The organism is Chryseobacterium sp. BIGb0232 (assembly GCF_024810195.1).
Lineage (GTDB): Bacteria > Bacteroidota > Bacteroidia > Flavobacteriales > Weeksellaceae > Chryseobacterium > Chryseobacterium pennae.
Window position 1 is genome coordinate 1,268,770 of record NZ_JANUEH010000001.1, and the last position, 57,671, is coordinate 1,326,440.

Sequence of the window (57,671 nt, forward strand, 5' to 3'; positions counted from 1 at the left end):
GCTATATTGTTGACATTAGAAAGCTACAGTCTGAACAAATGGTTAAATCGTTAGTAATAAGCTACATTCATATGTTTATCAACAGAATGTTTGCCTCAAAACCTAATCTCTATGAGTCTATTTTGTATTATTTTTTACACAAAAGTTATGATTCATTATTAAATATGAAAAAACTGACATAGAATGACTAGAATTGCTTTAATAAACTGTTATTTCGGGAAAAGCTGGCCCTCCTATTTCGACCATTTCTTGTTCAGTTGCCAATACAATTCGGATGTAGACTTTTTAATATTTACCAATCTGGAAGCCCCTTTTCATATAGCCAATGTTCATTTTATAAAAATCAAAGATCTAAGTGAATTCAGTAAAATTGCCAGTGAAAAACTGAACCTTTCCATCAATATTTTAGATGGCTATAAATTATGTGATTTTAAACCTACTTATGGTCTTATTTTTCAGGAGTATTTGAAAAATTATGACTTTTGGGGATATTGTGATATTGATATTGTTTTTGGTAATATCCGATATTTTATTACCGAGAAAATGCTGAAAAAATATGATGTGATATCGCCTCTTAAAAATTATCCTGCGGGATTCTTTACTTTATTCAGAAACAATGAGCAATGCATTAATCTTTTTAAACAGAGTAAAGATTACGCTCATATTTTAGAAAATAGACGACACTTTTGTTTTGATGAATGTAACTTTGAATTTATCCTTATTCATACCAATGACATTACAGATATTGCTACTGAAATTGAAAGCTTTACTCTTGTTTTAAGAAGGCTTGAACTTCAAAAGGAAATTAAGTATTACCATAAAGATATAGTACAGGAATTCACCTATTCAGAAGTAGTTCATCATTGGATAGAAGGAAATATTATTAATAGTATAACTGAAAAGCAATACCTATTGATTCATCTTATCAATGTTAAAGACAATCCGTATTTCTTTATTGATCCGATTAAATTTAAAGGCAATTTTTCAATTTCTCCACAGGGCATTCATTATTCATTCAATAAGTTCACTTATTCTTTAAAGAAAATAAAAGAAAAAATAAAGGAAAACAAGAGACAGATCTACTACAGTCTTTTATTGTTCAAATCGAAGCTTGTTTCTTACCCACAGAAGCAACACATTAATTTTCTTGAAGAACAATCATATAAAATTGGAAAATCCCATATTACATTTTATCCGCAAGATCAGAACAAACTTATCATTATCAATGTACTAGAAAAAACTCTTCATTACAATCAATTTTCTCTTTATAAGCTTAAAGATAATCAGTGGATAGGAAAAAGTAAAAAGGTAATTAGTACGATTGATTTTCATTTTAAAAATGAAGAAAGTATTCCTTATAAAATAAGTATAAATAATACCAGAAACCGTATCAGTGAAAATGCATACTATATCTATTAAAAACTATCCGCATTTATGATTGAAAAAAATAACCACTTAACCTCTTTTAATTTTTTGCTGAAAAAGTTTATACAACAAAATATAAAAATCAGGAAAATAAAAGACTACCATATTCCAGTAGAAGATTACAACTTTTTCAGTTTTTATAATATATTAAAAGATGATTTTGACATCGAGGCTATGGTAGTAAAACTGGAGCATGAAGAGCTGGAGGAACTGCCCTTTCCTGCTATCGCATTCTTAAAAATCAATGGTGGCAGTTTTGCTCTGGTTAATGATTATAAAGACGGAAAAGTGTATTGGGAAAATAAAGAATTTGGAAAACAGATCAATACATTCAGCCTCTTCAAAAGAATAAGTGATACTGTATTTCTTATTTCTTAATAGGTATACTTATCAAATCGTATAAAACAAAAGGTGAACAAATAATGTTCACCTTTTTATATTGTTGGATATGTTACAAGTTATTATAATTCTTTTCTTAACCTTGCAACAGGAATATTGAGCTGTTCACGATATTTTGCAATCGTTCTTCTGGCAATATTATAGCCCTGTTCTTTCAAGATGACTACCAAAGCATCATCTGTCAATGGTTTTCTCTTATTCTCTTTACTGATCACTTCCTGAAGGTGGGTTTTAATCTCCTTAGTGGAAACCTCTTCCCCATCATCATTCGTTAAGCTGTCTGAGAACAGATCCTTAAGATAAACAATACCATTGGGAGTATCTGCATATTTACTTTTTACTACCCTTGAAATTGTAGAGATGTCAAATCCGGTAATATCTGCCACATCTTTTAAAATCATTGGTTTCAAAGATTTTTCATCACCTGTGATAAAATAATCTTTCTGGAACTTCACAATAGCTGTAATCGTCTGTAATAAAGTATTCTGACGCTGATTAATTGCATCAATATACCATTTGGCAGCATCTAATTTTTGTTTGATAAACAATGCAGCCTGTTTATGCTCAGACGAATTTTTATCATGAGAATACGTTGTAAGAATGTCTTTATATTCTTCAGAAACTCTTAATGTAGGTGCATTTTTACTGTTAAGCATAGGAATGACCAGCCCATCTTTCACCTGAATGACAAAATCCGGGATAATTTCCTGATTAATGGTAATGGTTTGGGTATCAAAATTTCCTCCAACCTTCGGGGAGAGTTTTGAGATTTCGTCCAAAGCATCTTTCAGATCTTCTTCTTCAATATCATATTTCTGGATAATTTTGTTATAATGCTTATTGGTTAAGGCATCAAACTGATATCTCAGAATATTGGCAGCTAAAGAAACAGCTTTATCTGAACTTACTTTCTTCTCGATCTGTAATAATAGACATTCCTGAAGGCCTCTTGCTCCTACTCCTGAAGGATCTAATTTCTGAACATAATTTTCCAGGATATCATCTACCTTTTCTTTTGTGGTATAGATTCCCTGTGAGAAAGCAAGATCATCCACAATAGATTTGATCTCTCTTCTCAGATATCCGTCTGTATCCAGGTTACCGATCAGATATTCTGCGATTTTCAGGTCTTCTTCACTGATATTGACAAGGTGAATCTGTTCAGTCAGATAATCATATAATGACTGTCCTTCAGTCAGAAGGCTTTCATTGTCAAATTCTTCATCATCCGGAGAGTAGTTACTGGATGCAGTTTTATAGCTTGGTTCGTCGTCGTAAAGATATTCGTTAACGTCGAAATCTGTTTCAATGCTTTCTGTACCCTCATCCTGATAAGCATCTTCCAGGGAAGAATACTCATCTTCCTTAGAATCCTCCTTTACAATTTCCAAAGCAGGGTTTTCTTCTAACTCTCTCTCCAACTCCTCTTCAAATTCAAGAGTATGAAGCTGAATAAGCTTCATCAACTGGATCTGCTGAGGGGCCAGCTTCTGTCCTAATTTGAGTTGTAAGTGTTGTTTAAGCATATTAATATTGGCGTTTTAACATAACATATTCTACGAATTTAATAAATTTATTTGACAAAAAATACATTTAGCATGATTTTTGCTTTATACTTTTTACATATATAAACTATTGAAAAATAAAAAAGCCTTAAACAATTGTTAAGGCTTTTTTTTTATAATTCTAGAATTCAGCGCTTTTCGGGGTTCTAGGGAAAGGAATTACATCTCTGATGTTTGTCATTCCTGTTACAAAAAGAACTAGTCTTTCTAATCCTAAACCGAAACCTGCATGCGGTACAGAACCGAATTTTCTAGTGTCTAAATACCACCAAAGTTCGTGTTCATCTACATGCATATCTGCCATTTTCTGTTTTAAAACGTCTAATCTTGCTTCTCTTTCAGATCCACCGATGATTTCACCGATACCTGGGAAGAGAACATCCATTGCAGCAACCGTTTTGTTGTCTTCATTCAGCTTCATATAGAAAGCTTTGATTTCTTTCGGATAATCAAACAATACAACCGGGCATTCAAAATGTTTTTCAACCAAAAATCTTTCATGCTCAGACTGAAGATCTGTCCCCCAGCTTTCAACAGGATAAGCAAATTTTCCTTTTTTGTTCTCCTTTGAGTTCATTAAAATCTCGATAGCCTCTGTATAGCTCACACGCTTAAAACGTTTAGCAATTACATTTTCAAGTTTCTCGATAAGTCCTTCTTTTGCTCTTTCTTTTTCCGGTTTTGTCTTTTGTTCTTCAGCAAAACGGTTGTCTAAGAACTCCAGATCATCTTTACAGTGATCCAATACATACTGGATTACATATTTTAAGAAATCTTCTGCAAGATCAATGTTATCTTCAAGGTTGTTGAAAGCAACTTCCGGTTCAATCATCCAGAATTCTGCAAGGTGTCTTGTTGTGTTTGAATTCTCTGCACGGAAAGTAGGTCCGAAAGTATAGATTCTTCCTAATCCCATAGCTGCAGTTTCTCCTTCAAGCTGTCCGGAAACCGTAAGGTTGGTTTTCTTACCAAAGAAATCCTGTGCAAAATCAATTTCCCCCTCTTCAGTTCTTGGCATATTGTTCAGGTCAAAATTCGTTACTCCGAACATCTCTCCTGCACCTTCTGCATCAGCTCCAGTAATTACCGGTGTATTGATATAGAAGAACTGGTTTTGGTTGAAGAATGAGTGAACTGCAAAACTTACTGCATGACGTACTCTGAAAACAGCTCCAAATAAGTTGGTTCTGAATCTCAAATGTGCCTGCTCACGAAGTTTCTCCAGACTATGTTTTTTAGGCTGAAGGATCGTGCTCTGAAGTTCTTCTGTGAAGTTATCTCCTAAAACAATAATCTTTTTAGCAACAATTTCTACAGACTGTCCTGCTCCCTGACTTTCTACTACTTCACCAACTACTTTAAGAGAAGAAGCTGTGCTAATATTTTTGATGATCTCTTCATCAAAATTTTCGAAATCAACAACTATCTGCAAATTATTAATCGTAGAACCATCATTAAGAGCTATAAAGCGATTTGCACGGAATGATCTTACCCATCCGTAAACTGTAATGTCATGATGTAATACTTTCTTGTAATCCTTTAGGATTTCTTTGATCGTTTGCTTTTTCATTTGTTGATAATAAATTTTCGTATAAAAATTAATGGACGCAAAGTTACAAAAAAACGGCGCAACTTGATGATTGCGCTGTCTTTAAAAATTATTTATCAATTATTTAATGCTTCAGTTGAAGAAAATGGTCTTTTTTCTTTGCTTTCCCTTCCTGATTTTCAGGGCATGGTAGAAGCTTGGAACATCATATTGCCATTGGGGAAGAAACAGAATGATCAGGATAACATCTATATGCGAAATCAACCCTAAGATCACAGCTAAATCAAAGGTCCAGCCTGCTTTCTGAAAACCTATCAGATAGGTAAAAGCCAATAAAAGACTCAAGCCCCACATTTTAGCTAAAAAAGCATGGGTGCAGGTTTCTTTTCCAAACTTCCAGATACTTATGATATAACATAATGCTTCCATGATGAAGATCAGCAGAATGCTTTTCCATTCATTAATAATCAGATCCGGATTCAGAAAATAAGAAGCAAATCCTAATGAAAGCCAGAAAACAAGATCGGTCTGGCTATCCATCCTTCGCAGTTTTTCTGAGGAAATACCAGCTTTACGGGCAATAATCCCATCAAAAATATCGGTAAACAATCCAAAATACATTAGAATCAGAATATATTGACGTGCTGATTCTCCTACAAAATATCCCAGATACAGAATCACCAATGCTGTAATAAAACGGGACAAGATCAATAAATAAGGTATATTTTTCATGATTATTATTTTCAATTAATTCTCCTGTATTTTTCTGCATAATTGATTGTATACCCTGCCCAGAAAAAGAATAAAAAAGCGCCACTGTTATCATAATAATCCTGAATCAAGAGATTATGATCTTTTGTTACCCCTATTCTTGACTGAAAATTCTGACAGCCTCCAAACAGATAAGGAATTTCATCACATTGAGAAGTGAAATTATTTAATAAAAGCAATCCTTTCTTAAGCCGCGCTTTATAGGTAAAAGTATATATAAGACTATCCTCTTTTAAAAGCATAAATCGTATTTCAAACGTTTTATCTTTAGCTAGCGGCATTGATTTTATAATAAGCTTATTAACATTTTTCCCCCCTCCCTCTTTCACATTCAGCATTTCTCCAACGTTTCCTGTTGCATCAGATTTTACATTGCTATTTCTGATATGCTCATATCCTTTATATTCATACTGACCATCAATCATCTGAACATTTTCTTTCTTTAGCTCCGAAAGATCATCCTGAATCATTTTTCTGTTGAAACTCACACATGAGCTCAAGCTCAATACTACAACTGTAAAAACAGATATTAAAACAAGATTTCTCATGGTTATTTGTTTGTTTTTTGTTTCTTAAAATTCCAGTTGATAAAAGGTAATTTCCGCTTTCCATTTTCGTTCCATGCTCCGATCTGGATGCCACGGAAGTCTTTACAACTGTTATAGAGTCCGATCTGAAGACCTCTGCATTTTTGTCCAACATTCGCAAACGGCGCTACAGAAACCCCTTTTATTTCATGATGCAGATTATACAGCGGTGAAATAGCCAGTCCATTCGTTACGGCATATGTATTTATATTACTCGAAACATTAATTTCCAATCCATTCGTAACCGTTGGTTCCATATTAACCAATGATAACTGAACCCCATTAATCTTATTCATTTTATTTTCAGGAACTATTTCATAGCCATCGTTCAGGCTTCCTTTACTCAAAGCGTCAGGCAAATTAAAAAACAATAAAAAGGGAAAAAAAACTCCTATGACATTCCCCCCAACTCCCAATCCATTTACTTTTCTAGGAGTAAAATCCCCATCTTCTTCAAAATATTTAAATAGAACACCATTAATATTTCTAGTATTCTTTGAAGGTGAAAATCCAAAAACTCTGGGTTTTAAAGAATCCACTTTTATGGTATCTGATGCATAGAAAAGACTACTGAATAAAAGGATCGGTATTAAAAAAAATTGTGCTTTCATAGCTCATGATTTTAAAATTATGTTTCAAAATTATCAGCAGAAAACGCGAATCTCAATGTGAAAAAAAATTAAAAAAAACAGGGAATTTGTGAAAATCGCAAAACAAACATCCTTTTAAAAGCTCAACAGTGTAAAAGCATACAGGGAAACCCCCATTAAAAAACAGGGAAATCCCTAATCAATTTATAGGGTTTTTCTCTTTTGTCTTCCCTTGGGTATTGTGATATTTGATATAGCTATTAATAGATGTCCCAAATATCATTTTTTAATTCAAACAATTGTCAATTAAATTTTGCGAGCACAATCAGATAGAATTAGTAAAAAGGCATTTTGCCAATTTTAATTTCATATTAAAAAATAAATATTATGTCAGAATTATTACGAATTTTTACAACAAGAGCTGTTGAGATGCTAAGTCCTAATGACACTCAATCCTTTGGCATCCAGTCTCATCCCGAAAACTATCAGTCAGACAGATTTAAAAACTGGCAGATGTTATGCAGGGAAAATAATGTAAGCACACTCAATATGGAAATGAAACAGTTTTTACAAAGCAAAGATTCCATAAAAAAAGCAGATGATCTCGGTAAAGAATGGAAGAAGGCAATTGAAGGCCTTAGTTCGGTACGAAATACACCTGATAAAAGCAAGATCTACAGCATTATTAAGGAGGCTGGGTTAGACACGGTTTTTGCAAAAGATAAAAAAGATAAAAGTCTCTATTTTACACAAAGAACAGCAATTTCCGATACAATTTTGTGCTTGTCGCAGCTTAAAAATTTAAGCCATCCTTCCAATATGGATTATCTTTCAGTTTTTACCCTGATGACCTTTGTAGAAAGATGCTATGATTTTAACATGAAACTGCCGGATTATAATATTTTGAAGTATTTTGACAAACGGGTTTTACTTCCTTCCTGTTTTTTAAAACTTGATCCCTGCAATACCGAAATACGCTCTGCCGAGTTTCCTTTTTTGAATGTGAAGGACTCTCTCACCGAAACCAAGATTCCGGGCTGCATCAATGAAAAATGCACATGTAAAGTAAATGATGACTGCGTACCACAAAGTAAATGTTGTGCCAAACCCAGAATTGACATTATTGATTTGATGATTGTTAAAGACTACACAAAATCTTATCAGGCAGGAGATTTATCTTATATAAAAAATGTGTTGGAAGGAGAAGAGCTAACCACTAAACACAGACGCCTGGAAAGAACGGAAGAACTTGTGGAAACCGAAGAAGAAATAAGACAGTTTGAAGAAAAATATCTGCAAACCGAAGATAAAGCCTCTTTACAGAAAGAGACCGAAAATATCATAAAACAAGATTCGGCTTTTGAGGCAGGTGTTACTGCCAATGCAGACTGGGGAACCTATAAACTACAGGCAGATTCCAAGTACAGTAATAACCAAGCCAAATCATTAACGAATAAAGAGATTGTAAACTCTTCCAAAGAGGTTATTGACCGTGCTACCAAACAGGTTGAAGAAAAAGTAAGAAAACTGATTTCCACTAAAAGACTTTTCGAGACAGAGGAAATCAATGAGCACTCTTTCAATAATTTCAGCGGAGGCAATATTTCGGGACAGTATCTCTATGTAAATAAATTATCAAGAGCACAGGTTTATAACTATGGAAGAAAGGCCGTGATTGATCTGATTTTACCTGAACCTGCTTCTTTATACAAAAGGCTTTTTGAAACTAAATTCCAGGGAACAATACCTGTAAAGCCTGTCGCTCCTGATATTAAGCAGGAAATGATTACCCCGGAAAATTACAAATCCCTGATTTCCAAATACGGACTTAAAGATGTACCTGCTCCTCCGGATTTTTTCATAGAAACTACAGTCCCTCTGGAAGGCGAACCGGGTGATCCGAAAGGCAAAAATAATAAATCCGGGTCATGGACCTCAGCATTTCCCTGCAACATTCCTTCCGGTTATGCAGGAATCAGCATGCGTGTGGTTAATATTCGCCTGAATTATAATGAAGGCGGTGGGGTTTCTATTAACGCGAGCTTAGGACCTAACGGCGACAGCATGTGGCATCAGGACGGAGGACTGAATAATCTCGGAAATACGGCACCATTACCGTCCATAGAAGGTACGCAAATGGTAAATGTGCATGCCTGGGACGTCACAAATTTTAAATGGGATCTGATCGTAAGATGCAAATTAAAAGACGATGTCAAGGAACAATGGCAAACGGCAGTTTTCTCCAAAATTACCGAAGTTTATAATAAAGCAATGGAAAAGTACAATAAAGAATTTGCTGACTATCAAAAAGCCAAAGAAGAATTTGAACTGAAAGAAGAAGAACTGAAAAAAGAGCGCTACAACAAAAACCCATTTATTAACAGAGAAACGGAAAAGGCTGAATTGAAAAGAATGGTCATCAGTTATATTTCATGCCAGTTTTTTGACAGGTTTGATGCCATGAAAAACAGAGTTGAGCCATGTGGATATCCCGAAATGAATATTAAGGAAGCAGAACAGCAAGGGAGATTTATCCAGTTTTTTGAACAAGCTTTTAATTGGAACCTGATTACTTATATTTTCTACCCTTACTTTTGGGGAAAGAAATGCAGCTGGTCCGAAAAACTGAAAGAAGAATCCAATGATTTGATCTTTAAAAAGTTTTTAGAAGCTGGAAGCTGTAGGGTTATGGTTCCTATAAGAGACGGATATTTCGATTATGTTTCTCATTTTATAGCTTACGGGGAAATCTGGGGTGGTACAGGTATTCTTCCATTGCCTAATGATCCACATTATGTTTCCATTGCCCAGGAAATAAAAGAACAGAAAGAAAACTTTTATTCAGACAGAGAGGGAGTGCTGAGTGTAACTAATGCCTCAAATATTGTAGTGCTGAGCAATACTGATCATTATTGGGATTATTACGGTCCGGGAGTAAGTGCATTAAGAATCAATGTCGATATTGACAGAGAGATAGTAATAGACTGCAAAGTGTACAGAATCGTAAGCATTACAGAAGATACATCTGTATCTGTACATACTTCCTGGTTGATCACACTCGAACGAAACTACGAAGGATCTACAGCATCTGGCCTTAAGTGGTCTACGGGAGCTGTTTTCATAGGTGCTCCCTGGGAATTTATTACGCCAACCACTTTAACTTTCTTACGGGATAAGTCTAAGTGCTTGCCAAGTTATCCATTAAAAAATTGTTCAGAATAAACAGATTATGGGCTACAATACATTCGCAAATCCAAAAGGAGGGTATTCAGGAGCTGCTACCAATGCAGCTCCCACGTACCAGACCACTCCCAAACCACTTTCTATGGTTCCTCCACCAAAAGGGAAGCCAGGAGAATTTACGGAAAAAAACGTGTATGAAGGAGTGGGCAAATTTCACGGGAATCATTTCAGGGGATACTTCAGCTATATTTCCAATCCTTCCCGGGATCAGATTATAAAGATGAATAAGCATTTGTTGGAAAATTTTTGCCCGATATTTTCGGTATCAAATGTTGCAAAAGCAACCACAGGAAAATATAAATTTAACTCAAAAGAAACCATTGCATTTCAAATGGGGGGAACTATTAAGGTATTCCCTAATCTTCCCCAATTGGATTTTTTAACAGCAGTAATCCATACAGACTGGGTGGCCATAGAAAAAGCATCAGATTCCCTGAGTCTTTTCGCTACTACTTTAAAACGGGAATGGATTGAAAAACAGGAATCTGATTTGTTTTCAAATTTAACCAAAATAGTATCTTCTCTGGGTATAATAGATAAGGCAAAGGCCTTTGAGATCGTGAACAATATCATTGATGTTAACCAACGCCATTTTTTAGCAGGAAGAAGGTCATGGGCCATCGGGTTTGACCACTCGGTAAACTTGTGGTATATTGAAACTGCGGCATTTGAAAGAAGCTCGGCGTGCGAGTTTAATTTGCTGGATAAATACGGAAATCTCAGACAAATGATCATAGATCTGTGGGTTAACCAAATCAACAACTATTTCAATGTTTTAAAAAATACAACAGGCATAATGGCGAAAATAGCGGGTATTCCAGCAAAAGTAAATGGTAAACCGGTTAACGAATATGCCGATTACCATTACAGCAAAAATGTTTTGTATAAAATTACTGAAGAAAAAACAGCTACGGCATTATTAAATACTCCATGGTACTCAAAGTGCCTGGGCAGGCATCCGGGATTAACCAAAGGTTTATGAAAGTTTAGTTTATTTGAAATTATCTACACATTCCCCTCAATAGTAGGTATAAGAAAATAAAAAAATATTACATTTGTGAAAATCACAAGGCCATGCATCAGGAAGCTTTACTAAAAGAAATCCGGAGAAAAATTGGTGATAAATCTTTGAATGATGAGATTGCCAATATTCTTAATATAAGCTATGATGCAGCCCATAGAAGGACTTCACTAAAGGCAAAATTCAGCTTTGAGGAAGCGATTGAGCTTGCCAGATATTATCAAATATCATTGGATCAGTTTCTGGGTACAGAAAATCAATTGGTCATTCAAAGAACACAACCTGTAAAAACAACTGATGATCTTTTGAATTACTTTGAAAACTCTCTTAAAATTCTAAACGTTTTTCAGGATATTACCAACTCCAAAGTCTATTATTCAGCTAAGGATATTCCGTTTTTCTATACCATTTCGGATTCTGTTTTGTCCCGTTTTAAGTTTTATGTATGGATGAATTTACTGAATCAGGATAAGTTTTTAAGTCCTTTTCACGAGTTTAATATGGAATATCATTCTGTAAAAAATGAAATGCTGAAAGACCTTTATGGCAAACAAAATGTAACTGAAATATGGAATGACACTACGATTATGAGCGCTTTGAGGCAAATTTCGTTTTATTATGAAATGGGATTGTTGAAAAAAAATGATGCTGACCTGATCCTTGATGATTTAAGAAGATTACTTGAAGGATTGGAAAATAAAACTTTGGAAAAAACTAATTTCCAGATATATGTCAATGATTTAGTAATTTTGAATAATAGTATTTTATTTAAAAATGAGCAGCAATGTTCCTTTTTTGTTCCTTTCAGTATGTTTGGATATATGATGACCAATGATAAAATAACCTGTGAAGATTCACTGAGCTATTTTGAGCATCAGATTAAAAACTCAAAATCTTTGAATGAATCTGGAAACAGAGAAAGGAAAATGTTCTTTAATAAAATGTATGAACAAATTGACCGGTTAAAACACAATCTATCATGAACAGTCTTTGTAACGGCGAATATTTTGGGGAAACCAATCAAATGATCAATTTAGAAGGATTAATTATCACTGATACGGAATATACCCATCCTTACGTAGACTGGCATTATCATGAAAATGCTTACTTTACTTTTCTCCTTCAGGGCAGTATGACAGAGGGAAACAAAAAAGAAACATACGGATGCTCAGCTGGAACATTATTGTATCATCACTGGGAAGATCCACACTATAATATTAAACCGGATATTTTTACCAGAGGCTTCCACATCGAAATCACTCAAAATTGGTTGGAACGGTTTGACATTCAGAAAAACAAAGTTGAAGGAAGTTTCAATATAAAAAATCCTGCCTTCAAATTATTGGTACATCAGATCTTTAAAGAAACAAAAACCAATACTACATATTTTGAACTGGCTGTCAATCAGTTACTGCTGCATCTTTTCAGTCAATTAACCCATGAGAGGGAAATCAAAGACAGAAAACCATTGTGGGTAGGTCAGATTAATGAGATCTTACATGAAAACGTTGCGGAAACCCTAAATCTGACTGAGCTTTCTAAAACGTTGAACATCCATCCTGTTCATTTAAGCAGAGATTTTCATAAATATTTCCATTGTAATCTGGGAGAATACCTCCGGAAACTAAAGATTGAAAAATCGATAAAACTTCTCAATTCGTCATCTTCTTTGACGGATATTGCTCTAAACTGCGGTTTTGCAGATCAAAGTCATTTCATCCGGTGTTTCAAAGAAAATATAGGGATCACACCATTGAAATACAGGAATCTCCTGAAAACCCGCTGAAATCTTTTCAAATAAAATTACCATTCACGATTTGGATACATCATTCTCCGATTCGGCTACATTTTCATTTGGGTAAGTTTTCATCTTTGTACCATCATTTAAACAAAAAATTATTTAAAAATGGAAACAAAAAAAGTATGGTTCGTGACAGGGGCTTCAAAAGGCTTAGGATTCGAATTGGTAAAAAAATTATTATCCGAAGGGTTTCAGGTTACTGCTACTAGCCGTACCGTTGAATCTCTCATTTCAACCATTGGAGAAGCTTCAGAAAGTTTCCTTCCACTCGGTGTCAACATCACAGATAACAATGATATAAAATCCGCAATTGCTAAAACTGTGGAATATTTCGGTAGAATTGATGTAGTTGTCAACAATGCCGGCTACGGACAAATAGGAACGCTGGAGGAACTTACCGATGAAGAAACAAGAGAAAATTATGCTGTGAATGTTTTCGGAACCTTAAATGTGGTAAGAAATGCCATGCCCTATCTCCGTGAGCAAAGATCAGGAAACATCTTCAATATTTCTTCTGTTGGTGGATATTCTGCTAATTTTCCAGGATGGGGAATTTACTGCTCAACAAAATTTGCTGTTGCGGGATTTACAGAGGCTCTGGCTGAAGAAGTAAAAGATTTTGGAATTCATGCTACAGTTGTTTATCCTGGTTATTTCCGTACAGATTTTTTAACGAAAGACTCTGTGAAAACTCCGGCTAATCCTATTCAGGCTTATGAAGCTGCAAGGCTTTCCGAGCAGGCTCATCTTAATGAAATTAATGGAAACCAGCCCAATGATCCCGGAAAAGCAGCTGATGTGCTCATCCAGATCAGTAAAGAGAAAAATCCCCCTGTTCATTTATTATTGGGTGTAGGAACGATGGAATTTCTCAATAACAAAATTGATATCTTAAAGAAAGATGCTGAAAAATGGGAAAAACTGACTGTTTCAACAGCAATTTAGTAACATCAGGATATCTATCAACTCCGTTCGTTCTGAGCGGGGTTGATATCTTTCTGAAACAATACGTTATACTTTTACAAAAACAATTAAATTAGCTATGATGAAACAACCTGTCCGTTTTAATTCAATTACAGATTTTCATGCTTTCTGTAGTCTCCCCAGTCCTGAGCATCCTCTGATCAGTCTGATAGATTACAGTAAAGTACATTATATTGTGGAAGATGAAGAATTGAAATGGATTCAGAATTTTTATTCAATTGGGTTGAAGAAAAATGTTAATCCTAAATTCAATTATGGGCAGCAACAATATGATTTTGATTCGGGAGTGTTGTGTTTTGTTTCGCCACAGCAGTGTTTAAGCCTGGAAATAAGAAAGGATATTCAGGTAGAACCTACCGGATTTTTATTGCTCATTCACCCTGATTTTCTTTGGAATACATCATTAACAAAAAAAATAAAATCTTACGATTTCTTCAGCTACAAGGTGAAAGAAGCCCTTTTTCTTTCAGATAAAGAAGAGAAGATCATTATTGAAATTCTTAAAAATATTGAACGTGAATATCAGTCAAACATTGATAAATTCACCCAGGAACTTCTTATTGCACAGATTGAATTATTACTGATTTATTCTGACCGTTTTTATGAGCGTCAGTTTTTTACCCGAAAAAAATCAAGCCATGAATTGCTCCATAAATTTGAAGAAATTCTCTCTGGATATTTTGAAAGCGGAAACCTTATAGAAAATGGAATTCCCTCTGTAAAATGTATAGCTGAGCAGATGAATATTTCACCCAATTACCTGGGAACCTTACTTCGTCTTCATACGCAGCAAAATACACAGCAGCACATTCAGAATAAATTAATTGATTCTGCAAAAGAACGTTTAAGCACCACAAGTTTATCCGTGAGTGAAATTGCTTATGAACTCGGTTTTGAGCATCCACAGTCTTTCAGTAAGCTGTTTAAACAAAAAACAAATCAGTCACCGGGAGAATTTAGAAAGCTGTTCAATTAGAATACATGATGATAAAATAGCAATGTTAATTTCATTCTATTTTACTGTAAAGAAGTTTATTATTTTTGTTCAAATACTTCTTGCTATGAGACCAGCTCTATTATTGATCTTTATTTTCACCTTCTATCTTTACCAGGGACAAAATAAAAATATAATCAATCCTGAAAAAATTGAGAATTCAATTCAGAAAAAATATTCCGGAAAAATTGTATTCCTGAACAAAGCTGTTGCGCTTGAAAACCTCAAAGATTCTGATATTATTTCTTCTTCAACATTTCAGGAAAATGGTGACCTTGGGATTCATGCTTTTTTTGACAATTCACTGATCAACTATCTTCATCAGCTTGAACCCAATTGGACCGTAGAAGAACTTCTTAAAAAAGGAAATTTTCAATTTTCATTCTATGTTGATGGAAAACTGATCTATAAAGAAGATCTCAATACAGGAGCAGGAACTTCAGAAAATAAAAAAGTGAAGACCACATTAAGAATTCCTCTACTCAGCAGCAAGAATGAAGATTCGTGGGGCAGATATTTATGGATGCGCTTTTATAGGGGACACGATGGAATTGATGCACTGACAGACGGAAATCACGCTTTAAAAATTGAAATTCGTCCTTATCTGAATACAGGAAATATAATTACAGGACCTGTTATTGCAGAAGGGCAAATCAATCTTAATGTTCCTCAAAAAAATATTTCAGAGCAACAGACAGCTGTTCAACTTATTCAACCTAACCACGAATGGAAAATCTCCAAGGAAAAATTGAATACTGAAACGATCAGAAATCTGAATAAAAAAATTGCAGAAGAAAGATTCAAAAATATCACCAGCATCATTGTTATTAAAAACGGAAAGCTTCTTCTGGAAGAATATTTTAACGGATCCGGAAGAGACTCTTTGCAGGATACACGTTCAGTTGGAAAAACATTTGCTTCTGCATTGATGGGAATCGCCATCCAAGAAGGTTTTATTAAAAACGAATATCAAAATCTGAAAGAGTTTTATGATTTAAAATCATTTGAAAATTACTCACCCCGAAAAGACAGTGTTACCATCAAAAGCCTGCTAACGATGAGCTCCGGTTTTGAGGGGAATGATCAGGACTCTGAATCTCCAGGAAACGAAGAAAATATGTACCCTACCGATAATTGGGTAAAATTTACCCTGAACTTACCTATGACTGAAAATAAAATCGGGAAAAACTGGAATTATTTTACCGCTGGAGTTGTAGTAACAGGTGATATTTTAGATAAGTCGCTTCCCAAAGGACTGAAAGAGTATGCTGATCAAAAATTATTTCAGCCTCTTGGAATCAAAAACTACAAATGGCAGTTTACTCCTCAGCAAAAGCCTTCTTTAGCAGGCGGCTTACGGATGAAAGCCTTAGATTTTGCAACATTCGGGCAGTTATATAAAAATAAGGGGATCTGGAACGGGAAAACAATCTTAAATACGAATTGGATAAAGAAATCTTTTACGAACTACTTTACAAACGACAAAGATTTTGAAGGCTATGGATATTTGTTTTGGAGGAAAATTTATAAAATGGGAAACAAAAATCTGGAAGCTTATCAATGCAGTGGAAATGGCGGAAACAAGATTATTATATTTGTAGACATCCCAGTCGTAATGGTCATTACAGCCACAGCATACAATAAGCCTTACGCTCATTCACAAGTTGATAAGATCGTAGAAGAATACCTTTTACCAGCAATGGGTAATGAATAATTTCAGATAATAATGGTAGGAAAATGAGAGGGAATAATTGTTTGCAACAACAAAATATTATTCATCTTTCTTAGAAGGAACCAGAAAAACATCAATAAGACCTTCAGGAAGTTCCATTTTGATTGTTCTTTCGTCTCTGTCAACTTCAAGAATCCAGTCTTTGATCATAGGAATTACCACTTCTTTTCCATCCAGATTGGTAACGAAATACACCTGAGCCGTCTGATCATTTACAGATCTGATCACCCCACAGTTGTTATCATTTTCATCAAAAATTTCAAATCCGATGATTTCGTGGTAATAGAATTGCTTTCCTGAAAGTTTAGGTAATGAAGCCAGAGGAAGGTAAACACTTTTGCCTAAAACCTGGTCTACCATTGCTTCAGAAGAGTTTTTGAATGCAAGATTCAGAGCATCTAATTTGCTCCATGATGATTTTTCAATAAAAAATGGAACCAATAATCCGTTGATTTCAACGAATATTGATTCCAATTTATTGTAAAGCTCAGGCTGATCGGTATCCAATTTAAGAATAACGTTGCCCGCAAGTCCATGTCTGCGTGTTATTTTCCCCAACAAATAGCAATCTTCTTTACGCATAACCGGAAATGTTCTTAAGCTTCAGTGTTTTCTTCAGTTTCAGCAGCAGCTTCTCCTTCTGTAGCAACTTCTTCAGCAGGTGCATTTGCAGCTTCTAAAGCAGCTTTAGCATCAGCATCAGCTTGTGCAGCAGCAGCGATTCTAGCTTCATTTACTTTTACTTCAGCTTCTAAAGCAGCTTTTTTAGCATCAGATTTAGCAGTTGCTAAACCGTCAACTTTACCTTGCACTTTAGATTCTTTAGTTTCTAACCAAGTATTAAATCTTTTTTCAGCTTCAGCTTGATCAAAAGCTCCTTTAGCAACACCACCTTGTAAGTGTTTTTTGTAAAGAGCACCTTTGTAAGATAAAATAGCTCTAGCAGTATCAGTAGGCTGAGCACCGTTGTTTAACCACTGTACAGCAGAATCAACGTTCAACTCGATAGTTGCTGGGTTAGTAATTGGGTTATAAGTTCCTAGTTTTTCGATGAATCTACCATCTCTTCTAGCTCTAGAATCTGCAACCACGATGTGGAAAAAAGGTTTTCCTTTTTTACCGTGTCTTTGTAATCTGATTTTTACTGACATAATGTTTGAATTTTACGGGAACTCGTCCCAGTTAAATATTTAAGAGTGCAAAGATAGACAAAAATTCTAATCTAACAATCTAAAAATGTAAGATTTTCTACCTTTTCTTATTTGTTTCCGTCAAAGGTCTCTTCCCTGTTGTTCAAACGAAGTGTATAGATATTGGTTTCCTCATCCAGAACAATCTCATCATACTGAATAGGAAGTACAGTCTTACCTTCAACATTTATGATTCCAAACTTTTGATTGAGTCCTACAATAAAATATTTTGCTGTTTTATAACGCAACAGATATCCTTGACCACTTCTCTGTTTATAAAAGCGCCCGATAGTGTCTATGGAATCATACATAAACGGTGTTATTTCTCTTCCATCCTTTATCAATCCCCATTTACGGTCTATGGATGCCATTATCACATTATTATAAATATTGGGATAAGAATATTTATCTGTTAAAGATGCTCCATTCTTAAAATAAAAAGTCTTCTTTCCTGAGCTGTCACTTAAAACAAGCGTAAAACCATTGTTCACAACAAGATTGTTTTTTGTCTTTAAGGCAAGTTTGTATTGGTTATTAGTATCAAGAACGTAAATGGATTTTTCTCCCTTGTCAACCGATACGAAGGTATCATCTGATATAAAGTTCACTTCATCCACTGCAGTTGGCAAAATAACTTTATCCAAATAAAAAACGTTAGTCTTTCCAGATATTGTAAGGCTGTAACGGTCTTTACCTTGTTCCCAAACCGGTCATATTCAGCTTTCAACAATACCCCTTCCCTATTCCTGATTCCTAGCTTGCTTCCTTCTGAAAATTGGTAGGTATTGAAATTAGGCACAGATATAGGAATCTGGGCAGAAACAGGTTTACATATCATTGCTCCAAACAAGACAAGAAATAATTTTTTAACCATAAAAAATTCAGTTAATCTAATCTTCCCATATAGAAAAGTCCCAGACATTTCTGGTTTTCTTCTATTGTCAAAGATTCTTTCAAATGGTCAACAATTTTAGGAGAACTCCAGTAACAGCCAATGTTATTAGCCGTACAACTCAGATACATATTTTGTACCGCCATAGAGGTAGCAGCAATTTCTTCCCATTCGGGAACCATTCCGCTAAAGTTCACTACAATGGAAACAACTACATTGGCTTTATTGATTTTAAACCCTATATCATTATATTTTTTCTCAAGGAATAGCTGCTCAGGTTGAGTGGTTTTATAGATAGCCTGCATCTCTGAAGCCAGTTTTGTCTTTTCCTCTCCTTTGAATATTTTGAAACGCCAAGGCTTAGTACGCTTATGATTGGGAGCCAAAGTTGCTGAATGTAAAATTTCATCAATAACCTCCTGGGAAATTTCTGCATCAGTATAATCTTTCGGAAAAATACTTCTTCTTTGCTCTATGATTTCTTTTAAAACTTCTGCTTTGTTCATAGAAGCAAAAATACAACATGTAAGTTAATTTCCGGGAGAATAGAATGAGTTTTTGATTCGGGACTCGGGGTATGAGGTTTTGAGAGAGAGTTTTATTATTGGCTGGGAAATTGTAAAAGTCAATGCTGAATAGTCAATTCACAGCGCCTGTCAATTTTTATGCACAGCCATGATTTACTATTCACTTGCGAAGCAAAATTCACTATGGACCATAAAAGCCTACAACACTTCCACTATCTTCTGGTGAATTTTGTTTAATGTAAACTCATCTCCGGCTTTCATTCCCATTATTTTTTTGGCCATGGGACTTTCAGGAGAAATGGCATAAAACCTGTCGCCTTCAAAGAAAAACTCGCCTAATGAAACTGAAATGTAAAAACGGGCTTTATTCGTGATTACTAAAGAGCCCAACTGAACACGTTCCGTTGCACTGTTTAAAACCTTTCCCATGTTTAGTCTGAGATCATTTAAAGCACCAAGCTGTCGCTGCATCTGGTAGATCTCCTCCTGCATTTCTTCCCGCATACTGTCATACTTCGGTGTTTTTTTGATGTCACGGCTGGCCTCCAGAGTAAATTCGATGAATTTTTTAAGCTTTTCAATTTTTTCTGTTATCGTGTTTTTGACAAAATCTCTGATATCGCTTTTTTCAAATACAATCTTCTCCATAGAAATCGTTTCTTTATATAAAGATAATATTTTTTTAAATAATCATACATTTTTAGTCTTTACAAAAAGCAAATCCATCAGCAGCAAAATTTCAAATTAACTATAAAAAAAGCCTTGTAAATATTTACAAGGCTTCTTATTTATTTTTCTGATAATTTCTTCAGGTCATCCAGGCCCTGTCCGAACATTTTATCCATATTGCCATCCATCATAGGTTTCATGATTTTCATCATCGCATTCAGTTCATTATCTATCATCCAGGTTACTTTTGTCCCATTCCCTTCAGGAGCCAATACAATATTACTTTTAGCATTTCCTTCAAAAGGTTTTATGAAATGAAGCTGAGTCGCCAATTTTTCATTGGGTACTGTTTCTATAATAGATTGTTCTCCTTCACTGTCATCTCCTTTCCAGTGGTAAGAATCTCCCATTTTATTACCCTCTCCGGAATAAGTGATCTTTACATTTTTTATTTCTTTCGAGAAAGGATCCCACATATTATATCCTTTTAAAGATCCTGCATACTGCCATACTTTTTCTTTGGGAGAATTAATGACAATAGATTTTTCATAGTGATAATCTTTACTGAAAGCCAACATGGCAACGACAGCATATACAATAAACAACAGAATGATAATTCCGATCAATTTTAAGAGTGTTTTCATAGTCTATATATTTAAGGTTATTTATTTCAAAATGAATCTCTCATCTGTTTTCAAAATTAAATATTCTGACACCATCCCCTCTTTGCATAGGACAAGATTATTTAAAGATAAGGCATTTTTGTCATACCTTGGCTTTCAGGCATTATTTTTGAGCCTTTCAACCGGGATTCTCCGATGAATCCTTACATTTACGTTTAACTAAAAATCGAAAAATGAATATTTTAACAGAAAAATTTAACACACCATATCACTCAGCACCGTTTGGTGACATTAAAAATGAAGATTATCTTCCTGCTTTTAAGGAATTAATTCAAAAATCTGAAGAAGAGATCAATGCCATTGTTGATAATCCTGAAGTACCTACTTTTGAAAATGTCATTGAGGCACTGGCTTATTCCGGTGAGCAACTGGATGTGGTTTCTAATATCTTTTTCAATTTAAATTCTGCTGAAACCAGTGATGAGATCCAACAGATCGCTCAGGAAGTTTCTCCGATTTTAACGGAATATTCTTCCAAAATATCTCAAAATGAAGCCCTTTTCATCAAAATCAGAAAGGTTTATGATGAAAAGGAAAAATATCCCCTTAATGAAGAGCAGGAAATGCTTCTGAATGAAACTTATAAAGGTTTTGTAAGAAGCGGTGCTCTTTTGAATGAGGAAGACAAAGAAAAATTAAAGAAGATCAGCATGGATCTATCTATAAAATCCCTGCAATTCGGACAAAATGTACTCGCTTCTACGAATGCTTATTTCAAACATATTACAGATAAAGAACAATTAGCAGGAATTCCTGAAGCGATTGTTGAGCAATTTGCAGAGGAAGCTAAAGAAAGAAATCTTGAAGGATGGGTGGTTACCCTACAATATCCAAGCTATATCCCGTTCATGACCTACGCAGAAAACCGCGAACTTAGAAAAGAACTGGCATTGGCTAATGGTAAAAAATCTTTTGATGGCGGAGAATATGACAACCAAAACCTTATCAAAGAACTTCTTCAGCTAAAACAACAGAAAGCTGAGCTTTTAGGCTATAAAGATTATGCAGATTTTGTATTGGAAGAAAGAATGGCAAAATCTCCGGTAAAAGTTATTGACTTTTTAAGTGAACTTTTAACGAAGGCTAAACCCTATGCTAATAAAGAAATTGAAGAATTAAAATCTCTGGCAAAGAATGATGGAATTGAAGATATGCAAAGCTACGATCACGCTTTTTATGCTGAAAAGCTTCGTAAAGCAAAATATGATCTTAATGATGAAGAACTGAAGCCTTATTTCCCGTTAAACCAAGTTCAGGATGCTGTTTTCGGGCTAGCTGGAAAACTGTTCGGGTTAACTTTCGAAGAAAGAAATGATATTCCGAAATACCATGAAGATGTAAAAGTATATGAAGTAAAGGAAAACGGAACGTATAAATCTTTATTATATGTAGATTATTTCCCAAGAAAAGGGAAAAGAGCCGGAGCATGGATGACCAGCTATAAAAATCAGTACAAGCAGAACGGAGAAAACTCTCGTCCACATATCTCTGTTGTTTGTAATTTCAGCAAACCAACGAAAGATACTCCTAGCTTATTAACCTTCCAGGAAGTAACGACTTTATTCCACGAATTTGGTCACGCCCTTCACGGAGTAATGGCAGATACTCAATATCCAACTCTATCAGGAACTTCAGTAAAATGGGACTTTGTGGAACTTCCGTCTCAGTTTTTAGAAAACTTCTGTTATGAGCCTGAGTTCCTGAAAACCTTTGCAAAGCATTATAAAACCGGAGAAGTTCTTCCTGACGAAAAAATTGAAAAAATTGAACAGTCTAAAAACTTTATGGAAGGCTACCAAACCTTAAGACAATTAGGTTTTGGTTTACTGGATATGAACTATCATACAAAAGTTGCAGAGCTTGAGAATGAAAGTGTAAAAGAGTTTGAAGATCAATATACAAAAGCTACAGCACTTTATCCTACCAATCCCGAAACCGCGATGAGTCCAAGTTTTTCCCATATTTTCCAGGGTGGATATTCCGCAGGATATTACTCTTACAAATGGGCTGAAGTATTGGATGCTGATGCGTTCCAGTATTTTAAAGAAAATGGAATCTTCAATCCGGAGATTGCAGCAAAATACAAAGTACTTCTTTCTTCCGGAGGAACAAAAGATCCTATGGAACTGTATAAAGCATTCAGAGGAAGCGAGCCAAAAGTGGAGAGTTTGTTGAAAAGAGCTTTTGGATAGAAAAAACATTCAGATATATCTCAAAAACAAATGAATAGCATACCACAAAGACTCGAAAACGTTAAAAAACTCCAGGCAAAAAGATGGGAAAATGAAGATCATTGGGATACTTTAAACGATCTTTTAGTCAAAGAATTAGATGAAATTCTGCTTATTGAACCTGAGAACACTTCTGCGCTCATCAACATTGGTGCAATTTATTCTGATATGGGAGAAAATGAGAAGGCTTTGGATTATTTAAAAATGGCTTTAAACTTAGGCTCTGAGGATAAAAATCTTTTTGTAAACCTTGCTATTGTTATGGTTTATATGGAAAAACATCAGTCAGAATATTTAGAATATCTGGAAGAAGCTGAAGATAAAGTGGAGAACCCTCTTACTTTTAAAGCCTATTTTGACCCACAATCTCATTAAGAGCTTTTGGATAATATCTTTTTTAAATAATGACAGATAAAATACATAAACTGGAAGCAGCTTTTAATGAATCATTAAAAGCTGCTCTCCAAAATATTGATGCTGAAAACATTGATGAAATCCTTGACAACAGGGATATTCCGGAATTTTCAGATGCATGGATGAAGGCTTATCATGCTGATGAAGAAAAAGTAACTGATGAAGAAACCGAAGATGCCATTACCCATATCCGAAAGGAAATGTTTATCTCTGTTTTCAAAACTACCGGTTCATCTGAACTGCCAGCCTATATTTCGGATGACTTTGGATTAATTTCTTCTTGCTATATTCACGAGATTGAAAACAGCTGGGTAACCCATTTGCTGTTTACTTATCTTAATCATCAGATCCCTCAGGGTGAGCTGATGAAAACGGAAAAAACATTGAAAGAACTTATTCAATAAATCAGAAAAAAAGAAGAAAAAAAGAACAGTAATTACTGTTCTTTTTTATTAGACTTTTATATTTTCATGAAAATGTATAAATTGGTTAGCATATGTAAACACAAATTAATTGACATAAAATTATGAGAAGATTATTGATAATAAAAAGATTTTTAATCCTCAGTATATTTGGCACTTATGCTTGTTCGAATCCACAACAAATCGGAAAAGAAAATATACAAAATAGAGATTTGAAAGAACTTATTGGCGAGAGTATAACCGTTACCGGACAAACAATCAACATGAAACTTGGCGCCCTATTAACAACAAAAAATGGAGAAAGTATCTGGATGGATGGTATGGATAGCTGGCCAGACGGATATTATGTTAGTGAACAGAAATCTAAGACCGTAAAAGTAACGGGAACTTTAATAGAAAAAAATGATTTACCTGTTTTTATTTCAAATGAAAATGACTCAATAATTCAGCAGGGAATCTATGAACAGAAAGGAACCAACCTTGAAAAAGCAAGCCATAGATATTTATTTAAAAATTATAAATACATTATAATTAAATAAAATATCTTATAACTTTGTCTTCATGGCAACAATCAAGCAACTTTATCAGTCATTAGATCAGCGCCGCCGTCCCGAAGATGTAGCGGAAATGATCGTTGAGCTAATGAGAAATCATCTGAAGATTCATGAACTTGCTACTTTGAGTAAAGCAGCCAACCGCTCTCTGAAAAACAGCATCTATGGATATACTTCAATGCTTGAAACTTTTGGTACAGCCATTGGTGCAGAAAAACAGATCAAAAAGGCCATTGAGATCTTTAAAATTAATGAAAAAGAAAACACAGGTTATCACAGTGTAAGCGGGATTGAAACTTTTCTAAATGAGGTTTCCCCATTGATCCACAAAGATTTTGGACAAAATAATTTCAAAAGTGACCGGCTTAATAAAGATCTGAGAAAACTGGCAGGGTTAGACATTTCTAAACGGAATTACAATAAGAAGTGGAGGCTTTTAAAGCGAATTGAAATAAGACTTCAGAAATTCATTCATGAATCAAAGAAAATTGAACTTCAGAAAATAGCCAAGCACGGACTTTCCCACACCATCAGTTTTGATCATTTCAGTAAAGATCTGAATACGGCCTGCTTTATCGCTTACTTCAATGCCAGAAGTAACCTAAGAAGTACTTTTACCAATCAAAGTCAGGAAAGACCATTTGATGAAATATGTGAAATGCTGTTCAACAGATGTTTGGAAACGTCAGACAATACCCATTGGGAAGCGATTTCCTATATTTATTCTGATGCTAAAGTTTTAGAACATCTAAATGATGAACAAAAAGGTAAACTCTTAGGCAAATGGACAAAGATCCTTGAAGAAATTTCAGATTTTCTTGAAGAACTCTGGAATGAAAACGATATCTACAGGAAAACAATGGCAGTAAAGAAAGGCAATGATTCCACTACCTGGAACAATACTGCAGGAGCCTGGAATAAAGCCAGAGATAACTGGATGAACCTCATCTATGCACTGGGATTAGAATCTATTCTTGAAGATATCTGTTTTGGGAAGGTGATGCGTCTGATGGCTGCAGATGTTATTGCATGGCATTTATCCAGCGGAGGAAAAATAGATCCCAATACAGAAGTTTGGAATGTAGTACCTTTGCCTTGGGAAGTTTTTCAGGAAAGAGCTTTCTGTAACAAGGAAATGATCATCAAGGCCTGTCAGGAAGCAGGTATTGATCCCGAAAAATCAGGTTGGATGGCTCCTAGAATTCATGGGGTAAGCGAATTTAAGCCCACCCCGGAACTGGTACATGGAGTAACCGTTTCCAATCCTTTCCTGGCTAAAGTCTTAAGACAGAACAAGTATTTTTCAGGAAAACTCTGAAAACAAAAATAAAAAGGATAGGTTAGTTCAGTGGCAGAACACCTGGCTCTTTAACCGGGTTGACGCAGGTTCGAGCCCTGCACCTATCCTGATTTCTGATATAGTTCAGTGGCAGAACACCCGGCTCTTCACCCGGGAGGACACAGGTTCGAGCCCTGTTATCAGATCAAAATAATCTATGAAAAAAACGCATCTACTCTATTGCCTCCCGTTTCTATTCTTTTTAAACTGTAAAGAAGAAAAGAAAGACACTCTATCAGAAGCTCAATCACCGGAAGCTAATCAGGTTGAAAAAACAGATTCTTTGATCACTACAAAAATTGATTCTGCTCAGGTACCTCAATCATTACAATATAAAGGAAATTTCAAAGAAGGGTTCCGTTGGAAGGATACAACCGGAGAATATATTGTTTTTACTTCTGAAACAGGAGTTTACATCAATGAAAATTTTCAACATGAAAATGATGGTGGTGATGCTGAAGTATTCGCCCAGTGTTATTCTTTGGAAAATAACCAACAAATCTGGAAGGTTAATGATTTTATCAAAGACTGTATGGTAGATATTGATGCTGCATTTAAGAAAAATTCTTTAAGTGTAACAGATCTTGATAAAAACGGTATTGCTGAAATCTGGATGATGTATGAAATTGCCTGTAAAGGAGATGTAAGTCCTTCAGATTTAAAGGTCATCATGTATGAAGGAAAACAAAAGTTTGCCATGCGCGGAGAAACAAAAATTCGAACAGGAATGGAAGATCATGGGAAACCTGTATATGAAGGGGGATCTTATACTTTTGATAAAGCTTTTCAACAGGGACCAAAAGTTTTCAGGGATTACGCTGAAAAATTATGGAATGAGCATATGGAAGATTAACGGACTCTATTTTCTCCATTAAACTCAAATTCAATACATTTGACAAATAAAACTATATAATAACCTTAAAATTTTAATTATGTTCTTAGCTATCGTGCTTCCCTTTCTATCTTTTATTGTTAGAGGAAAAGTTATTACCGGAATTATCTGTTTTATTTTACAGATTACCTTAATTGGATGGCTTCCTGCAGCTATTTGGGCAGTGATGTCTTTAAATAATGAAAGAGCTAATCAACGAAATGAAGATTTAATCCGAGCAGTTCGTGAGGGCAGAAGATAAAATCATTTACATCTATAACATTCAATCCTTTATTTTGTAAAGGATTTTTCTTTGACAAATTTTGAATCAGCGCTTTAAAACTATTCCAGCTAATATTCGTAAATCTATTGTTCATTAATTCCGGTTTTAAAACTTTAAATGTTCCTGTCATGAAAGAAAATAAATACGACAACCCGTCTTTTTTTGACCAGTATGAAAAAATGCTCCGTTCCCAATTGGGACTGGAAGGAGCCGGAGAATGGCATGCCCTGAAAAATATGCTCCCTGATTTTAAAGGAAAAAACATACTTGATCTTGGCTGTGGATTCGGATGGCATTGCCGGTATGCCATAGAAAATGGAGCAAAATCTGTAATTGGTATTGATCTTTCTGAAAAAATGCTGGCCAGAGCACAGGAAATCAATAATCTGGAAGGAATTCTATATGAAAGAAAAGCCCTGGAAGATATTGATTATCCTTCAGAACAGTTTGATATTATCCTAAGCTCATTAACACTGCATTATATAGAATCTTTTGACATCATCGCTCAAAATATTTATCAATGGCTGACTTTAGGTGGACATTTTGTATTCTCCGTGGAACATCCTGTTTTTACTGCTGAAGGAGGACAGGACTGGGTTTACGATAAAGACGGAGAAAAAACCTGCTGGCCGGTTGACAGATATTTTATGGAAGGAAAAAGAAATACTACATTCTTAGGGGAAAACGTTACCAAATATCACAGAACTTTAACTTCTTATCTGAGTACTTTATTGAAACACGGTTTCAAAATAAGAGAAATTATTGAACCGGGACCAAGTCCGGAAATGCTGAAAGAAATTCCGGAAATGAAAGATGAGCTCCGCAGACCTATGATGTTACTGATCTCTGTAGAGAAATAAAATATCGTTATCTGGTTATAAAATAAAAACATCATTTAACCTGAATAAAGGAAGTTATTGATGCCTAAGAAAACAACTATAACAGGATTTTATTTATTTTTTGGAACAAATCTGTCAGGTTTTACGGTAATCCGAAGAAATATTCAGTCCATCTGTTAACTTCCTGCCTCTCTCTTCCAGCTTCCAGCCTTTTCCATCTTAATCTTCTTACCCCGAGCTCAGATTATTTTAAAGACCATTAAGTATATTGTATAACATAGTAATTAAAATATTTTATATCTTTGTATAACAAATTACATAATATGATTACTCAAAAAACAATAACCTTTTTGATCTCTCTGCTGATCTGTGGTACTATAAGTGCACAATTGCCTACAAAAAAATACGAAAAGAAAATAGACAGTCTCATTCTTACCGGATTTGGAAATCAAAATGAACCTGGCGGTGTATTTACGGTCACTCAGAAAGGGAAGACTCTTTACCGCAAATCCTTCGGAAAAGCCAATCTGGAACTTGATGTCAATATGACTCCTGAAAATGTTTTCCAAATCGGTTCTATGACCAAACAGTTTACTTCAGTATCCATTTTAATACTTGAGCAACAGGGGAAACTTAAAGTAAATGATCCCATATCAAAATATATCAAAGACTATCCGAACGGTGATAAAATTACGGTTCACCATCTTCTTACCCATACTTCAGGAATCAAAGATTTTACAAAAATGAAATCTTTATCTTCCATTGCCCAAAAAGAAATGGAACCTAAAGCCATGGTTGATTTTTTCAAAAATGAACCTGTTGATTTTGCACCCGGCGAAAAATTTGATTATAATAATTCAGGATATGTTGTTCTTGGCTATATCATAGAACTCGTTTCAGGTGATACCTATGAAAATTTCATCAGGAAAAATATCTTCGACAAAATAGGGATGACTCATTCCTATTATGCGTCGGACCGGAAAATAATTCCTCAAAGAGCCTATGGCTATCATAAAAAAGAACATGGGTTTGTAAATAAAACCATTATCAGTTTTAGTGTTCCTTTTTCTTCAGGTTCGCTCATGTCTACGGCTGATGATCTACTGAAATGGCAGCAGGCTTTAAACCAAAATATCCTATTAAATTCTCAGGAAACTCAAAAAGCTTTTCAAAAATATAAGCTTAACAATGGAGAAGAATTTACATACGGATATGGATGGCATTTGAAGGAAATCAACGGAACTCCGGACCGTGAGCACGGTGGAAGTGTATTTGGGTTCAAAAGCATGGGTGTTTATATTCCTGAAGGAGATATGTATATAATAGGACTCAGCAATTGTGACTGCCATTCTCCAACCGAGATTACCCGGGATATTGCCAAAATAACATTAGCTGAAATAAAGGACTCAGCAAAGAAACATTAAACTTAAATCAAACCACCTTAAGAAAAAGTGATTCACCATTTTGTTGGATGAACAGTTCAATAGTTATTTTTGCTTTTGGGTAAAACATCATCAGGAACTTTAAAAATACTAACCAATACAATAATTAGGCAAAGGATATTAATCAAAATGGCTATTGTAAAAGCTTTATGATAGTTTTCTATTAAAGGTTTTTCTCCTAAAAAATAATAGAAAACGCTTCCTACTGCCACAATTCCTATGATGGCTGCAATCTGCTGGAAGGTATTGTAAACTCCGGACGCGTTTCCTGTCAGTTTTTCAGGCATTCCAGAAAGAGCGATATTTGCCAGAGAGGGAATTACAGAGCCCACTCCTACTCCATGCAGAAATAATAACAGGTATAGCTGGTAAAATCCAGTAGAACCTTTGAAAAAAACAATCTGAAAAATCAAAATCAGAATGATAAAACCAAGTCCTGCCATCAGGGCTTTTTTCCCATATTTAAGGATCAGTTTCACTGAAAAAGCTGCAGCCAGGATAAACCCCAGCCCCTGAAAAACGATAACTTCTCCTGCTCTCATCGGACTAATCATTAATCCATCCTGAAAGAATAAGGACAAGATATAGAAATAAGAATCCAGCATAATAAAAAAGAAAGAAACAGCTATAATACCCAGCTTGAAATTTTTGTAATGGAACAGTTCAAAATCAATCAGATAAGGTTTCTTGTTTTTCAGCTTATCTTTCTGATTTTTGATAAAGTAGATTAAAATTCCCACAGCAGTAGTCATGAGCAATACATTCTGAACACTAAAAATTTCCTTTTCAGAAACGGTAAGTGTGTATGTCATACTGAAAAGCCCTATCGACAATAGAAACACTCCCCAATAATCAAAGGATTCTTTTATACTGGTTCTGGACTCGTCCAAATATCTTACACTGAAGAAAATAGCGATAATACATATAGGAATATTAATCAGAAAAATAAGCCGCCATGGTTCATCAAAAGCCATTAATGATGAAAAATAGCCGCCCAGAAACTGGCCGAGAATTGTCCCGATGCCGATGGTAATTCCATACCAGCCCATTGCCTTTGTACGTTCTTCATGAGCTGGAAATAAAATCTGGATCATGGAAAGGACCTGCGGAGCCATCAATGCAGCACTTACTCCCTGAACAAGTCTTGAAATCATCAGCTGGATCACACCTTGTGAAATTCCGCAGGTTATGGAACTTATCATGAAAAAGATTAATCCTATAATGAAAATCTTTTTTCTTCCGTATATATCTCCTAACCGGCCGCCTGTAATGAGAAAAGAGGCAAAACCAATAAGGTAGGCTGCGATCATCAACTGCATTTCTCCATTGGAAGCATTGATATCGCGCTGAATGGATGGTATGGACACATTTATTATAAAAATATCCATAATAGTCAACAATTGACCAAACAATATAACAAACAATTTCAAATACTTACTTTTCATTTTTATATAGATATATCTATTTTTAAATTCATAAAAAAATTAGGGTAATAAACCCTGAATGATTTTTTTGATGTGATCAAAAGAATCATTCTTTCTGGTGATCGTGGAGGTTACTACTGCTCCTTCTATCAGTAAAAATATATTCTCAGTGATTAAATCGGGGTCTGACAACTGATACAATTCATTATATTCCTTCACAATATCACTGATTACTATTTTCTGTTTTTCTTTATGATTTTTTGCAAAACCGGATACTGCAACATTCCCATCTCCTGTTTCTGAAACTATTTTGATGAAATGACAGCCTGAAAATTTTGAAGATTGCTGCAGCTTTTTACGGTAATCAATGATTGCTTCTATTTTTTCTTTCGGATCTGAAATAGACGTTATGCTCTTTTCCAACCCTTCAAACCAATTCTGTTCTTCTTTGATTAAATAAGCCTGAAGAAGGTCATTTTTGGATGCAAAATGATTATACAATGATCCGATGGCAATATCGGCTTCAGCAATAATCTGATTAATCCCGGTAGAATTATACCCTTGTTTATAGAATAGATCTGAAGCCACTCTGATAATTCTGTCACGTACTTTTTCTTTTTTCAACCTGAAAATTTTAACAAAGCTACACAAAAAATAGAGAAGTCACTCTATTTTTTTTATTATAGAGAAATTCTATCTATTTCATTAAAATTCTGTTCCTGAAATTCTTTTAATTGTCAAAATAATACGATCTTTAAACTAAAAGATCAGTCATGTTCAAGTTTTTCAGAAAGAAGAAAAAAATTAAGGTCAATCTCCATTCTGTAACCATTCCCGATCAGGGATGGGAAAAAGTATCTGAGGACCGTGATGCTATCAGATGGGTAAATCCCCAACAGTCTGCCCTGATTGTCCTTCACTATTTTGATAGAGAACCTGACCTACCTACAGCAAAAGATCTTGATTATCTGAAAAGATTTTACAGAAATATTGCAGCTTCTTCCAATGGTGGCAACATTGAAACAGATATTATTCATATCCACAATATCCCTTGCGTAAAAACAATTATTAAGACTCCTCAGCAGGAAACCGGAATGGCTTATATTGCCTCCATCACTATTCCTTTTGAAGACTGCAGCTATGTAATAAAAATTCAGACTGATGAAATTGGCATTACCGGGATGAGAGATGCGCTTATTCTTGACAGATTACACCAATCTGGAGAGGTAGAGATTGATGAAGAAAGCATGAAAAACTGGTTTGAAGATCCTTATGATCCTGATTTCAGACAGGGAACTTTAATGAATAAGTCTGAACTGGAAAAGTATGACCATGAATTCCCAGAACACCCGCTTTCCATTGCCAGATCGCTGCTCAGATCAATAATTGCAACCCTCATTTTTAAGTCTGAAATAAAACAGCTTCCTCCATTTAAAAAATAAAACCAATTCCCATGAATTCATCCAACCCTGTTGTTTATTTTGAAATTCCTGTTCATGATCTTGAACGTGCAGAAAGATTCTATTCTGCGGTCTTCAATTTCAGCTTTGAAAAGGAAATCATTGATCAGTATGAAATGGCTCTTTTCCCTTTTGAAGAAAAGAATAGTGGTATTACCGGTGCGTTGGCTAAAGGTGATGTTTATAAACCAACAAAAGACGGGGTTATCATTTATTTCAAAACAGAAAATATAGAGGCTACATTGGAAAAAATTCTTCAACATGCAGGAAAAATTCTTTATCCCAAAAGAACAGATGAAAAATATGGTTTTGCAGTGGCTGAGTTTGAAGATTCAGAGGGAAACAGGATTGCGCTGCATGAAACCATTAAGTAAGGAAGATGGAGACTGAGAGATGGAAGTTACTAAGTATGTAAAAGCAAAACGTTCCACTATTGAAACATTGAGTTATACTAAACGAATTATTTTCTAAGTATTTCCCCAAATAATTATTGCTTCTATCTTAAATATGAACCATATAGATTTCTATGTGGTTTAAAACTTCCAGCCTCCATCTTCCTGCTTCCATCCTCAAAACGCATTCCATTCATCGCATAACATTTTTCAGAGTATGTTTCTGCTTATTTTGTATCTTTAATTACCATTTCTCTAAAAATATTTGGTAATTCGTTATGACAGAAGAACTTTATTTCATCAAAACCAATCCAAATATTGCCAAAATCAATTTGTACAATAAACTTTGCCGTGAAGAAGAAAATTTTCTGAGCTTCCTGCAGCCTGATGGAAAAGCAAGTCTTGAGATTATCAAGGATAAGGTAAAAGATTCTGTGGAAGAACTTACCCGGGAAGAACTTTTAAATATATTCTTATGGTTCAGTAAAGCTTATCCTTCAGATCATGAAGAAATAAGAACTCAGCTGTTCATTCATGGGATTGATCTTTTTTATGAAATTCAGTCACCTGTACATACTGAAAGCTATCTGCAATTACTTTCTGATTATGAAAAACTTTCTCAGGAAAATCTGAATTATATCGTCAACGCTCAGAATTTCAACCAATTCATGATCTATGGAATATTCCTTACTGAAATGATCAACCGGGAACAGGGCAAAGAAAATATTCTTTCGGATTATCTGAAACCGGATTACAAATCTTTATATGCTTTGGCAGAAAGTCATTCAGGGCTTAACAATATTGATGAAAAAAGCAGTATAGATCTTCAACGTTACTTTAATGACCTTTATGACCTTACTAAATTTTATAAAGGGTCTATTATTCAGTTGTAATCCAATAAAAAAGAGATTTTTATGTCTCTTTCAAAAGTTCAGGGTGCTGTATTAAATAATCAAGAGCTTCCTGTACAGCTTTTTCAGGACTTTTGGGATTAAAACCCAGTTCATTTCTGGCTTTTGAAATATCAAAATCCTGCTGCAATCCGGAAAACATTGAGATATCTTTTCTCGTCAGTACCGGAGCTTTTCTGCTCAGCTTTGCAGAGAACTCCATCATTGCCGCAATGGCAAAAAGAATGCTTCTTGGAACAGAATTTGGAACTTTCAATTTTAAATCAGGGTAAAACGTATTGGCCAGAATCGTTGTATCTGTAATGGACATACATTTTTCATTCGCCAGAATATAACGCTCGCCTGGCCGTCCTTTTTGGGCTGCCAGATAGCATCCTTCTGCAACATCTTTTACATCGATCCAATTCAGGGTAATTTTTGTATCTACAGGAATTTTTTTGTTCAGAATAAGCTTCAGAATACCATAGGAAACATTTAAAGGCAAAAAGGCTTCACTGCCAATCATTGCTGATGGCATGATAGAAACAAGCTCTATCCCCAATTTTGCAGCCCACTCAAAAGCAAGCTTTTCACCATCATTCTTGGAGTTATAATACATATCTCTCCGATCCGGATTGTACCCGTTGCTTTCCTTTGTTGGCAATTGGGTATAATCAAGAGCTGCGATAGAGCTTACGTAAACAATTCTTTTCACTCCGGCTTCAGCCGCTGCTTCAATGGTATTTTGGGTTCCTTGGATATTGACATCGTAGATTTCTTTCTTTGGATCTTTAGCCCATAACTTAAAGGATGCTCCTACAGCATAAAACGTTTCTACTCCCTGAAGTGCTTTTACAAAAGATGCCTTATCAGTAATATCGGCTTGTACCAACTCACAGTTCAGTCCTTCAAAAGGTTTTGTATTATGGATATTCCGCACTGTTGCCCGCACCGGAATGCCTTGCTTTAATAAAAATCTGACTAAATTATTTCCCAGATGTCCATTAGCTCCTGAAACGAGGCTTAGATTGTTCTTTGTCATTACATTAATTTTAATGCAGCAAAGTTCAGTCTCTTACTTCCGGAACTGCTTGACTTTTGTTAGTTAATTATTTTTCTTCTGATTCTGCTCAGACTCTCCGGTTTCATTCCCAAAAATGAAGCGATATATTGAACAGGCACATGCTGAATAATTTCAGGATAGTCCTTCAGAAGTTTAAGATATCGCTGCTCTGCATTGAGTGCAGACAATTCTCTGGAACGATTTTCATTATAAGCAATGGAGTGTTGAAATACGGAAATACTGAAGTCTTTCATCGTCTGACTTTCATTGACCAAATAATCAAGATTTGCCTTTGTAATCCTTAGAAGTTCACATGCGGTAATACATTCCACATTATGATCCGAGACTGTTCCGCTGATAAAATGAGAATAAGAAGTAAAAAAACCTGGTGGGCAGTTGATATGCGTCGTCACTTCATTTCCGTTTTCATCCACATAAAACAATCTGAGGTATCCTGAAACAATATAATAAATATAATTGGGGATCTTACCAACTTCTTCTATCACAGTATTTTTTGAAAAAGATACAGGCTCAAAATACTGCTGAACTCTTTCAATTTCTTTTTGGGAAAAATCATGATTGGAACGGAGGTATTGTAAAAGCTTGTCGTGCATCAAAGTCAAATTTATGTCCGGTACAAAAATAACCAAAAGAATAGCGAATATTTTTTAAATAAAAAACATTTTTCACAAACCGATGTAATATTCTCATTAAAATAATTGTCTTATACTAAAAGCTAAATATGAACCGGAAAATTATTCTTCTTTTAAGTCTTGTTTCATCTTCTTTCGCATTGGCACAAAGTGTAGAAGGGGTTGTTACAGATAAAGAAAATAAACCAGTAGCAGAAACTGAAGTGCTTATCACAAAAAATGAGGCTAAATTTTCTGCTATTACAGATGATAAAGGATTGTTCAGAATTCCTTTAAAAGAGGATGGAAATTATATACTTGAGATTATAAAAGACGGGGTAAAAACCAACAATGAGAAAATTGCGGTAAAAGGAAATACCAAAAGGGATATTCAGATTAAGGAGGAACCTGTGGTACAGAAAGTAGAAGGCGTAACCATTACCGCAAAGAAAAAATTATTCGAGAGAAAAGTAGACCGACTGGTCTTCAATGTGGAGAATTCTGTAGCTTCCCAGGGTATTGATGCTATAGAAGCTCTGGCTAAAACACCGATGGTAAAAACCAGTGATGAAGCAATAAGTATTGCCGGAAAAAGTAATGTAGCGGTGATGATTAATGACCGGCTACTGAACCTGAACGGGCAGGAACTTATCAATTATCTGAAGACAATCCGTTCTGATGATATTCTTAAAATAGAAGTGATTACCACACCTCCGGCAAAATATGATGCAGAAGGAAAAAGTGGATTGATTAATATTATTCTTAAGAAAAATGCCAATCTGGGCTGGAACGGATCTATTCAGACTTCGGGAAATTATTTTTGGGGCAAACCTACTGTTTCTTCAAGAGGGGGTGCTACTTTTAATTATCAGGGTGAAAAACTTTCACTAAGCACCAATTTATCTGCTGGTGATAATTACTGGCAGTATAATACTTACAATAATATGTCAGCCATCAGCAATAACAATTTCTGGAACAAGGATGGTGACAATCTTAATAATTACAAATACAAAAGTGGAAATATAAAAGCAGAATATAAGATCAATGATAAAAATCTTATCGGAATCAATTATAACTATTCACACAGCAACCCTTTGGAAATAGGTAAAAGTGAATCTGTAAGATTCAATGGAAAAGATCTGATCAATATTTCTTCCGACTTTAGAAACAGAAATAACAGAGATGTTCATAATGCAACGGCATTTTATGAGACAAAAATAGACAGTGCTGGAGGGAAACTGAATATAACAGCCAATTTAATGCTTAATAATTCCAACGCAATAAATTTCTCCAATACCTATACTCCACAAGAGATCTATACCATGGCTAATCCTATCAGTAAATACAGAATTTACTCAGGACAGGCTGATCTGGAAAAAACATTTGGGAAAATAAAAACAGAATCCGGACTTAAGTATACGAAGATCAAAAATGATTCTGAGTTTAATTTTTTTGATATTATCAACGGACAAAATCAGCTTAACGCAGGCAGAACCAATACATTCCTTTATAACGAAGAAAACTATGCAGCTTATGTGTCCACCAACTTTAAAATCAATGATCAATGGGATGCAAAGGCAGGTCTTCGCTATGAATACACAACATTGGAAGGTGTTTCTATGAATGATAATATTTCAACACAAATAAAATATGGTAAATTCTTCCCAACGGCATATTTAAGCTACAAGCCTAATGAGAATAATTCATTTTCATTAAGCTATTCCAGAAGAATTTCACGTCCCTATTTTGGAAACCTGAATCCGTTTAAATATTTCACTTCCAACTTTGAATACACTACCGGAAACCCTTATTTATTGCCATCATTTTCAGATAATTTTGAATTCGGGTATGTTTTGAATAACAATCTCAACATTACATTATATCACAGTTACAACAAAGACAGCTGGGACAGAATTCAGATGATTGATGAAAATTACAGATATACCATCGCCAAGAATTTCTATAATGAAAATCAGACCGGAGTCAATATCAGTTATAACTACAACAAACTGAAATGGCTGGAATCTACTATTTTTCTGAATGGATATTATACCAAAGCAAAATCTTATGATCCTTCCATTCTTCCTGTTCCTCCGGGATACAGTGCCAATGTAAATATAGACAATAGTTTCTTCCTCAATAAAGATAAAACAGTGACTTTCTTACTGGGATTATGGGGAAGTCTTCCGAACAGGGATGGAAATACCTATTACTATACCAATGCCTCATTATATACAGGGCTAAAATTGGCATTCATGGATAAAAAACTTCTAGTTAACCTGTATTTGAATGATGTTTTGAATACCAACCGTGAAAAAGGAATAGAATATTATCCAGACTATAATATTGATTATCAATACAAGGGAATCACAAGAAATGTTCACCTTTCCCTTACTTATAAATTCGGGAACAATAATGTAAAAGGAGCTACAAAACAGGTGAAATTTGAAGACTCCAACAGGGCAAACAGCGGTAACAATTAAAACCCCGACCTCACTTTAGCACAAAAACAGGATAAAAACAATAACCCCGACCGGCAGCCCCTTTTCAATAAGGTTCTGCCGGTCTTTTTATGATGATTAAAAATGATTTTCCCATTATTCTTTTTGGAAATATATTCTGATTTTCCTTAACGCAAATGTTTTTATTTTCTTCCTTCATACTTTTAAGATAAAGGAAGTGTATCCATCCGCTTCATCCAAATCGATTGTAAATCGATTCCATCTTAGCTCACTTAAAAATAAGGCGTATTTTAAATAAACTTTGCGTCAAATTTATTGGTCCAATTTAGTCGGCCTCTTTTTTTAAGGCAGAAAATGATCTGATCTTGAAAAAGCAGTACACCATTCCTCCAAGAAAATAAGCCAGCACATCCAAAATATCTCCGGTAAATAAAGGTGATATTTTCGGACAAAGGAGTTCAAATAAAAAAGACAGGTACAGAATTGAAGTGAGAATAAATTTAAAATCCGGTTTCCAATGAAAACCCAACAGAGAATTCATGATATATTCTATCAGATAGCAGTACATCGGAACGGTAATAAAATCAGTGAAATGATTATTGATAACAGGAATAAAAATACCGTTCTTTCTTAGCAGGATCATGACTGCCCAAGCTGCCAGTCCCAACAAAAACCAATATGAAATCTGTGTTTTCATTACATGTGAAGCACTGCCATAATAAATCCAATGATCACCTGCAGGACTTTTGCCATAATATCCTGAATATCGGTTTCATTTTTCTTTTCACGGTTTCCGGCAGTCTCATAATCAAACTTTTGTTTTCCTTCCATTGTAATAAGATTTGATATTGCAAATATATTTAAATTAGAACAAGTGTTCTAATTTTGAAAATATGATTTTTCACATTCTGATTATTCTTATATTTGAAAGATGAGTACCAAGGAAAAAATTTTGGCCAAAGCACTGGAACTCTTTAATGAAAAGGGTTACAACAATATTACCACAAGGCATATTGCGGCTGATCTTTCCATAAGCCCTGGAAATCTGCATTATCATTTCAAACATTCGGAAGATATTATTAAGATCCTTTTTACAGAACTTATCCTTAAAATGGATGAATTACTGAATAAAATAAAGAAAAAAGAGAACAAAACTCTGGAAGATCTTTACCTACTGACTTTTTCTACCTGCGAAATATTTTATCATTACCGGTTTATCTTTATCAACCTTGTAGATGTATTAAAAAAAATACCGGAGGTTGAGGCAAAATATGAAGGGATCAATTTCAGCAGAAGAGAAGAATTTCAATTGATTTTTTCTGATCTTCAAAAGAATAATATTTTTAAAAAAGATATTCCGGGCTTTATCATGAACAGTCTTACAGAGCAGATCTTCATTATTGCAGATAACTGGCTTACCCACAACAGACTGATTTCAAAGCTTAATAAAAAAGCAGCTATTCAGTCGTACACACTCTTACTGATGAACCTCTTCTACCCTTTACTCAATAAGGAACAGCAAACACTCTATGAACAACAATACATCCGATAATCCGAAGATCATCCTCAGGGAAGGAAATCAGTATGATCTTCCGGAAATGCTTCAGCTTTTTAAAGACACCATTACAACAGTATGTAATAAAGATTACAATACAGATCAGCTTGAGGCCTGGAAATCCGGTGCTGACAATCAGGAAAGATGGGAAAAGGTGATCAGTAAGCAATATATTTTAATTGCGGAGTCTGAAAATAAAATGGCAGGCTTTTGTACTCTTGACCAGGGAAATTATATTGACCTTCTGTTTATTCATAAAGATTATCAACATCAGGGAATTGCTTCGAAGCTTTACAGACTGATTGAAAAAGAAGCCTTACAGCAAAATCAAAAGTTCCTGACTGCCGATGTCAGCAAAACAGCAAAACCTTTTTTTGAAAGGATGAATTTTAAGATTATTCAGGAACAAATTGTGAGTGTAAAAGGAGTTGATCTCGTCAATTATAAGATGGAAAAGAGCTTATAGCATGATAAAAAACATATAAATTCATTTTAACAGTTTCTGGCACAGAATTAGCTTAAGAAATGGCAAGTAAAATTGTTTTGAACCATTATTTTAGACCATTAAGATACGTAAATGGTTAAGTTTTTTCTAAAAAAACAAATCTTGTTATAATCACTTACACTACATCTTAATGGTTTAAATATTGGACAACTGCAACAATTCTTTACATTACTTAAATAACAAGATCCTGGTAAGAGAAATCTTTTAAAGATAAATACCTTACTTATCCTCCATCAGTAATTTCCTTTATTTCAATATGTGGCCTGAAAATAACTTCCTGTTGTTTTGATTCGTCTGCAATATTAGATAAGATGATAACTGATATTTTTGTTTTGGGATAATAAACAAGCAAAGATGGAGCCCCCTTTACATAACCACTATGGAAATAAGCAACAGGAGCCTGCATATTCCGCATGATTCCAAGGCCATATCCTGTTTTACCAAAAATAGAATGTTCTCTTACAGAACTTTGGGTAGTGAGAAGTTCAAGAGTCTTAGGCTTTATAATTCTCCCTCCATAAAGAGCCTGGTTCCAATTCAATAAATCATCAACAGTTGAGAGAATTCCTCCGGCAGGAATCCCAACTTTAGAGCTATTCAGTCTCTCAGGCATATTCCGTACTTTTTCATAACGATTCAAGCTGCCTACATATACCAATCCAAAATCCCCTCCATTGAATGAGCTTCCGGTTGAAGAATTAATCATACCTGCTTTTTTGAATACCTTCAGCAGATTTTCATTATATGATTTTCCTGAAGTTTTTTCGATAATCTTTCCTAAAGTGTTATACCCATCATTAGAATAATAAAATCCTGTACCACTTTTAAACATAAGTTTCCCTCCCAAAGTGTTAAGCCCTGAAGTATGATTTAAAAGCTGCCGGATTGTAATATTTTCATATTCTTTTGTTTGAAATTCCTTTACATATTCTGAAACTTTATCATCTAAATTCAATCTGTTCTGCTCCATCTGAAGTAAAATCAGAACAGCTGTAAACTGCTTGCTTATAGAGCCAATCGCAAACATGGTGTTTTTATTAATTTTAGTTTTATTACTGAAATCAGAAAAACCTTTATTTTTTCTATACACTTGAACAGTGCCATCAAAAACAGCAACACTACCATTAAAATTATTTCTTTCACAAACTGCATCCAGCTGTTGTGTCAGTTGTCCGGTCTTGCTTTTACCAGAAAAAGAAAACAGAGCAATAAGAAATAAGAATAGGAGCCCTAATTGTATTTTTATATTATTTTTCATTTGTGTTTTTTTGATCATAATTTATGATACAAACATAGATAGCCGGATTTTGCAATAAAAATATGAATGATCAACTTATGGATTTTAATGATGAACGTAATTGATCAAACCCTATCATCATAATTCGAATGGCCAGGAAGATGATTGAAAACTGCTTCCAAAACTTTTAAAAATATCAGTAACAGTTTGCTTCAGCTCTTTCCTGTTTATAATTTTCCCTTTATTTGGAGGCGTAAGCTTCCCAGGCTCAATTCTAATATCATTAATCTTCTTTGCAAACCATGTAACGTTTTCGTGCGGCAAAGCTACTCCGAGAATCATTCCCGGTAAACCGTTGAAAGATTCGGGGCCACCTGATACCGGTATCTGGTCTGTATAAAAAGCGACTACATAGATAGAATCCATGATCAATCCGTTAGCTCTCCGGCAGTTGAATCCCGCAATTTCTCTGAATTCATCTGTTATTTTCCATTTTACAGGCTGAATAGAGTCCTGTACAAGAAATCTGCCTTCAAACACTTGTTTTTCTGTAATTTGCTTGTGATTATCATAATCTGTGTAGGTTGTATTTATTTGATTAACAGCCGGATTATTTTCAAAAAAAATATCTGAAGCCGAATCATTTTTTATCGGAGTGAACAGACTCTTTTTTTCTGAAAACTGCAATGTACTTTTCGTGCGTTTAAATTGAGGAAAAGTCTTTTTATACTCTTCAAAACGCATGTTTGAAACAACATCATCATTCGTGATTCCTCTTTGAATTAATGCGTACATATTATTGCTCCGTTCATATTCTATTATTCCTTCGGTTATAAATTTTGTTTCCTGTGCATAATATGATTGTATACTGATTATTAACAGAATACAAATCTTTGTAATATTATTTTTTTTCATAAAAACAGTTTTTAAGGGTTTTGATCTCCACCCATTTTATTAAAATCCCAGATAAGCGAAAGCATAAAGTACCTTTTTATCGTGGTAAAGCTGGTTTGGCTTAACATATTCCCATTGATATCTCTGGTAAAACCGGTATTTTGATTCAAAAGATCATTCGCTGATAAGCTAAGTTTTAAACTCTCTGACTTCAGAAATTTTCTACTGATCTGAGCATTTAAGATCAACATGCTGAAACTGGTATTAAATGATGCTGTTTTTGCTTTATACTCATAACGGGCATCTGAACTCAGCTCAATTTTCCCCGGTAGCTGCACAACTATATTAGCATTTCCGTTTAACCCCCAACCATTATTATTCGCCTCTTTCTGCAGAGAAGATTCATTCGTTGTATAAGTAGGTCCGAAACTTATAGAACCCTGATAAGAGGTATGATCATAGCTTGATAGCATAAAGTTTCCTAAATAGGTATTAGACTGCATTTTATTAAGTACATTATTGACGTAACTGTAATAAGTATTTCCGCTGGAATTAAAATACAGTCCTCCTGTCATTCCAATAAATTTTAATTTTTGCTGATAACTGGCTCTCAAACTATAACTATGCGTTTTATTGTCATCCAGATTTACCCACCTGTAGATACTTTTCCCTACATCATCTATTTCAATACTGTTGATGACAGGACTTGAAGTTATTCCAAAATTTGCTCCCAGATAAATGCTTTGTTCATTCAATGTTCGGTAAGCATTATAGCTTGCTTTTATTTCTTGATTGAAAGAAGGTTTCAATAATGGGTTGCCGGTTATAATATTCAACGGATCGTTATTAACCCTTACAGGTTGAAGCTGATCAAAAGTTGGTCTTATAGTGTTCCCTGAGTAACCCACTTCAAGCTGTTTCTGAGGGCCAACCTCATATGACAGATTAGCTTGTGGATTCCAGTTAGTAAAATTTCTTTTAAAGGAAGATTGTTGAACCCAGTCAGACTGATCAAGATCCATACTGATTATTTTTGCTCCGAAATTAATCGTTGCTTTATCTTTCTTTAGATTAAAAATTGCACCTCCAACGTTCATACGCTGAATCAGCGTATAATTATTGCTATACTTCTCATCGGGAATAGTATAATTACCATCAGCAGAAAGATTAAACGTCTTTCTGTCTGCCTTGTTCTTATTTATTCCATAAGCATAGCTCAATACAAGACTTAATGAACCCGTTAAAGGTTCCGTATAGGCTAGATTACCTATAAATTCAGAACTTTTAATTGAATTGGTTTTAAATTGATCAATGACCTGTACGTTATCTGGACTACCATTAGTTCCTAAAAATTCGTTATGAGTTCGTAAATATCCGTCTGTTTTAGAATCTCCCAAATTTTGTTTAAGATTGGCAGATAATGTTCTTCCTGCTTTTTTTAGTTTTTTTGTCAGAAATACATTTGCATTCAAAGACTGATCATAGCCTTTGTTTGTTATTGTCCTCAAACTTGTATTTAGCAACCGCTCCTGAGAAAAGCTTTTCCCGCTGAAGAATTGCTCATTACTGATCCTTTTATGATTTCCGGCGACAGATAGCTTTACACTAGAAGTGGAATCCAGCTTTATCTGATAACTGATATCCAACTTTTGTCTGGATGTACTGTTGGAAAAAGACTGGTCCGAATTTGAGGAAATAATTCCTGCTAACAGGTTATTTTGATTCAATGTATTTTTAGAACCGTCAACTGAAATAGATCCATTCTTATAATTAATATTAACTGCTTCTTTACTATTATTCCACTTGGTATCATAATGTATTCCTCCCGATTTTACTATAGGAATCCCTTCCCCATTATATTGTCCGGATTGTGCATCAAGTCCGTTTTCATCATCTGTAGTCATAGATCCCCGCCCTGCTTCATCGAATTGAATATCATCTGCTGATCCATACTTTTGATTATCTTCCCATCCGAGACTTATTTTTCCGGTATTCCCAAAAATTCCATAGGCAGAAAGTTTTTGCTTTCTTTTAAAATAATTGATCATCCCTTTAATATTGTAAAAGTTTCTTGTACCTCCACCTACATCGGCTTGCCCAAAATATCCGTTTTTAGCATCTTCTTTCAATTTGATATTAATGGTTTTCTCTTTCACTCCATCATCAATTCCCGTAAAAGCAGCCTGATCACTTTTTTTGTCGTATAGCTGAACTTTAGAGACCATATCTCCCCTAATATTTTTAGTAACCAGCGTAGGATCATCTCCAAAGAATTCTTCACCATCCACCAGTACTTTATTTACTCTTTTCCCCTGTGCCGTAATCTTACCCTCCTGGTCAACCTGTATTCCCGGCAGCTGCTTCAGTAAATCTTCTACCTTAGCATTAGGTTTAATGATATAGGATGATGCATTAAATTCTGTGGTATCTTTTTTTATCCTTACTGCTGCTGTCTTTCCTTTTAAAATAACCTCTTCAAGCAACTTTTCTTTCCGGAACAGTTTTATTGCACCAAAATCAATATCATTTTTTGTCTGATCCGGGCTAAATGACAACACATGGTCAGCATAATCATGATAGGTGATCAAAAAAAATATTTTTTCACTTTGATTTCCGGACATATTAAAATTTCCGTTTTCGGAAGCTCTGGTAAATTTGACTAAAGTAGAATCTTTTGCCTTCAAAGCTGTAATAGTGGAACGGTGCAATGCCGAACCGGAAATACCATCCGTTACAGTTCCTTTAACACTCCAGTTTGATTGCGCCATACAATACCCTGAAAAAATAAATGTGAATATGAACAGAAAAGCTGCATTATATTTTGGCTGGTAATTCATCAGTTTATATTTTAATAACACAAACATAGCGGCTTACCTTTTGCAGGTAAAATATAAATGATCAACATTTCTATTTCCATGATCAACTTAGTTTGTCATCTATTTTTGACAATTATGAGTAAAATGAAGAGCTTTGTAAATAAAAAATGATGAAAAAAAATGCAAACTGGCCCATAGAAAAAATATCCTTCGAGGTCGTTTTCTTTGTGACAGTATTATTCCTGACAGTTCTTCATCAATGGATTGCTTCAAATACTTTCGGATATTTCTTTAGTCCTGTCCTATTTTTTATCGTCGTTTATTTGCAGGCCCAGCTATATCGATATATCGCGTTACCGTCACTTATCAATAAAAAATATGTTCAGTTTGGGTTCATAACTATTGCTTATCTATTGCTTGTAGTATTGGTATTCTCAGGCCTGAACAGATATTGGCCTAATCAAACTTATCATCATGGCGAACGGAAAACAATCAAGTTCATTATATACTATGTATCAACCTGTGTTATCAGCAGTATTTTCATCATTTTTCTGGCTTTGATCAGGCAGTATTATCAAGCATTGGAAAAAAGAACCCGAGATCAGCTACTTCTTAATGAAATGAATACTAAGCTTCTTCACTATCAATTAAATCCCCATTTCTTTTTTAATATGTTTAACAATCTGTATGGGGTAAGTTTAACTCATCCTGAAAGAATTCCGGAATTAATTCTTCAACTTTCCAATCTCATGCGTTATCCTCTTGAAAAGGGAAACAATGCTGCTGTAAGTATAAAAGAAGAACTGGAATACATTAAAACTTACGTTAATATAGAAAAAGAAAGAAGTGGTAAGCGCTGTAAAATAACACTGAATCTCCCCAATGATAAAGAATCTATTTCCCATTATCAAATAGCACCTTTGCTATTAATAACACTGGTTGAAAATGCCTTTAAACATAGTGCAGGCTCCCTTAACGAATGGTTTGTCAAACTTCATTTTGAAGTTAACGCCAATGAGTTCAAGGTTGATATTTCAAATTCTCTCCCGGAAACACCTATAAAAAAAGAATCACTGGGAATGGGGCTCAGCAATATCCGTAAACGACTGGACCTTTTATACTCTGAGTATTATACTTTTGAAATCTATCAGCTAGATTCTGAATACAGAACCATTTTAACTATTCAATTAAATGCCTTATGAATCTCATGAATCCTCTAAACTGTATTATTGTAGATGATGAAGACGGAGCCCATCTTGTTATTGAACATCACCTGAACGGATTACAAAGTCTGAACCTTTGTGGTAGTTTTTTTAATGCAAAAGACGCCATGGATTACTTATACAAAAATCCGATAGATCTGATATTTTTGGATATCAATATGCCGGGTCTTACAGGGATGGAAATGCTGTGTGCCATGAATCATCCGCCATTAGTAATCCTTACAACTGCATATAGTGAATTTGCCCTTGAAAGCTATAAATATCAAGTGGTAGACTATCTGATCAAACCAATCTCTCTATCCAATTTTTTATCCGCGATAGACAAAGCTATTTCCAGATTCAAACCAATTGGTTTCCCTCCTACCCAAGAGAAACCACTTTCTCCCATTGAATGGTTAACTTTAAAAGTTGACGGAGATTATATACGGATTACTACCGATAAGATTGAATATATACAAAGCTGGGGAAATTATGTAAAAGTATTTACCGATGGACATTTTCTTTTATCTCCAATAACAACCAATGAGATTGAGCAAAAGCTGGATATTTTAAAATTCATCCGTATCCATAAATCTTATATAGTAGCATTAGATCAAATAAAAAAAATTACCGGGAACAGGCTTTATTTAATGAATGACACCGTTATTCCTATCGGCACAACCTATCGCAAACAACTTTTAGAACGGCTAAACTAAATAATTATTCCGGTAAAAAATATTATCTTTGTAAAGTGAAACACTTAAACAGCATATTACGTCTTCCATTCTTCAGTGAATATTACACTCCGAGCTATCGTTCGGGAAGACTTTCTATATCTGTAATCTAAATTAAATAATCTAATTAACATATAGAGCCCGGACAGTACTGTCCGGGCTTTTTTCATTTAAAATATTTCAACATGATCAATACATTACAAGAAAATGTCTCTATCATCCTCCCGGAAAACGGATTGGAAGAGAAATTAAAACAGGCAAAAGAAGAAAACAGAAAACTTTCCATTAAACTGGGCTTTGATCCTACTGCTCCTGATTTGCATCTCGGGCATGCCGTTGTTCTTAAAAAACTGAAGCAGTTTCAGGATATGGGTCACCAGATTATTATTGTAGTTGGTAGTTTTACAGCTAGAATTGGTGATCCAACCGGAAAAAATAAGGCAAGAAAACCTTTAAGCGCTGAAGATGTTCAGCATAATGCACAAACTTATATCAACCAGTTATCTAAAATTATTGATGTTGAAAAAACAAAGATTGTTTTCAATTCTGACTGGCTTGATGCATTAAATTTTTCAGAGGTTATTCAGCTGTTATCAAAAGTAACAGTTGCACAGCTGATGCACAGAAATGACTTTAACAAAAGGTTTACAGAAAATACACCTATTGCCATGCATGAACTGGTATACCCTATTCTACAAGGGTTTGATTCTGTAAAAATTGAATGTGACATTGAAATGGGTGGAACAGATCAGCTTTTCAACTGTACAATGGGAAGACAACTGCAGGAAGTTCATCAGATTCCAGCCCAAATCGTAATGTGCATGCCTTTATTGAAAGGTCTTGACGGAAAGGAAAAAATGAGCAAGTCTTTAAACAATATCATCGGCCTGACTGATGAACCGAATGAAATGTTTGGAAAAACCATGTCTATTCCGGATGCTCTCATTGAAGAATTTCTTGATCTTACCACCGATTTTTCAATGGAAGAGAAGACCAACTTGAAATTAAAAATGGAAAATGGGGAAAACCCAATGAACATCAAAAAACGGGTTGCCAAAAATATTATCAGTCAATACCATGATGATGAATCTGCCGAAAACGCTGAATTGTTCTTCAATAACCAGTTTCAGAATAAGAATTTTGAAGAGAAAAGTTTTGAACCTGTTCCTATCAATACGTTAACTCATATTCAGCATAAAACGACTGTCCTTGAGCTTTGTCATCAGTTAAAAAATGACCTCAGCAAATCTGCCGTCCGAAGACTGATACAAAGTGGCGGAGTTCAGATCAACACAGTTAAAATGATGGAACCAGATGAAGAAATTGAACTTGTAAAAGAAACTAAAATAAAGATCGGCAGAAGAAGTTTTTTTGAACTGGCTTAAAAATATGGATTGGAAGCCGGAATACTATACAATTTCCGGTATTCCTTTCCTGCTTAAGGTCAACTTTTATTTCCAAATCCAATTAAATCAATATCTTCGCCCCAAGAAACAAAAAAATGACGCAGGCTGAAATCCTTACCCTGATTGATGAAGAATTGTTCACTGACAACATTAAAACGGAGCTCAGTGAGCACAAAATTGTATGGACAGATCCTTCAGGTACGGAAAATTCGGTCTCCCCACATCAGACAGCTATCAATAATGAAGGAATTATTGCATGGTGGCAATGTAATGAAGCAGGAAAAGAAAAGGTTCATATCAGACTAAGAGAAAAGAAAGTCATTACCTGGAAACCACTCATCAATACTCTGGGACAACCAACATTTCGGGATGGTATTTTGTATTTTCATGAAAATTATCTGATCATTAAGTATAAGGACACTCATTACCAAAGGCTTTTTATTTTTAACATCCGAACCTTAAAGGATGAAGAAATTCTTATCAATGCCCTTACCATTCAGGTTAAAATAATAGGAAATGAGTTATTTTTAGGAGGTCTTTACCAGGATGAAGAGTTTATAAAAATCACAATGTATCCGGATCATCTTGAAAAAGAAAATATTAACGAAGCCTATCTTCAGCAAAGAAAGATTACATTTGATTAAATAAAACAACTGTCAGCAAACAGGTTTATTTATCATTAAAGTCAGGAATTAATAGTACAACAAACTTGTATATGAAAAGAAATATTTCGATCTATATGTTTGACGGTATAAAAGCTGCAAGGAATCTTTATGAGGACCTCCAGCATAGAATCTATCATACCAGTACATTTAAAAATTATATTGAAGAGAAAGAAAATGGTAGCATAACCTTCAACAGGATTCTGGAATATATCAGAAATGATATTAATATGATGCCTCCCAATGACTTTTATGAAATCATCCATTTCTTTAGAAGTCAAATATATCCGTTATTTGCCCATGATTCTTTAGAAGCAAGAGAAGAATATCTTAAAACCCTGTACGATTATTTAGGAATCACTCGACTCTATGAGCTTGATACACTTAATGCGGGCAAAGCTTATGCTTATCTCTATGAAACTTATGTTGACTATTTTCCTATTGCCAGAATAAAAGGAAAGTATTTCAGTGCCAATATACAATCCGAAGATTTTTTACACTTCAATGATTTTCTGATTCTGATGACCAAAAGAATTATTGAAAGTAAATTATATGATTATGATGATGTGTTAACAGAAGAGGAAGAAAGCATCATTGAAACAATACGATTAGAAAACCAGCAAAACTTACTTTTATCTGAAGCAATTGAAGATCAGATGAAATTTCTTATAAATGTATTTTTTCCTGATGACAGACAGGATTTTATCCAGGCCGTTTATCATGCCTGCACCTTCTTAAAACAAGCCATCAGAATAAGATCAATGATTGATCTACAAAAAAAACCAAGGGTTATTATTGTAGATATTTATTAATTCTTTTCTCTCAACAGGGGAAATATGGCCTGAAATTCGAATTCAAAAAACCTATGAAAACTCCACTTACCTACCAAAAAGCAACAGAAAACGATATTGATTATCTTCTTGATCTAAGGACGAAAACCATGGTTCCGCATTATGCAGAATCCAATCTTCCTACAGACCATGAAACAACTCTCAACCGGATTCTTGATCAGTTTGATAAAGCAAATATTATTTTTCTGGATCATCAACCCATTGGGCTTTTAAAAATAGACAGAAAAAATACAAATATCGATATCCTACAGCTTCAGATTGATCCCAGCCAACAAGGCAAAGGACTAGGAAGAATGATCCTGAATGATATTCTGGAGGAAGCTTCTTCAACAGGAAAAACAGCTTCTTTAAGTGTTTTAAAAACCAATAAGGCTCAAAACCTTTATTTAAGCATGGGATTCAAAACAGTAAGTGAAGATGAATATTCTTTCTTCATGGAGTTTACACCGGATTAAACACGAATAATCACAAAAATAACCTCTCATTGATTAGGCAGATTGTGCAGTTTTTTTGATCACAGGATGTTGATGATTGCGAAAAAGAAAATCAAAGATTTTCAAAATTTTTCTGTACTTCTTATGTAGAAAGCATCTAACTAGAAATCACTTAATCGCTAAAAACTTTTATGGCTTTTATGATTAATCTTATTTCCCACAGATTGCACGGATTTTCACAGATGATTGTGCATATAATGTGTAGAAATATTTTACCCTCGTTGATTAAGCAAATGTTTAAGTAAAAGTCTGCTTAATCAGCGAAAGTATAAAACAATATAAGTTTTGGTTAAAGCCATTGGATTTGGATAGAATATAAAAATCAGGCTAAAGTACATTTCTATTGAATTTAAATACTTTCATTCTATTTTTTTACTGCTATACTTCCAACTTCACTCTTCCAGCTTCCAACCTATCTCTATCTACTGATTCGCCATTGTCACATAAATCAGCCTTCCTCCCTCTTCTGCAGACAACAGTATTTTTTTCCCATCAGTAAGTTCTACCATAGATCCAGGCAGAATTTCTTTCTGTTCTGTAATATCCTTCATTCCTGGTAAACTTTGATTTACCAATACCCATTTTCCCTGATGAAAGGTAAAATATCCTACAGGCATCTTGTCCTGCATGGTAAGGTTTTCATTTCTGATCACCTTTCTGGACACATGCCATTTAAATAAATATTGGTTGTGATATACCATCAATCTGTGGTTTTCAGGTTTCCAAACCTCATCATCAAACTTAAAATACAGATCCAGAACCGGAAGCGTTCCCTGGTGTGGAGTTCCACAGAAAGGGCATTTCGGATTGCTGGTATTATCAAAGACATACCATTTCTCTGCACAGTCGGAATTCCGGCAAGGCTGTATCAGGTCTACAGTTTTCAGTAAAGCAGTTTCCCATTCATTAGCAGTGGGACGTCTGATTGGATCATGTAATCCCTCAATAAAAGTTTTTCTGAATAAATCCGCAAGGTACGGACCTGTTATAGTATAGGGAATTTTTTGCGGATCACCCCAAAAGGCATCCCATTTTCTAAGATGGTCAGTTCTTACATGATTGGAAGGATCATTAGGATGTTCCACAAACAGGGCTTTTTCACCCATAGATATCATTTCATCCTTTTCAGAATCCAGATCCCAGATCTTCCCACCACGGAGAGGGTGTCTTCTCAACAGGTACATATAGATCAGCACTGCAAGAGCATGAAGATCAGTTTTTTGATTGGGCAGGTACCTATTGGGGTCCTTAAGGCTAAGATGTTGGGTTTTTAAAACTTCAGGCGCTATAAAATCAGCTGTTCCAATGACTTCCGGTGGAAATAATTTGGGAACAACAAGGCCATCAATATCAATAATACATGCAGATTTCGTCACCGGATCTACCAGAATATTATTATAGGAAAGGTCTGAATGTGCCAGTCCCATCTGATGAAGTTTTTTCACTCCCCTACTGATGTTAATAGCAATCTGAAAATAACTCAGCCAATCCCCTAATTCAGACTGATCAAGCCTTAATGGATACTGTGGGTTTCTGAACATCGGAGCCGTAAACCACTTTCCGACTTTATCTTCACTCTGAATAGTATCAGAACCTACATACCCTTTAGCAAAAAAGAATTTTTGATGATAAACAGGAACAACAATTCCTGTCAGCCTGTCTTTTTCCACAATATCATATGGCCATCTGAATATTTCGTTTAAAAAGTATTCTGCAGAATTACCGTTCTGAATGTTTTGCAGATAGGTGGAAACAATTCTCATAATTCTTTCTTTCTGCCCTTCATCCAGTGGATTTCTGTAAAATGCAACTACATATTCTCTGTCCGGCGAAAAGTAAACATCTTTTACTCCTCCCTGAATCGGTTTTTCATCTACATATTCATAGGATTTGGCTGCATCCAGAATGGAGACAACCCTGATGGTCTTTTTCATATTGAATTTAATAAATTATGGCCAGTGTACGGTCGTCATGGTTTCCGCGGCTCCAAAAATCAGTCCAGTGGAGAAGTTGTTGTGCAATTTCGGTATCATTGATAAAGTTTACTTTAGAAAGATCATCGTTAGCACCATTAAGATCGTTAAAAAATGTTTTCCAGCTTTCTGTATCTTCCAGCTTGCTTTCGGTAAGGAATTTAGGATCATAAATCCCATCTGTCATAAGTACCAGATATGAAAAATCCTCCACACAGCTTATCCTGAAACGGGAAACAATATGATCGTTGAAAATTTCCTTCATGGTCATAAAACGGGTACCCCCACTGAACTCACCGACATCCATGATATTTAAAAGCTTTATCTCTGAAAAATCAGTATTGACAAGACTGATGGGACAGTCTCCTACTCCAAAATTCAAAATAACATATCCAAAACTGAACTTCTTAACCAAAGCAAAAATAAGAGTGGTATGCAGATCATTCATGGAAAGATTATTTTCAGAAGCTGTTTTCTCCAAAGCATGATGTACATATAAAACACCTTCATAAAGACGTCTTATTACATGTTCTTTGGCTCCATCCTGCTCTTTTTCTGAATTATCTGAGGTATAAATGATCTCGATATTATTTTCAATTTCATTTAAAACTTCCGGAGAACTGAAAAACTCATTGACAGAAATTGTTGCCAGCCTTGAACCTTCTCTTGCCATGGTAGCAGAGCCGGCACCATCAGAAACGGAAACAATATTCCAGTCTGAAGGAAGCTCATTCACTGCAAAATCATCCTCTCTGAATTTCCCTTCATGGGCATGAGAACGGCCTCTTTTAGAAACCACAACAATTTTTTTATCTGAAAATCTTCCCTGAAATGAAGCCTCATCTTCTTTATAAAAATCAGCTTCCTTGTCAGCAGGAACATTTTTCCATAAGTCTTTGGGATCAATATTAACCAGTAGCTGAACTCTTTTAATCTCAGTATTCTCTTTATCCTCAATATGGAAAAATTCAATATCCAGATGATAAAGATTATTGGCCATCGGAGTTCCTGAAATCCTGTTATTTTCAAACATAAGCCCGGTTACTTCTAAATTCGTGATGGTTTTAATCTTTATATTCGGAAAATCTTCTATTTCAAAACTGAATTCATAAAACTTTCCTGCGTTAGCATTTTTTAATACCCAGTGAACTTCTTTAAATTCTTCTTTTTCTTTATAGATAATTCCTTTTTCCATAGGTTTTTTCCCAATCCCAAAATAAAATGAAGGTATTTTCATGGCCTAAATAATTTAACCTAAAGTTCTGTTGATATCAAATCCTCCTCCGGAATATCCGTAATAATCGGAAGTACCGCACCAAGGACATTTATTATACCCTTCTCCCTGCAGGCAATGAATCCCACCACATGAGCAGGTTGCCAGAGCAATAGGATTAGCACATTGAGGACAGGAAGTTCCCCCCTGAAGTTCTTCTATTGAAATTTTCAGATTACTCCTTTGGGCAGAAGACAGCCTGTAATAAGATTTTTCATCAATTTTGTAGGCTCCTTCCAGTTTATAATATCTGGTTGACATCCCTGGAATACTTGATTCACCGAATGTTTTTTTAAATTTCATCAGATAGAGTTTATCCGTCTCTGAACATTTGCCATTCAGAACCACAAAATTATTATCCGGAAAACGCTGTTCCATCTGTGGATCTACCTTTTCAAGGATGACAGAGTCTATTTTAGACAGGTTAATTCCCTCTTTCTTTGCCTCAGTAACACTTTGGCTTGTAGTTTTAATAGAATCAGTTACCCATTTGAAAAATTCTTTATAGGAATTTTCATCTGTATTATTGAACAGTAAAACATTATCTGCCAGCGAGCCCAGAAGTTTATAATTGGTATTCTCTCCTATGGAAACCGCAATGGTATTAGCCTTTCCGTTATACTTATTCTTCCATCTTTCGATGGCCTTGGTAGCATCATCCGTAGGAACACCGTCTGTAAACAGAAAAACAATAGGTTTCCAGTCTCCTTTACGGTCATACGTCGTTTTTATAACCTCTTTATCAATACAATCCATGATTTTTATTAAACCCTGGGATAATGAGGTTCCGCTTCCAATCGGAATTTTGGGTGGATAAAAACTGATTATATCCTGAAGTGGTGTAATCACTTCAGCCTCTCCGGCAAAGCCTACCACTGAAATATAAACCGTTTCCAATGAATACGGATCCTTCTTCAGTTCCCTGACGATATTGGAAATTCCTTCCTGCACCTGCTCAATCGGGTCTCCTACCATAGATTCGGAGACATCGATCAAAAAATAAATGGGTAGCCTTCTCATACCTGTAAAGACAATTTTTTAAATAATAATAGTAAGCTCCGATGGTGGCGGAGGCAATGTTATGTGATCTGTTGTATTCTGCGAATGTCCGCTCTGAGTAATAGAAGAACTCACCCATCTGAAAAAGGAAGAGAGCGTTATGGCATCTGTAGTATCCAGCTTTACAACATGATCTGTGAGCTCCTTAAGATACTGTTCATCCGCTTTAGGGCCAGCTGCACATCCTACAATGGCTCCAAATTCCAACCCTCTAAGTACAGAAATCATCTGTCTGTATTTCTGAATGTCAGAAGGTTTTCCATCCGTAAATATAAAAAGTAACGGCTGCCAGTCTCCTTTTTCATCACCAGATCCTTTTACAAGATCCTTCTGAACAAGTTCTGCAACCATTTCTAAAGCTGCTCCTGTATGCGTTGGCCCACTATCCGGACAGGTAATCTCCATGGGATAAAAATTGGATAAAGCAGTTAAGGGAATGATATTTTTAACCTCTCTATCAAAGGTAATAACGCTTAAATGAAGGCTGTCCATCGCTTGTGGATCTGTGCGGAGCATACTGATAAGGCCATTGAAACCGTTATTCAGTGCCTGGATAGGCTCTCCATTCATGGAACCGGAAGTATCCAGTAAAAAATAGGCTAATAATCTTCTGTTCATAAGGCGGTTATTAATTCTGAAGCCGGCGGAGGAAGTCGAAGACTTCCCAGCCGGCTTTTATGTTGAATAGAAATTTACAATCTAGTTTGAATACGAATACTGCTGTCTCAGAATATCAATAAAGTTATCCGTATTGTGAGGTTCTCCCACGGCACGGAACTTCCAGTCTCCATTATGACGGTATGCTTCAGCAAAAACCATCGCACACATTCCGTTCATACTCGAATCTCCGGAAAGGCTGTATTTCGTAATTTCTTTACCTGTAGCATCCACAGCACGGATAAATGCATTTTCAATCATTCCGAAATGCTGGTTATTGGTTCTTCCCTGATAAATGGTAACCAGAAATACAATTTTTTGGTAACTTTGATCCAGCTGGTCCAATTTCACAATGATCTGCTCATCATCCCCATCTCCGGCACCGGTTCTGTTATCTCCTGTCAACCATACATTTCCGCTTGGATGCTGCATAGAATTAAAGAAGATCACGTCTCCCTGATACATTCCCATTTGTCTTCCGTCATTCGTCTGAACCGTTCTCCCAAGATTAGCAACCTTTCCGTTACCATCTAAAAGAAATGCTACTGCATCAAGATCATATTCCGCTTCTTTATTAAAAAGTTTTCCAAAGAATCCTCCCTGCTTCCTTACATCCCATCCTAAACCGATCGTTACCTTTGAAAGGTCATAAACACTTTCTCCACGGTCGTTTTTTCTTAAATCAATCGTTTGACCTTTCTGTAAATTAATTGCCATAGCTATCGTTTTGTGTATTTAATGTTTATTTGATGATCTGTCCCTTATAATATTTTTCAAGGAAGAATCCAAGATCTGCTCTGTATCCTATTCCTGAAGCTTCGAATTTCCAGCTTCCGTTTCTCTTATACAGTCTTCCGAATTCAACACCAGTTTCAATAGAGAAGTCTTCATCCAGCTCATATTTTGCAATCTCCTGATTGGAGCTGTTGTCTACCACTCTGATGTATGAATTTCTTACCTGTCCGAAGTTCTGTTTTCTTCTTTCAAAATCTTCAATAGTAACAACAAAGAGGATCTCTTCTACTCTTGAATCTACTTTATCAAGGTCAATAACAATAGCCTCATCATCATCCCCATCACTGTTTTTTCCGCTTGGATCATCTCCGGTGTGGGTAAGAGCTCCATCCGGCGAAGTCAGATTATTATAAAAAACAAAATATTCCTCGCTTACTAATTTTCTGTCAGAATCAATCATGATTGCGGATGCATCAAGATCGAAGTCATAGCCTGTCCCTTCATTAGGATCCCAACCAAGTCCTATCGTCATTTTTGTCAGCCCGATCTCGATCTTCTGTCCTTTCTGTAGATTAATTGCCATAGTATTTTATATTATGAATTATTTTTTCCATTAAGATAGATTTGATTTACGAATTGACCAAATTTATTTACTAAAAATAATGGATATAAAGTAATTAAGTCTAATTTTCCCGATTAAATTAACGGCAACAAAAAAGGTTCAATTAAAAAACTGAACCTTTATATCGTATAATTATTAAATTATTTTTTAAAACTCCTTCTCTGAAGCCACTTTATTCCTGGCTTTTGCCAGCATAGGAATAGAAATAAGTCCCATTACAAGCATAATCACAATCTGAAGCGGCAAAGAAATAAAGGAATAGGTAAGTCCCATTTCGCCTCCAAGATCTGCACTCTTCCCTACTGAGATAAAAAGAGCCATAAAACCATATTTCATAGCCAGATTATAGGCTCCGATCCCACCACTGGCAGGAATAATCATTCCCATTGTTCCCACAACAATAATAAAGAAACCGTCTGCAAAGGTAAACGCTGAAGTTTCGGGCAATGCAAAACATACCAGGTAAGCGGCGAAATAATAGCAAATCCAGATTCCCAGAGTATATAAAACAAACTTTCCTTTTTGTTTTAATTTAAAAATGGTCATCAGTCCCTGAAAAATACCGTCAATAAAATTAACGATCTTACCAAGAAACGGAACATTCGCCAGTCTCTTTTTAAAGGCAAAAAACACAACTGTACCTCCGATTAATACAGAAAGAACAAGCAGTATCTTATTTGGATTAATATGTACTCCTGAGTTTTCATAAAATGACAGAATTGCGTCATATTTAAATAATAATGTCAGCCCTAAAAAACCAAGCATACATATCAGATCCACTACCCTTTCAAGGATGATCGTTCCAAAGGATTTGTCCACAGGAACTTTTTCTACTCCATATAGTGCGGTAGCTCTTGCCAGTTCTCCACTTCTGGGAATAGTAAGGTTCATTAAATATCCAAATGAAATAGACCAAAGCGAATTGGAATTGGAAATACTATGCCCCATCGGCTCCAGCATCAGATTCCAACGGATTGCCCTGAACCAATAAGCCAGAAGACCAAATACAGAGGCAAACAATACCCAAAGATAATTGGCCTTAGCTAATGATTGCTGAATCACTTTAAAATCAAGACCTTTTAAAGCAAGCCATAAAAAAAAGCCTGCAAAAGCAAGCGATATTACTATTGTAAGTACTGATTTTAAAGGATTTTTTGATGTTTTCTCCATGAATTATGTAAGAAGGTTTGTTTTTTCATCCGGGAAAACGATCTTCGGCTGGAAATCTTTTGCTTCTTCAGGAGTCATCTGTGCATAAGCAATAACGATGATGATATCATCCTTCTGTACTTTTCTTGCAGCAGGCCCATTCAGACATACTTCTCCGGATTTTCTTTTCCCTTTGATAACATACGTATCAAAACGCTCACCGTTGTTCACATTAACGATATAGACCCTTTCTCCCACTACCAGGCCGGCAGCTTCTATAAGATCTTCGTCTATCGTTATACTTCCTATATAATTAAGGTCTGAGGCTGTCACTCTTACCCTATGGATCTTGGACTTAAAAACTTCTATTAACATGCTGCAAATTTATTAATAAAAATTAATAAAACAGACGTACACTACCATTAAAAAACTCCCATAAACAACGGGGTTTAATTTTATAAAACACAAAAAAAGAGACCATTACTTATATTATTGTCAATTATATTC

Annotated in this window: 60 protein-coding genes and 2 tRNA genes (1 of these 62 running past the window's edge); 33 read left to right on the forward strand and 29 right to left on the reverse strand. The window is 35.0% G+C overall.

Features of this window, described 5'->3' with window-relative positions:
* The 3 genes in view from M2372_RS05475 to M2372_RS05485 are tightly spaced (at most 15 nt apart) and all read left to right on the forward strand, a layout consistent with a single transcriptional unit that may run on beyond the window.
* Positions 1-182: the end of a lantibiotic dehydratase gene (locus M2372_RS05475; protein WP_123318046.1), read on the forward strand. The gene continues 2,869 nt to the left of window position 1, outside the view; the window shows 182 of its 3,051 coding nt (coding positions 2,870-3,051); its start codon lies off the left edge, out of view; its stop codon occupies positions 180-182.
* Between the two features lies 1 nt (position 183).
* Positions 184-1,419 carry a DUF6625 family protein gene (locus M2372_RS05480; protein WP_123318045.1) on the forward strand — a complete coding sequence of 412 codons (1,236 nt, stop codon included), beginning with the start codon at positions 184-186 and terminating at the stop codon, positions 1,417-1,419.
* 15 nt (positions 1,420-1,434) lie between these two features.
* A complete protein-coding gene (locus M2372_RS05485; RefSeq protein ID WP_123318044.1) occupies positions 1,435-1,803 on the forward strand; it encodes a cysteine peptidase family C39 domain-containing protein in 369 nt (122 codons plus the stop codon).
* A gap of 83 nt (positions 1,804-1,886) precedes the next feature.
* Here M2372_RS05485 and rpoN read toward each other — a convergent pair whose 3' ends face one another.
* The 5 genes from rpoN to M2372_RS05510 form a co-directional block, all read right to left on the reverse strand.
* On the reverse strand, positions 1,887-3,350 hold the full coding sequence (gene rpoN / locus M2372_RS05490) for an RNA polymerase factor sigma-54 (protein ID WP_115970146.1): 1,464 nt from the start codon (positions 3,348-3,350) through the stop codon (positions 1,887-1,889).
* Between the two features lie 160 nt (positions 3,351-3,510).
* Positions 3,511-4,959, reverse strand: coding sequence for an asparagine--tRNA ligase (gene asnS, locus M2372_RS05495; RefSeq protein ID WP_115970145.1), 1,449 nt, complete (start codon positions 4,957-4,959; stop codon positions 3,511-3,513).
* Between the two features lie 111 nt (positions 4,960-5,070).
* The gene (locus M2372_RS05500) at positions 5,071-5,670 is read right to left on the reverse strand and encodes a CDP-alcohol phosphatidyltransferase family protein (RefSeq protein WP_123318043.1); all 600 of its coding nucleotides are present in this window, start codon (positions 5,668-5,670) and stop codon (positions 5,071-5,073) included.
* Between the two features lie 11 nt (positions 5,671-5,681).
* A complete protein-coding gene (locus M2372_RS05505; protein WP_228455617.1) occupies positions 5,682-6,257 on the reverse strand; it encodes a hypothetical protein in 576 nt (191 codons plus the stop codon).
* A gap of 2 nt (positions 6,258-6,259) precedes the next feature.
* Positions 6,260-6,907 carry an LA_2272 family surface repeat-containing protein gene (locus M2372_RS05510; protein WP_123318042.1) on the reverse strand — a complete coding sequence of 216 codons (648 nt, stop codon included), beginning with the start codon at positions 6,905-6,907 and terminating at the stop codon, positions 6,260-6,262.
* A gap of 366 nt (positions 6,908-7,273) precedes the next feature.
* On the opposite strand from M2372_RS05510, the gene M2372_RS05515 reads away from it, so the two are divergent.
* From M2372_RS05515 to M2372_RS05545, 7 genes are all read left to right on the forward strand, one after another.
* Entirely contained in the window at positions 7,274-10,108 is a 2,835-nt protein-coding gene (locus M2372_RS05515; RefSeq protein ID WP_123318041.1) for a hypothetical protein, read from the forward strand.
* A 7-nt stretch (positions 10,109-10,115) separates the two neighbouring features.
* The gene (locus M2372_RS05520) at positions 10,116-11,111 is read left to right on the forward strand and encodes a hypothetical protein (RefSeq protein ID WP_123318040.1); all 996 of its coding nucleotides are present in this window, start codon (positions 10,116-10,118) and stop codon (positions 11,109-11,111) included.
* Positions 11,112-11,203: 92 nt separating this feature from the next.
* The gene (locus M2372_RS05525) at positions 11,204-12,133 is read left to right on the forward strand and encodes an XRE family transcriptional regulator (RefSeq protein WP_123318039.1); all 930 of its coding nucleotides are present in this window, start codon (positions 11,204-11,206) and stop codon (positions 12,131-12,133) included.
* Complete coding sequence (locus M2372_RS05530) at positions 12,130-12,936, forward strand: AraC family transcriptional regulator (protein ID WP_123318038.1); 807 nt, start codon at positions 12,130-12,132, stop codon at positions 12,934-12,936. The genes M2372_RS05525 and M2372_RS05530 overlap by 4 nt, the downstream gene beginning before the upstream one ends.
* A gap of 120 nt (positions 12,937-13,056) precedes the next feature.
* Complete coding sequence (locus M2372_RS05535) at positions 13,057-13,896, forward strand: SDR family NAD(P)-dependent oxidoreductase (RefSeq protein WP_123318037.1); 840 nt, start codon at positions 13,057-13,059, stop codon at positions 13,894-13,896.
* 100 nt (positions 13,897-13,996) lie between these two features.
* Positions 13,997-14,911, forward strand: a complete 915-nt coding sequence (locus tag M2372_RS05540) for an AraC family transcriptional regulator (protein WP_123319057.1) — start codon at positions 13,997-13,999, stop codon at positions 14,909-14,911.
* A gap of 85 nt (positions 14,912-14,996) precedes the next feature.
* Positions 14,997-16,643, forward strand: coding sequence for a serine hydrolase (locus tag M2372_RS05545; protein WP_123318036.1), 1,647 nt, complete (start codon positions 14,997-14,999; stop codon positions 16,641-16,643).
* Between the two features lie 57 nt (positions 16,644-16,700).
* Here M2372_RS05545 and rimM read toward each other — a convergent pair whose 3' ends face one another.
* From rimM to M2372_RS05580, 7 genes are all read right to left on the reverse strand, one after another.
* A complete protein-coding gene (rimM, locus tag M2372_RS05550; protein ID WP_115970133.1) occupies positions 16,701-17,243 on the reverse strand; it encodes a ribosome maturation factor RimM in 543 nt (180 codons plus the stop codon).
* 14 nt (positions 17,244-17,257) lie between these two features.
* Positions 17,258-17,812: a 30S ribosomal protein S16 gene (locus M2372_RS05555; RefSeq protein WP_115970132.1), complete on the reverse strand. Its 555-nt coding sequence runs from the start codon at positions 17,810-17,812 to the stop codon at positions 17,258-17,260.
* Positions 17,813-17,919: 107 nt separating this feature from the next.
* A complete protein-coding gene (locus M2372_RS05560; protein WP_148060699.1) occupies positions 17,920-18,495 on the reverse strand; it encodes a WG repeat-containing protein in 576 nt (191 codons plus the stop codon).
* On the reverse strand, positions 18,456-18,725 hold the full coding sequence (locus tag M2372_RS05565; RefSeq protein WP_148060698.1) for a hypothetical protein: 270 nt from the start codon (positions 18,723-18,725) through the stop codon (positions 18,456-18,458). Before M2372_RS05565 ends, M2372_RS05560 begins: the two co-directional genes overlap by 40 nt.
* A gap of 11 nt (positions 18,726-18,736) precedes the next feature.
* Positions 18,737-19,249 (reverse strand): nitroreductase, encoded by a 513-nt coding sequence (locus M2372_RS05570; protein WP_123318033.1) that lies wholly within the window; start codon positions 19,247-19,249, stop codon positions 18,737-18,739.
* 219 nt (positions 19,250-19,468) lie between these two features.
* The gene (locus M2372_RS05575) at positions 19,469-19,918 is read right to left on the reverse strand and encodes a hypothetical protein (RefSeq protein WP_115970129.1); all 450 of its coding nucleotides are present in this window, start codon (positions 19,916-19,918) and stop codon (positions 19,469-19,471) included.
* 140 nt (positions 19,919-20,058) lie between these two features.
* Entirely contained in the window at positions 20,059-20,583 is a 525-nt protein-coding gene (locus tag M2372_RS05580) for an SRPBCC family protein (RefSeq protein WP_123318032.1), read from the reverse strand.
* A gap of 212 nt (positions 20,584-20,795) precedes the next feature.
* On the opposite strand from M2372_RS05580, the gene M2372_RS05585 reads away from it, so the two are divergent.
* The 11 genes from M2372_RS05585 (at position 20,796) to M2372_RS05635 (ending at position 28,999) form a co-directional block, all read left to right on the forward strand.
* A complete protein-coding gene (locus M2372_RS05585; RefSeq protein ID WP_123318031.1) occupies positions 20,796-22,814 on the forward strand; it encodes a M3 family metallopeptidase in 2,019 nt (672 codons plus the stop codon).
* A 30-nt stretch (positions 22,815-22,844) separates the two neighbouring features.
* On the forward strand, positions 22,845-23,228 hold the full coding sequence (locus M2372_RS05590; protein WP_115970125.1) for a tetratricopeptide repeat protein: 384 nt from the start codon (positions 22,845-22,847) through the stop codon (positions 23,226-23,228).
* 29 nt (positions 23,229-23,257) lie between these two features.
* Positions 23,258-23,671, forward strand: a complete 414-nt coding sequence (locus M2372_RS05595; RefSeq protein ID WP_123318030.1) for a hypothetical protein — start codon at positions 23,258-23,260, stop codon at positions 23,669-23,671.
* 122 nt (positions 23,672-23,793) lie between these two features.
* On the forward strand, positions 23,794-24,228 hold the full coding sequence (locus tag M2372_RS05600; protein ID WP_123318029.1) for a hypothetical protein: 435 nt from the start codon (positions 23,794-23,796) through the stop codon (positions 24,226-24,228).
* Positions 24,229-24,250: 22 nt separating this feature from the next.
* Positions 24,251-25,561 carry a hypothetical protein gene (locus M2372_RS05605; RefSeq protein WP_123318028.1) on the forward strand — a complete coding sequence of 437 codons (1,311 nt, stop codon included), beginning with the start codon at positions 24,251-24,253 and terminating at the stop codon, positions 25,559-25,561.
* A gap of 15 nt (positions 25,562-25,576) precedes the next feature.
* Positions 25,577-25,651 (forward strand) — tRNA-Lys (locus M2372_RS05610).
* A 4-nt stretch (positions 25,652-25,655) separates the two neighbouring features.
* Positions 25,656-25,728 (forward strand) — tRNA-Lys (locus M2372_RS05615).
* 11 nt (positions 25,729-25,739) lie between these two features.
* Positions 25,740-26,435 (forward strand): M949_RS01915 family surface polysaccharide biosynthesis protein, encoded by a 696-nt coding sequence (locus M2372_RS05620; protein ID WP_123318027.1) that lies wholly within the window; start codon positions 25,740-25,742, stop codon positions 26,433-26,435.
* 79 nt (positions 26,436-26,514) lie between these two features.
* Entirely contained in the window at positions 26,515-26,715 is a 201-nt protein-coding gene (locus tag M2372_RS05625; RefSeq protein WP_228438571.1) for a YqaE/Pmp3 family membrane protein, read from the forward strand.
* 149 nt (positions 26,716-26,864) lie between these two features.
* The gene (locus tag M2372_RS05630) at positions 26,865-27,596 is read left to right on the forward strand and encodes a class I SAM-dependent methyltransferase (RefSeq protein WP_123318026.1); all 732 of its coding nucleotides are present in this window, start codon (positions 26,865-26,867) and stop codon (positions 27,594-27,596) included.
* 302 nt (positions 27,597-27,898) lie between these two features.
* Positions 27,899-28,999, forward strand: a complete 1,101-nt coding sequence (locus M2372_RS05635) for a serine hydrolase (protein WP_123318025.1) — start codon at positions 27,899-27,901, stop codon at positions 28,997-28,999.
* Between the two features lie 56 nt (positions 29,000-29,055).
* Here M2372_RS05635 and M2372_RS05640 read toward each other — a convergent pair whose 3' ends face one another.
* Both M2372_RS05640 and M2372_RS05645 read right to left on the reverse strand, forming a co-directional pair.
* On the reverse strand, positions 29,056-30,462 hold the full coding sequence (locus M2372_RS05640) for an MFS transporter (RefSeq protein ID WP_123318024.1): 1,407 nt from the start codon (positions 30,460-30,462) through the stop codon (positions 29,056-29,058).
* 39 nt (positions 30,463-30,501) lie between these two features.
* Positions 30,502-31,065, reverse strand: coding sequence for a TetR/AcrR family transcriptional regulator (locus M2372_RS05645; RefSeq protein WP_123318023.1), 564 nt, complete (start codon positions 31,063-31,065; stop codon positions 30,502-30,504).
* Between the two features lie 149 nt (positions 31,066-31,214).
* Here M2372_RS05645 and M2372_RS05650 point away from each other — a divergent pair, with 149 nt between their 5' ends.
* From M2372_RS05650 to M2372_RS05660, 3 genes are all read left to right on the forward strand, one after another.
* On the forward strand, positions 31,215-31,883 hold the full coding sequence (locus tag M2372_RS05650; protein WP_123318022.1) for a hypothetical protein: 669 nt from the start codon (positions 31,215-31,217) through the stop codon (positions 31,881-31,883).
* A gap of 11 nt (positions 31,884-31,894) precedes the next feature.
* Entirely contained in the window at positions 31,895-32,275 is a 381-nt protein-coding gene (locus tag M2372_RS05655; RefSeq protein WP_123318021.1) for a VOC family protein, read from the forward strand.
* Between the two features lie 296 nt (positions 32,276-32,571).
* Positions 32,572-33,186 carry a hypothetical protein gene (locus M2372_RS05660; protein WP_123318020.1) on the forward strand — a complete coding sequence of 205 codons (615 nt, stop codon included), beginning with the start codon at positions 32,572-32,574 and terminating at the stop codon, positions 33,184-33,186.
* Positions 33,187-33,205: 19 nt separating this feature from the next.
* Here M2372_RS05660 and M2372_RS05665 read toward each other — a convergent pair whose 3' ends face one another.
* Both M2372_RS05665 and M2372_RS05670 read right to left on the reverse strand, forming a co-directional pair.
* Complete coding sequence (locus M2372_RS05665) at positions 33,206-34,225, reverse strand: NAD-dependent epimerase/dehydratase family protein (RefSeq protein ID WP_123318019.1); 1,020 nt, start codon at positions 34,223-34,225, stop codon at positions 33,206-33,208.
* Positions 34,226-34,284: 59 nt separating this feature from the next.
* Positions 34,285-34,860 (reverse strand): Crp/Fnr family transcriptional regulator, encoded by a 576-nt coding sequence (locus tag M2372_RS05670; protein WP_123318018.1) that lies wholly within the window; start codon positions 34,858-34,860, stop codon positions 34,285-34,287.
* Positions 34,861-34,988: 128 nt separating this feature from the next.
* On the opposite strand from M2372_RS05670, the gene M2372_RS05675 reads away from it, so the two are divergent.
* Complete coding sequence (locus M2372_RS05675) at positions 34,989-37,361, forward strand: outer membrane beta-barrel family protein (protein ID WP_123318017.1); 2,373 nt, start codon at positions 34,989-34,991, stop codon at positions 37,359-37,361.
* Between the two features lie 304 nt (positions 37,362-37,665).
* On the opposite strand, the gene M2372_RS05680 is transcribed toward M2372_RS05675, so the two are convergent.
* Together M2372_RS05680 and M2372_RS05685 are read right to left on the reverse strand one after the other, a co-directional pair.
* Entirely contained in the window at positions 37,666-38,037 is a 372-nt protein-coding gene (locus M2372_RS05680; RefSeq protein WP_123318016.1) for a hypothetical protein, read from the reverse strand.
* Positions 38,037-38,171, reverse strand: coding sequence for a hypothetical protein (locus tag M2372_RS05685; RefSeq protein WP_259080637.1), 135 nt, complete (start codon positions 38,169-38,171; stop codon positions 38,037-38,039). The genes M2372_RS05680 and M2372_RS05685 overlap by 1 nt, the downstream gene beginning before the upstream one ends.
* Before the next feature lie 100 nt (positions 38,172-38,271).
* Here M2372_RS05685 and M2372_RS05690 point away from each other — a divergent pair, with 100 nt between their 5' ends.
* Together M2372_RS05690 and M2372_RS05695 are read left to right on the forward strand one after the other, a co-directional pair.
* Positions 38,272-38,892, forward strand: a complete 621-nt coding sequence (locus M2372_RS05690) for a TetR/AcrR family transcriptional regulator (RefSeq protein ID WP_123318015.1) — start codon at positions 38,272-38,274, stop codon at positions 38,890-38,892.
* The gene (locus tag M2372_RS05695; protein WP_123318014.1) at positions 38,870-39,361 is read left to right on the forward strand and encodes a GNAT family N-acetyltransferase; all 492 of its coding nucleotides are present in this window, start codon (positions 38,870-38,872) and stop codon (positions 39,359-39,361) included. The genes M2372_RS05690 and M2372_RS05695 overlap by 23 nt, the downstream gene beginning before the upstream one ends.
* A 262-nt stretch (positions 39,362-39,623) precedes the next feature.
* On the opposite strand, the gene M2372_RS05700 is transcribed toward M2372_RS05695, so the two are convergent.
* The 3 genes from M2372_RS05700 to M2372_RS05710 form a co-directional block, all read right to left on the reverse strand.
* Positions 39,624-40,658, reverse strand: coding sequence for a serine hydrolase (locus M2372_RS05700; RefSeq protein WP_185018688.1), 1,035 nt, complete (start codon positions 40,656-40,658; stop codon positions 39,624-39,626).
* Positions 40,659-40,775: 117 nt separating this feature from the next.
* A complete protein-coding gene (locus M2372_RS05705; protein WP_123318012.1) occupies positions 40,776-41,552 on the reverse strand; it encodes a GLPGLI family protein in 777 nt (258 codons plus the stop codon).
* A gap of 11 nt (positions 41,553-41,563) precedes the next feature.
* Complete coding sequence (locus M2372_RS05710) at positions 41,564-44,368, reverse strand: outer membrane beta-barrel family protein (protein WP_185018687.1); 2,805 nt, start codon at positions 44,366-44,368, stop codon at positions 41,564-41,566.
* A gap of 146 nt (positions 44,369-44,514) precedes the next feature.
* Between M2372_RS05710 and M2372_RS05715 the strand changes: the two genes are divergently transcribed.
* From M2372_RS05715 to M2372_RS05740, 6 genes are all read left to right on the forward strand, one after another.
* A complete protein-coding gene (locus tag M2372_RS05715; protein ID WP_123318010.1) occupies positions 44,515-45,549 on the forward strand; it encodes a sensor histidine kinase in 1,035 nt (344 codons plus the stop codon).
* A 5-nt stretch (positions 45,550-45,554) separates the two neighbouring features.
* Positions 45,555-46,265, forward strand: coding sequence for a LytTR family DNA-binding domain-containing protein (locus M2372_RS05720; RefSeq protein WP_123319056.1), 711 nt, complete (start codon positions 45,555-45,557; stop codon positions 46,263-46,265).
* Positions 46,266-46,468: 203 nt separating this feature from the next.
* The gene (gene tyrS, locus M2372_RS05725) at positions 46,469-47,668 is read left to right on the forward strand and encodes a tyrosine--tRNA ligase (protein ID WP_123318009.1); all 1,200 of its coding nucleotides are present in this window, start codon (positions 46,469-46,471) and stop codon (positions 47,666-47,668) included.
* A gap of 116 nt (positions 47,669-47,784) precedes the next feature.
* Positions 47,785-48,333, forward strand: coding sequence for a hypothetical protein (locus M2372_RS05730; RefSeq protein ID WP_123318008.1), 549 nt, complete (start codon positions 47,785-47,787; stop codon positions 48,331-48,333).
* Between the two features lie 71 nt (positions 48,334-48,404).
* The gene (locus M2372_RS05735; RefSeq protein ID WP_123318007.1) at positions 48,405-49,163 is read left to right on the forward strand and encodes a hypothetical protein; all 759 of its coding nucleotides are present in this window, start codon (positions 48,405-48,407) and stop codon (positions 49,161-49,163) included.
* A 53-nt stretch (positions 49,164-49,216) separates the two neighbouring features.
* Positions 49,217-49,657, forward strand: a complete 441-nt coding sequence (locus M2372_RS05740; protein WP_123318006.1) for an N-acetyltransferase — start codon at positions 49,217-49,219, stop codon at positions 49,655-49,657.
* A 461-nt stretch (positions 49,658-50,118) separates the two neighbouring features.
* Here M2372_RS05740 and M2372_RS05745 read toward each other — a convergent pair whose 3' ends face one another.
* From M2372_RS05745 to panD, 8 genes are all read right to left on the reverse strand, one after another.
* A complete protein-coding gene (locus M2372_RS05745) occupies positions 50,119-51,630 on the reverse strand; it encodes a helix-hairpin-helix domain-containing protein (RefSeq protein WP_123318005.1) in 1,512 nt (503 codons plus the stop codon).
* Positions 51,631-51,637: 7 nt separating this feature from the next.
* Positions 51,638-52,906, reverse strand: a complete 1,269-nt coding sequence (locus M2372_RS05750; protein WP_123318004.1) for a PP2C family serine/threonine-protein phosphatase — start codon at positions 52,904-52,906, stop codon at positions 51,638-51,640.
* A gap of 12 nt (positions 52,907-52,918) precedes the next feature.
* Positions 52,919-53,962 (reverse strand): TerY-C metal binding domain-containing protein, encoded by a 1,044-nt coding sequence (locus M2372_RS05755; RefSeq protein WP_123318003.1) that lies wholly within the window; start codon positions 53,960-53,962, stop codon positions 52,919-52,921.
* A gap of 18 nt (positions 53,963-53,980) precedes the next feature.
* Positions 53,981-54,619: a VWA domain-containing protein gene (locus tag M2372_RS05760; protein ID WP_123318002.1), complete on the reverse strand. Its 639-nt coding sequence runs from the start codon at positions 54,617-54,619 to the stop codon at positions 53,981-53,983.
* 81 nt (positions 54,620-54,700) lie between these two features.
* Positions 54,701-55,375, reverse strand: a complete 675-nt coding sequence (locus M2372_RS05765) for a TerD family protein (protein WP_115970094.1) — start codon at positions 55,373-55,375, stop codon at positions 54,701-54,703.
* A 25-nt stretch (positions 55,376-55,400) separates the two neighbouring features.
* Positions 55,401-55,976: a TerD family protein gene (locus tag M2372_RS05770; protein ID WP_115970093.1), complete on the reverse strand. Its 576-nt coding sequence runs from the start codon at positions 55,974-55,976 to the stop codon at positions 55,401-55,403.
* 186 nt (positions 55,977-56,162) lie between these two features.
* A complete protein-coding gene (locus M2372_RS05775; protein WP_123318001.1) occupies positions 56,163-57,185 on the reverse strand; it encodes a lysylphosphatidylglycerol synthase transmembrane domain-containing protein in 1,023 nt (340 codons plus the stop codon).
* Positions 57,186-57,188: 3 nt separating this feature from the next.
* Positions 57,189-57,539: an aspartate 1-decarboxylase gene (panD, locus tag M2372_RS05780; RefSeq protein ID WP_047386679.1), complete on the reverse strand. Its 351-nt coding sequence runs from the start codon at positions 57,537-57,539 to the stop codon at positions 57,189-57,191.
* Positions 57,540-57,671: the final 132 nt, after the last annotated feature.

Coding starts and splice junctions, on each gene's coding strand:
- M2372_RS05540 (WP_123319057.1), top strand. CDS start 13,997: ATGAAACAACCTGTCCGTTTTAATTCAATTACAGATTTTCATGCTTTC.
- M2372_RS05755 (WP_123318003.1), bottom strand. CDS start 53,962: ATGAGAAGGCTACCCATTTATTTTTTGATCGATGTCTCCGAATCTATG.
- M2372_RS05555 (WP_115970132.1), bottom strand. CDS start 17,812: ATGTCAGTAAAAATCAGATTACAAAGACACGGTAAAAAAGGAAAACCT.
- M2372_RS05595 (WP_123318030.1), top strand. CDS start 23,258: ATGACAGATAAAATACATAAACTGGAAGCAGCTTTTAATGAATCATTA.
- M2372_RS05760 (WP_123318002.1), bottom strand. CDS start 54,619: ATGAACAGAAGATTATTAGCCTATTTTTTACTGGATACTTCCGGTTCC.
- M2372_RS05675 (WP_123318017.1), top strand. CDS start 34,989: ATGAACCGGAAAATTATTCTTCTTTTAAGTCTTGTTTCATCTTCTTTC.
- M2372_RS05765 (WP_115970094.1), bottom strand. CDS start 55,375: ATGGCAATTAATTTACAGAAAGGTCAAACGATTGATTTAAGAAAAAAC.
- M2372_RS05700 (WP_185018688.1), bottom strand. CDS start 40,658: ATGAAAAATAATATAAAAATACAATTAGGGCTCCTATTCTTATTTCTT.
- M2372_RS05510 (WP_123318042.1), bottom strand. CDS start 6,907: ATGAAAGCACAATTTTTTTTAATACCGATCCTTTTATTCAGTAGTCTT.
- M2372_RS05720 (WP_123319056.1), top strand. CDS start 45,555: ATGAATCCTCTAAACTGTATTATTGTAGATGATGAAGACGGAGCCCAT.
- M2372_RS05670 (WP_123318018.1), bottom strand. CDS start 34,860: ATGCACGACAAGCTTTTACAATACCTCCGTTCCAATCATGATTTTTCC.
- M2372_RS05745 (WP_123318005.1), bottom strand. CDS start 51,630: ATGAAAAAGACCATCAGGGTTGTCTCCATTCTGGATGCAGCCAAATCC.
- M2372_RS05535 (WP_123318037.1), top strand. CDS start 13,057: ATGGAAACAAAAAAAGTATGGTTCGTGACAGGGGCTTCAAAAGGCTTA.
- M2372_RS05650 (WP_123318022.1), top strand. CDS start 31,215: ATGTTCAAGTTTTTCAGAAAGAAGAAAAAAATTAAGGTCAATCTCCAT.
- M2372_RS05605 (WP_123318028.1), top strand. CDS start 24,251: ATGGCAACAATCAAGCAACTTTATCAGTCATTAGATCAGCGCCGCCGT.
- M2372_RS05500 (WP_123318043.1), bottom strand. CDS start 5,670: ATGAAAAATATACCTTATTTATTGATCTTGTCCCGTTTTATTACAGCA.
- M2372_RS05590 (WP_115970125.1), top strand. CDS start 22,845: ATGAATAGCATACCACAAAGACTCGAAAACGTTAAAAAACTCCAGGCA.
- M2372_RS05660 (WP_123318020.1), top strand. CDS start 32,572: ATGACAGAAGAACTTTATTTCATCAAAACCAATCCAAATATTGCCAAA.
- M2372_RS05525 (WP_123318039.1), top strand. CDS start 11,204: ATGCATCAGGAAGCTTTACTAAAAGAAATCCGGAGAAAAATTGGTGAT.
- M2372_RS05775 (WP_123318001.1), bottom strand. CDS start 57,185: ATGGAGAAAACATCAAAAAATCCTTTAAAATCAGTACTTACAATAGTA.
- M2372_RS05530 (WP_123318038.1), top strand. CDS start 12,130: ATGAACAGTCTTTGTAACGGCGAATATTTTGGGGAAACCAATCAAATG.
- asnS (WP_115970145.1), bottom strand. CDS start 4,959: ATGAAAAAGCAAACGATCAAAGAAATCCTAAAGGATTACAAGAAAGTA.
- M2372_RS05580 (WP_123318032.1), bottom strand. CDS start 20,583: ATGAAAACACTCTTAAAATTGATCGGAATTATCATTCTGTTGTTTATT.
- M2372_RS05705 (WP_123318012.1), bottom strand. CDS start 41,552: ATGAAAAAAAATAATATTACAAAGATTTGTATTCTGTTAATAATCAGT.
- M2372_RS05575 (WP_115970129.1), bottom strand. CDS start 19,918: ATGGAGAAGATTGTATTTGAAAAAAGCGATATCAGAGATTTTGTCAAA.
- panD (WP_047386679.1), bottom strand. CDS start 57,539: ATGTTAATAGAAGTTTTTAAGTCCAAGATCCATAGGGTAAGAGTGACA.
- M2372_RS05585 (WP_123318031.1), top strand. CDS start 20,796: ATGAATATTTTAACAGAAAAATTTAACACACCATATCACTCAGCACCG.
- M2372_RS05680 (WP_123318016.1), bottom strand. CDS start 38,037: ATGAAAACACAGATTTCATATTGGTTTTTGTTGGGACTGGCAGCTTGG.
- rimM (WP_115970133.1), bottom strand. CDS start 17,243: ATGCGTAAAGAAGATTGCTATTTGTTGGGGAAAATAACACGCAGACAT.
- M2372_RS05685 (WP_259080637.1), bottom strand. CDS start 38,171: ATGGAAGGAAAACAAAAGTTTGATTATGAGACTGCCGGAAACCGTGAA.
- M2372_RS05695 (WP_123318014.1), top strand. CDS start 38,870: ATGAACAACAATACATCCGATAATCCGAAGATCATCCTCAGGGAAGGA.
- M2372_RS05740 (WP_123318006.1), top strand. CDS start 49,217: ATGAAAACTCCACTTACCTACCAAAAAGCAACAGAAAACGATATTGAT.
- M2372_RS05640 (WP_123318024.1), bottom strand. CDS start 30,462: ATGAAAAGTAAGTATTTGAAATTGTTTGTTATATTGTTTGGTCAATTG.
- M2372_RS05655 (WP_123318021.1), top strand. CDS start 31,895: ATGAATTCATCCAACCCTGTTGTTTATTTTGAAATTCCTGTTCATGAT.
- tyrS (WP_123318009.1), top strand. CDS start 46,469: ATGATCAATACATTACAAGAAAATGTCTCTATCATCCTCCCGGAAAAC.
- M2372_RS05515 (WP_123318041.1), top strand. CDS start 7,274: ATGTCAGAATTATTACGAATTTTTACAACAAGAGCTGTTGAGATGCTA.
- M2372_RS05635 (WP_123318025.1), top strand. CDS start 27,899: ATGATTACTCAAAAAACAATAACCTTTTTGATCTCTCTGCTGATCTGT.
- rpoN (WP_115970146.1), bottom strand. CDS start 3,350: ATGCTTAAACAACACTTACAACTCAAATTAGGACAGAAGCTGGCCCCT.
- M2372_RS05630 (WP_123318026.1), top strand. CDS start 26,865: ATGAAAGAAAATAAATACGACAACCCGTCTTTTTTTGACCAGTATGAA.
- M2372_RS05620 (WP_123318027.1), top strand. CDS start 25,740: ATGAAAAAAACGCATCTACTCTATTGCCTCCCGTTTCTATTCTTTTTA.
- M2372_RS05625 (WP_228438571.1), top strand. CDS start 26,515: ATGTTCTTAGCTATCGTGCTTCCCTTTCTATCTTTTATTGTTAGAGGA.
- M2372_RS05715 (WP_123318010.1), top strand. CDS start 44,515: ATGATGAAAAAAAATGCAAACTGGCCCATAGAAAAAATATCCTTCGAG.
- M2372_RS05690 (WP_123318015.1), top strand. CDS start 38,272: ATGAGTACCAAGGAAAAAATTTTGGCCAAAGCACTGGAACTCTTTAAT.
- M2372_RS05730 (WP_123318008.1), top strand. CDS start 47,785: ATGACGCAGGCTGAAATCCTTACCCTGATTGATGAAGAATTGTTCACT.
- M2372_RS05520 (WP_123318040.1), top strand. CDS start 10,116: ATGGGCTACAATACATTCGCAAATCCAAAAGGAGGGTATTCAGGAGCT.
- M2372_RS05600 (WP_123318029.1), top strand. CDS start 23,794: ATGAGAAGATTATTGATAATAAAAAGATTTTTAATCCTCAGTATATTT.
- M2372_RS05665 (WP_123318019.1), bottom strand. CDS start 34,225: ATGACAAAGAACAATCTAAGCCTCGTTTCAGGAGCTAATGGACATCTG.
- M2372_RS05735 (WP_123318007.1), top strand. CDS start 48,405: ATGAAAAGAAATATTTCGATCTATATGTTTGACGGTATAAAAGCTGCA.
- M2372_RS05565 (WP_148060698.1), bottom strand. CDS start 18,725: ATGGTTAAAAAATTATTTCTTGTCTTGTTTGGAGCAATGATATGTAAA.
- M2372_RS05505 (WP_228455617.1), bottom strand. CDS start 6,257: ATGAGAAATCTTGTTTTAATATCTGTTTTTACAGTTGTAGTATTGAGC.
- M2372_RS05570 (WP_123318033.1), bottom strand. CDS start 19,249: ATGAACAAAGCAGAAGTTTTAAAAGAAATCATAGAGCAAAGAAGAAGT.
- M2372_RS05750 (WP_123318004.1), bottom strand. CDS start 52,906: ATGAAAATACCTTCATTTTATTTTGGGATTGGGAAAAAACCTATGGAA.
- M2372_RS05485 (WP_123318044.1), top strand. CDS start 1,435: ATGATTGAAAAAAATAACCACTTAACCTCTTTTAATTTTTTGCTGAAA.
- M2372_RS05545 (WP_123318036.1), top strand. CDS start 14,997: ATGAGACCAGCTCTATTATTGATCTTTATTTTCACCTTCTATCTTTAC.
- M2372_RS05710 (WP_185018687.1), bottom strand. CDS start 44,368: ATGAATTACCAGCCAAAATATAATGCAGCTTTTCTGTTCATATTCACA.
- M2372_RS05480 (WP_123318045.1), top strand. CDS start 184: ATGACTAGAATTGCTTTAATAAACTGTTATTTCGGGAAAAGCTGGCCC.
- M2372_RS05770 (WP_115970093.1), bottom strand. CDS start 55,976: ATGGCAATTAATCTACAGAAAGGACAGAAGATCGAGATCGGGCTGACA.